The sequence below is a fragment of the [Clostridium] celerecrescens 18A genome, assembly GCF_002797975.1.
GTDB lineage: Bacteria > Bacillota > Clostridia > Lachnospirales > Lachnospiraceae > Lacrimispora > Lacrimispora celerecrescens.
Genome location: NZ_PGET01000001.1, coordinates 807,402 through 865,072 on the forward strand (window position 1 = coordinate 807,402; position 57,671 = coordinate 865,072).

The 57,671-nt window shown below is 44.3% G+C and carries 42 protein-coding genes (1 of these 42 only partly in view); 37 read left to right on the plus strand and 5 right to left on the minus strand.

Going from position 1 to position 57,671, the window contains the following annotated elements:
- The 15 genes from H171_RS03880 to H171_RS03950 form a co-directional block, all read left to right on the plus strand.
- Positions 1 to 223, plus strand: partial view of a ferritin family protein gene (locus H171_RS03880; RefSeq protein WP_157803112.1) — the 3' end only. It extends 338 nt beyond the left edge of the window; the window shows 223 of its 561 coding nt (coding positions 339-561); its start codon lies beyond the left edge, outside the window; its stop codon occupies positions 221 to 223.
- 485 nt (positions 224 to 708) lie between these two features.
- On the plus strand, positions 709 to 2,616 hold the full coding sequence (locus H171_RS03885; RefSeq protein ID WP_100303976.1) for an NADH-quinone oxidoreductase subunit 5 family protein: 1,908 nt from the start codon (positions 709 to 711) through the stop codon (positions 2,614 to 2,616).
- A gap of 1 nt (position 2,617) precedes the next feature.
- Positions 2,618 to 3,478, plus strand: a complete 861-nt coding sequence (locus H171_RS03890; protein ID WP_100303977.1) for a respiratory chain complex I subunit 1 family protein — start codon at positions 2,618 to 2,620, stop codon at positions 3,476 to 3,478.
- A 47-nt stretch (positions 3,479 to 3,525) separates the two neighbouring features.
- Complete coding sequence (locus tag H171_RS03895; protein ID WP_100303978.1) at positions 3,526 to 3,948, plus strand: NADH-quinone oxidoreductase subunit B family protein; 423 nt, start codon at positions 3,526 to 3,528, stop codon at positions 3,946 to 3,948.
- Positions 3,949 to 3,966: 18 nt separating this feature from the next.
- Complete coding sequence (locus H171_RS03900) at positions 3,967 to 4,308, plus strand: NADH-quinone oxidoreductase subunit C (protein WP_100303979.1); 342 nt, start codon at positions 3,967 to 3,969, stop codon at positions 4,306 to 4,308.
- A 36-nt stretch (positions 4,309 to 4,344) separates the two neighbouring features.
- The gene (locus tag H171_RS03905) at positions 4,345 to 5,424 is read left to right on the plus strand and encodes a hydrogenase large subunit (RefSeq protein ID WP_100303980.1); all 1,080 of its coding nucleotides are present in this window, start codon (positions 4,345 to 4,347) and stop codon (positions 5,422 to 5,424) included.
- A 54-nt stretch (positions 5,425 to 5,478) separates the two neighbouring features.
- Positions 5,479 to 5,844 (plus strand): 4Fe-4S dicluster domain-containing protein, encoded by a 366-nt coding sequence (locus H171_RS03910; protein ID WP_025233828.1) that lies wholly within the window; start codon positions 5,479 to 5,481, stop codon positions 5,842 to 5,844.
- Positions 5,811 to 6,149 (plus strand): hydrogenase maturation nickel metallochaperone HypA/HybF, encoded by a 339-nt coding sequence (locus tag H171_RS03915; protein WP_100303981.1) that lies wholly within the window; start codon positions 5,811 to 5,813, stop codon positions 6,147 to 6,149. Before H171_RS03910 ends, H171_RS03915 begins: the two co-directional genes overlap by 34 nt.
- Positions 6,150 to 6,163: 14 nt before the next feature.
- Positions 6,164 to 6,826, plus strand: a complete 663-nt coding sequence (hypB, locus tag H171_RS03920) for a hydrogenase nickel incorporation protein HypB (protein WP_100303982.1) — start codon at positions 6,164 to 6,166, stop codon at positions 6,824 to 6,826.
- Positions 6,790 to 9,150 (plus strand): carbamoyltransferase HypF, encoded by a 2,361-nt coding sequence (hypF, locus tag H171_RS03925; RefSeq protein WP_100303983.1) that lies wholly within the window; start codon positions 6,790 to 6,792, stop codon positions 9,148 to 9,150. The genes hypB and hypF overlap by 37 nt, the downstream gene beginning before the upstream one ends.
- Positions 9,107 to 9,322, plus strand: a complete 216-nt coding sequence (locus H171_RS03930; RefSeq protein WP_100303984.1) for a HypC/HybG/HupF family hydrogenase formation chaperone — start codon at positions 9,107 to 9,109, stop codon at positions 9,320 to 9,322. Before hypF ends, H171_RS03930 begins: the two co-directional genes overlap by 44 nt.
- 3 nt (positions 9,323 to 9,325) lie before the next feature.
- The gene (hypD, locus tag H171_RS03935; protein ID WP_100303985.1) at positions 9,326 to 10,363 is read left to right on the plus strand and encodes a hydrogenase formation protein HypD; all 1,038 of its coding nucleotides are present in this window, start codon (positions 9,326 to 9,328) and stop codon (positions 10,361 to 10,363) included.
- Positions 10,364 to 10,386: 23 nt separating this feature from the next.
- Positions 10,387 to 11,364 carry a hydrogenase expression/formation protein HypE gene (gene hypE / locus H171_RS03940; protein WP_100303986.1) on the plus strand — a complete coding sequence of 326 codons (978 nt, stop codon included), beginning with the start codon at positions 10,387 to 10,389 and terminating at the stop codon, positions 11,362 to 11,364.
- Positions 11,365 to 11,475: 111 nt separating this feature from the next.
- The gene (locus H171_RS03945) at positions 11,476 to 12,045 is read left to right on the plus strand and encodes an N-acetylmuramoyl-L-alanine amidase family protein (RefSeq protein WP_100303987.1); all 570 of its coding nucleotides are present in this window, start codon (positions 11,476 to 11,478) and stop codon (positions 12,043 to 12,045) included.
- A gap of 260 nt (positions 12,046 to 12,305) precedes the next feature.
- Entirely contained in the window at positions 12,306 to 20,843 is an 8,538-nt protein-coding gene (locus H171_RS03950) for a bacterial Ig-like domain-containing protein (RefSeq protein WP_100303988.1), read from the plus strand.
- 49 nt (positions 20,844 to 20,892) lie between these two features.
- Here H171_RS03950 and H171_RS03955 read toward each other — a convergent pair whose 3' ends face one another.
- The gene (locus H171_RS03955; protein WP_100303989.1) at positions 20,893 to 21,855 is read right to left on the minus strand and encodes an aromatic acid exporter family protein; all 963 of its coding nucleotides are present in this window, start codon (positions 21,853 to 21,855) and stop codon (positions 20,893 to 20,895) included.
- A gap of 150 nt (positions 21,856 to 22,005) precedes the next feature.
- On the opposite strand from H171_RS03955, the gene H171_RS03960 reads away from it, so the two are divergent.
- The 12 genes from H171_RS03960 (at position 22,006) to H171_RS04015 (ending at position 42,422) form a co-directional block, all read left to right on the plus strand.
- Positions 22,006 to 22,524, plus strand: coding sequence for a YehS family protein (locus tag H171_RS03960; protein ID WP_100303990.1), 519 nt, complete (start codon positions 22,006 to 22,008; stop codon positions 22,522 to 22,524).
- 213 nt (positions 22,525 to 22,737) lie between these two features.
- Complete coding sequence (locus H171_RS03965; protein WP_100303991.1) at positions 22,738 to 23,517, plus strand: hypothetical protein; 780 nt, start codon at positions 22,738 to 22,740, stop codon at positions 23,515 to 23,517.
- 155 nt (positions 23,518 to 23,672) lie between these two features.
- Complete coding sequence (locus H171_RS03970; protein WP_100303992.1) at positions 23,673 to 23,996, plus strand: RNHCP domain-containing protein; 324 nt, start codon at positions 23,673 to 23,675, stop codon at positions 23,994 to 23,996.
- 14 nt (positions 23,997 to 24,010) lie between these two features.
- Complete coding sequence (locus H171_RS03975; RefSeq protein WP_100303993.1) at positions 24,011 to 24,697, plus strand: MgtC/SapB family protein; 687 nt, start codon at positions 24,011 to 24,013, stop codon at positions 24,695 to 24,697.
- A 92-nt stretch (positions 24,698 to 24,789) separates the two neighbouring features.
- Positions 24,790 to 25,503 (plus strand): DUF554 domain-containing protein, encoded by a 714-nt coding sequence (locus tag H171_RS03980; protein WP_330387713.1) that lies wholly within the window; start codon positions 24,790 to 24,792, stop codon positions 25,501 to 25,503.
- 130 nt (positions 25,504 to 25,633) lie between these two features.
- Positions 25,634 to 26,503, plus strand: a complete 870-nt coding sequence (locus H171_RS03985) for a shikimate dehydrogenase (RefSeq protein ID WP_100303994.1) — start codon at positions 25,634 to 25,636, stop codon at positions 26,501 to 26,503.
- Positions 26,504 to 26,552: 49 nt separating this feature from the next.
- Entirely contained in the window at positions 26,553 to 27,542 is a 990-nt protein-coding gene (locus H171_RS03990) for a LacI family DNA-binding transcriptional regulator (RefSeq protein WP_100303995.1), read from the plus strand.
- A 363-nt stretch (positions 27,543 to 27,905) separates the two neighbouring features.
- Positions 27,906 to 28,913: a 3-dehydro-L-gulonate 2-dehydrogenase gene (yiaK, locus tag H171_RS03995; RefSeq protein ID WP_100303996.1), complete on the plus strand. Its 1,008-nt coding sequence runs from the start codon at positions 27,906 to 27,908 to the stop codon at positions 28,911 to 28,913.
- A gap of 344 nt (positions 28,914 to 29,257) precedes the next feature.
- Positions 29,258 to 33,973: an Ig-like domain-containing protein gene (locus H171_RS04000; RefSeq protein WP_100303997.1), complete on the plus strand. Its 4,716-nt coding sequence runs from the start codon at positions 29,258 to 29,260 to the stop codon at positions 33,971 to 33,973.
- Between the two features lie 59 nt (positions 33,974 to 34,032).
- Complete coding sequence (locus H171_RS04005) at positions 34,033 to 39,540, plus strand: polysaccharide lyase family 8 super-sandwich domain-containing protein (protein ID WP_100303998.1); 5,508 nt, start codon at positions 34,033 to 34,035, stop codon at positions 39,538 to 39,540.
- Positions 39,541 to 39,556: 16 nt separating this feature from the next.
- Positions 39,557 to 40,576 carry a hypothetical protein gene (locus tag H171_RS04010; protein WP_100303999.1) on the plus strand — a complete coding sequence of 340 codons (1,020 nt, stop codon included), beginning with the start codon at positions 39,557 to 39,559 and terminating at the stop codon, positions 40,574 to 40,576.
- Positions 40,577 to 40,811: 235 nt separating this feature from the next.
- On the plus strand, positions 40,812 to 42,422 hold the full coding sequence (locus H171_RS04015; RefSeq protein ID WP_100304000.1) for a response regulator transcription factor: 1,611 nt from the start codon (positions 40,812 to 40,814) through the stop codon (positions 42,420 to 42,422).
- 146 nt (positions 42,423 to 42,568) lie between these two features.
- On the opposite strand, the gene H171_RS04020 is transcribed toward H171_RS04015, so the two are convergent.
- Both H171_RS04020 and H171_RS04025 read right to left on the minus strand, forming a co-directional pair.
- Positions 42,569 to 43,153 (minus strand): class I SAM-dependent methyltransferase, encoded by a 585-nt coding sequence (locus tag H171_RS04020; protein ID WP_100304001.1) that lies wholly within the window; start codon positions 43,151 to 43,153, stop codon positions 42,569 to 42,571.
- Positions 43,154 to 43,171: 18 nt separating this feature from the next.
- On the minus strand, positions 43,172 to 44,980 hold the full coding sequence (locus H171_RS04025) for an aminotransferase class I/II-fold pyridoxal phosphate-dependent enzyme (RefSeq protein ID WP_100304002.1): 1,809 nt from the start codon (positions 44,978 to 44,980) through the stop codon (positions 43,172 to 43,174).
- Between the two features lie 205 nt (positions 44,981 to 45,185).
- Between H171_RS04025 and H171_RS04030 the strand changes: the two genes are divergently transcribed.
- The 3 genes from H171_RS04030 to hcp all read left to right on the plus strand — a co-directional run bounded on the left by H171_RS04030 (position 45,186) and on the right by hcp (position 48,042).
- Positions 45,186 to 45,797 carry a sugar O-acetyltransferase gene (locus tag H171_RS04030; RefSeq protein ID WP_100307411.1) on the plus strand — a complete coding sequence of 204 codons (612 nt, stop codon included), beginning with the start codon at positions 45,186 to 45,188 and terminating at the stop codon, positions 45,795 to 45,797.
- Positions 45,798 to 45,947: 150 nt separating this feature from the next.
- Complete coding sequence (locus H171_RS04035) at positions 45,948 to 46,169, plus strand: permease of phosphate ABC transporter (protein WP_100304003.1); 222 nt, start codon at positions 45,948 to 45,950, stop codon at positions 46,167 to 46,169.
- A gap of 241 nt (positions 46,170 to 46,410) precedes the next feature.
- Positions 46,411 to 48,042 (plus strand): hydroxylamine reductase, encoded by a 1,632-nt coding sequence (hcp, locus tag H171_RS04040; protein ID WP_100304004.1) that lies wholly within the window; start codon positions 46,411 to 46,413, stop codon positions 48,040 to 48,042.
- A gap of 81 nt (positions 48,043 to 48,123) precedes the next feature.
- On the opposite strand, the gene H171_RS04045 is transcribed toward hcp, so the two are convergent.
- A complete protein-coding gene (locus tag H171_RS04045; RefSeq protein ID WP_100304005.1) occupies positions 48,124 to 48,495 on the minus strand; it encodes a nuclear transport factor 2 family protein in 372 nt (123 codons plus the stop codon).
- 318 nt (positions 48,496 to 48,813) lie between these two features.
- On the opposite strand from H171_RS04045, the gene H171_RS04050 reads away from it, so the two are divergent.
- The 3 genes from H171_RS04050 (at position 48,814) to H171_RS04060 (ending at position 52,680) form a co-directional block, all read left to right on the plus strand.
- Positions 48,814 to 49,002 carry a ferredoxin gene (locus H171_RS04050; protein ID WP_024346194.1) on the plus strand — a complete coding sequence of 63 codons (189 nt, stop codon included), beginning with the start codon at positions 48,814 to 48,816 and terminating at the stop codon, positions 49,000 to 49,002.
- A 101-nt stretch (positions 49,003 to 49,103) separates the two neighbouring features.
- Positions 49,104 to 50,324, plus strand: a complete 1,221-nt coding sequence (locus tag H171_RS04055; protein WP_100304006.1) for a DUF438 domain-containing protein — start codon at positions 49,104 to 49,106, stop codon at positions 50,322 to 50,324.
- A gap of 679 nt (positions 50,325 to 51,003) precedes the next feature.
- Positions 51,004 to 52,680, plus strand: coding sequence for a methyl-accepting chemotaxis protein (locus tag H171_RS04060; RefSeq protein WP_100304007.1), 1,677 nt, complete (start codon positions 51,004 to 51,006; stop codon positions 52,678 to 52,680).
- 244 nt (positions 52,681 to 52,924) lie between these two features.
- On the opposite strand, the gene H171_RS04065 is transcribed toward H171_RS04060, so the two are convergent.
- Entirely contained in the window at positions 52,925 to 53,557 is a 633-nt protein-coding gene (locus H171_RS04065) for a GyrI-like domain-containing protein (RefSeq protein ID WP_100304008.1), read from the minus strand.
- Between the two features lie 223 nt (positions 53,558 to 53,780).
- Between H171_RS04065 and H171_RS04070 the strand changes: the two genes are divergently transcribed.
- The 4 genes from H171_RS04070 to H171_RS04085 all read left to right on the plus strand — a co-directional run bounded on the left by H171_RS04070 (position 53,781) and on the right by H171_RS04085 (position 57,557).
- Positions 53,781 to 54,563 carry a shikimate kinase gene (locus H171_RS04070; RefSeq protein WP_100304009.1) on the plus strand — a complete coding sequence of 261 codons (783 nt, stop codon included), beginning with the start codon at positions 53,781 to 53,783 and terminating at the stop codon, positions 54,561 to 54,563.
- A 111-nt stretch (positions 54,564 to 54,674) separates the two neighbouring features.
- Complete coding sequence (locus tag H171_RS04075; RefSeq protein ID WP_100304010.1) at positions 54,675 to 55,100, plus strand: bacteriohemerythrin; 426 nt, start codon at positions 54,675 to 54,677, stop codon at positions 55,098 to 55,100.
- Positions 55,093 to 55,539, plus strand: coding sequence for a chemotaxis protein CheX (locus tag H171_RS04080; protein WP_100304011.1), 447 nt, complete (start codon positions 55,093 to 55,095; stop codon positions 55,537 to 55,539). Before H171_RS04075 ends, H171_RS04080 begins: the two co-directional genes overlap by 8 nt.
- 140 nt (positions 55,540 to 55,679) lie before the next feature.
- A complete protein-coding gene (locus H171_RS04085) occupies positions 55,680 to 57,557 on the plus strand; it encodes an urease accessory protein UreH domain-containing protein (RefSeq protein WP_100304012.1) in 1,878 nt (625 codons plus the stop codon).
- Positions 57,558 to 57,671: the final 114 nt, after the last annotated feature.

The window sequence follows — 57,671 nt, forward strand, 5'->3', positions numbered from 1 at the left end:
AGAAGCTTTTGTAGAGCCGGAAAGCTATTGCGCTGGTTTGTCAAGAGCCTTGTTAGGTGAGCAGAATGCAGTACAAAAATACCGTAAGATTTTATATGCCATGCAATCTCGCCTCCATATAAATATGATGGTTGAAATTATCACAGACGAAATCAGGCACGGAATTTTATATAGCTATCTCTATTCTAAAAATGGCTGCGGAAGCCAAAATACCCTGGAATAAACCACTGGATCGGCAGGCATGGAGAGAAGTTTCTGATTAAGCATTGAGGACTGGAAAAGGCATCTGAAAGGCCATTCGGATGCCTTTTCTATTAATTTAACGATTTCTTCACACACCGGTTTCCTGCAGAAAAGTTAAAATTTCGTTAAAAAATTGAGCGTTATTTTTGGAAGTCTGTTAAGAAGTTGTATATATTTTTGCAAAAATATATGATTTTATCTTGTATTTCCCCCTTTTATTCTGATTTATGGAGTGCTCTCAAATTCTTTTGAATTGGTTTTTTGAACTGTGTTTTTTAGTGTAAAAATTGTGTAAATTGTACATAAAACAAAACATTGACAACCACTTTTAGTGTGATATAATGAGCACGAATTAATCGATGATGCGGCAGAGAGCATACAGCTGGAGAATTTTGACGGTATCGTTGATTTTTTTTATTCTCGATTGTGACAGATATAATAAAACAAAAGCAAGGTGATGAGTGTATGGGTGCGATTACGGTTTTGATTTTATTTCCATTGGCTGCAGCGTTAGGAATCTTACTGGTCAAAAACGATGAGGTAAGAGATATGATTGTCAGGGTAGGAGCCGCAGGTACGGCTGTTTTGACACTGACAGTTGTAGGGTTATATTTTAAGAGCGGAATTGCTTTGTCCTTCCGTTTGGAAAAAGCAATTGAGGTTATCATGGCAATTATAGAGACGGCAATTGCGGTGTATGTGATTTCCATCGGCATCAGGTATAAAAAGTATGTTATTTCGGTTTTGTCGTTTGTACAGGCGGCTGCAATGCTTTGTTTTGAATATAGGGTAAAACATAATATTGAAGTTAAGCATGCCATGATTTTCGATAAACTTACGGCAATTATGGTACTGGTTATTGGACTGGTAGGGAGCCTGATTTGTATTTATGCGGTGGGATATATGAAGACTTACCATATCCACCACAAAGAATATAAAGAAAGGAAAAGCTTCTTCTTCGCAGTTCTATTTTTATTTCTTTCCGCTATGTTTGGAATTGTATTGAGCAATGATCTTACATGGTTGTTTTTTTGCTGGGAGCTTACGACACTTTGCTCCTTCCTGCTGATTGGTTATACAAGGACAAAAGAAGCCAGAAACAATTCCTTCCGTGCTCTGGTGATTAATCTGGGCGGCGGAGTTGCTTTTGCAGCTGGAATCATTTTCATCGGCATTTATTATAAAACTCTGGAATTGTCAGTGGTTACCTCCATGAAGCCGGAAGCGGAGATGATGATACCTGTATTTTTCCTGTCTCTGGCTGCACTTACCAAATCAGCCCAGCTTCCATTTTCCTCCTGGCTTCTCGGAGCAATGGTTGCACCAACTCCTTCTTCCGCTTTGCTGCATTCCGCAACTATGGTAAAAGCTGGTGTGTACTTAATCATCCGTCTTGCGCCGCTGTTAGGATCGTCTGCTGTTGGAAGAACCGTAACCTTTGTGGGTGGAATCACGTTTCTTGCCTGTTCCCTGATGGCTATTTCCCAAAGTGATGCCAAGAAGATTTTAGCTTATTCCACTTTGGCAAACTTAGGGCTCATCGTAATATGTGCCAGCATCGGAACCCAGGAATCCTTATGGGCTGCCATCCTTTTGATCATATTCCATGCAGTATCCAAATCCCTGCTTTTCATATCCGTTGGTTCCATCGAGCATCAGATCGGAAACCGGGATGTGGAAAATATGGATGTTCTCCTTGGGATTTCAAAAAAGCTTGCGCTCTATATGATGATCGGCATCGCCGGAATGTTTCTGGCTCCTTTTGGAATGCTGATATCAAAATGGGTAGCCATGAAGGCGTTTATTGATTCCAATAATGTGATTACTGTTATTATTCTGGCCTATGGCAGCGCCGCCACATTGTTTTATTGGACAAAGTGGATGGGGAAACTGGTTTCAAGGGCCAATATGAACAAGCAGATTGAGAGCAAATTTCACATGGATGAGGAGATTCCCATTACAATCCTCGCGGGAATGGTAGTGGTATCCTGCTTTACCTTTCCGCTGGTATCAAAATACGCACTGATTCCTTATCTGACGGAAGTATTTGGAAGGACAGCTTTGATCCCTATCGGAACGAATGATATTAAGCTGATGCTGTGTATGCTGAGTATGCTCATCCTCTTGCCTATCAGTTTTATTCCGATGTATAAAAATGATAAAAGAAGAAAAGTTCCGGTTTATATGGCAGGAGAAAACACCGGGGATAACGAAACATTCTATGGAGCCATGAATGAAAAACGAAAGATGGAACTGAGCAACTGGTATATGGAAGATTATTTTGGCCCCAAGAGATTAACTCCGTGGAGTGATGTTATAGCTGCCGCAATTTTGGTTGGCGGAGTCATAATGATGATAGGAGGAATGGCGTAATATGAATATTTTAATCATGATAGGGATCGCCGTTCTTGCTCCTGTTGCCGGAGGGCTGCTGACAGGAATTGACCGTATGTTATCAGCAAGGCTTCAGGGAAGACAGGGACCGCCCTTACTTCAACCTTTTTATGATGTGCTGAAGCTGTGTCAGAAAGAATCCATAGAGGTTAATTCCATGCACCGTTTCTTCGTGTATATCTCCCTCGCATTTGTGGTATTCACCACGGTGATCCTTCTTTCAGGGGGAGATATCCTGTTAGCGATATTTGCCCTGACTCTTGGCTCCGTATTTTTCGTATTAGGCGGCTATGCATCCAATTCTCCTTATAACACCATTGGTTCGGAAAGGGAATTGCTTCAGATCATGGCTTATGAGCCAATGGTACTGCTTACCTGCGTTGGACTATATTATGCTGAGAACAGTTTTTTTGTAAAGGATATCGTGATGGCACAAACGCCCTCAATCGTCTATCTTCCGGGAGTGTTTGTTGGACTTTTATTTATCCTGACATTTAAGCTTAGAAAATCCCCCTTTGACTTAAGCATGTCCCATCATGGACATCAGGAAATCGTAAAGGGAATTACCACTGAGTATTCCGGTAAGGATCTGGCTGTGATTGAGGTAACACACTGGTACGAGGTGATTATTACTCTGGCTCTTGTGTATGTGTTTTTTGCAACTGCTGCACCGATGAGCCGTGTTTTTGCAGTCATCGTATGCCTGCTGGTTTATTTTCTCGAAATCATCATAGATAATGGAGCCGCCAGGGTAAAGTGGCAGCAGGCTCTTAAATCAGCGTGGATCGTAACCGGAATCATGGGTACGGTGAACTTAATCATCCTGTCATATTTCAGATAAATTCCTGGCAGGTCATGAAAGCTGCCAAGAGGCGGAATGGAGGATATATGAGTGTTGTAAAAAAATCGCCATGGATTCTGCATTATGACGGAACCAGCTGCAACGGCTGTGACATAGAGGTACTGGCATGCCTTACACCTCTTTACGATGTGGAACGATTTGGAATCATCAATACAGGCAATCCGAAGCATGCGGATATTTTACTTATTACCGGCAGCGTAAATGAGCAGAATATCCCAGTAGTAAAGCAGCTATATGAACAGATGCCTGATCCAAAGGCAGTGGTGGCTGTTGGAATCTGTGCCACTTCAGGAGGTATATTTGCTGAATGCTATAACGTGGTTGGCGGAGTAGGGAAGGTGATCCCGGTGGATGTTTACGTGCCGGGCTGTGCAGCTCGTCCGGAATCGATTATTGATGGCGTTGTGAAAGCGCTTGATATTCTGGAGGAAAAGAGAAAGAAACATTGATTCATTAGGAGGCTAATTATGGCTGAACAGATATTAAAAGAGATCTCCGCAAATGATCTGCTGGCGGAGACGCTGAAAATAAAAAATGACGGTTACCGGCTTGTTGCTGTTACCTGTACCAATAAAGACGGCATGGAATTGACCTATTCCTTTGATAAGGATCATGTGCTTTTGAACCTGCGGATTTTAACCGATACAGAGACGGAACTGCCTAGTATCAGTATTATTTTTCCGTATTCCTTTCTATATGAAAATGAGATAAAGGAACTGTTCGGAGTAAAGATCACGGGGATAACGCCGGACTTTAACGATACCTTATATAAGATTCCGGTCAAGACACCGTTTCATATGAATGATTAGGTATGATGCTGTTTGGCGTCAGAATGGAGGCTACTTATGGGAAACAGGACAATTGTTCCGTTTGGACCTCAGCATCCGGTGCTTCCGGAACCGATCCATCTGGATCTGGTTTTGGAGGATGAAAGGGTTATTGAGGCGATCCCAAGAATCGGATATATTCACAGAGGTCTGGAAAAACTGGTAGAAAAGAAGGATTATCAGCAGTATGTTTATGTTGCGGAGCGGATCTGCGGCATCTGTTCCTTTATGCACGGCATGGGATACTGTATGTCTATAGAAAGCATTATGGAGGTGGAAATCCCGGAACGGGCAAAATTCCTTCGGACCATATGGGCAGAGCTGTCCCGTCTCCACAGCCATCTTTTATGGCTGGGCCTATTGGCAGACGCCTTTGGATTTGAAAGCCTGTTTATGCAGTCCTGGAAGTTAAGAGAACAGGTTCTGGATATTTTTGAAGAAACTACCGGAGGCAGGGTCATATTTTCCGTATGCGATGTGGGTGGTGTGAAAAAGGATATCTCTTCTGAGACCTTAAACAGGATGAAAGAGGTCTTAACCGCCATGGAGAGGGAATTAAAGGAGGCTGCCGCCGTATTTTTAAACGATTCCACCGTAAAGCTCCGCACAAAAGGAATTGGCGTACTGTCTAAGGAGGCAGCGTTCGAACTGGGAGCGGTCGGTCCTATGGCAAGGGCCAGCGGGATTGAAATGGATATAAGGTCCCAGGGATATGCGGCCTATGATCAACTGGATTTTAAGCCGGTCACAGACCAGGGCGGGGACTGCTATGCAAGAACCAAAGTCCGGATCGGTGAACTGTACCAGTCCATTGATCTTATCAGGCAGTGCATTGCCATCATTCCCGATGGTGAGGTTAAAAGAAAAGTAACAGGAAATCCAAAGGGAGAGCATTTTACCCGTTTGGAACAGCCAAGAGGAGAAGTGCTTTATTATGCAAAGGCAAACGGAACAAAATTCTTAGACAGAGTCAGGGTCCGTACTCCCACCTTTGCCAATATCCCGGCCTTGCTGGAGACTTTAAAGAACTGTTCTCTTGCTGATGTACCGATTCTGATCCTTACCATTGATCCATGCATCAGCTGTACCGAGCGATGATAGGCCCGGTTCAAAGATATCATTGCTGGGAAGAACAGCGGAATTGAGGATAGTATGTCTATATTAAGGATGTCAAAGACGCTTTTAAAAAACCTGTTACATGGTCCCTATACGGTTCCATATCCGGTTAAGCGAAAGGAAACATATGAACGCACCAGAGGAAAGATCGAGATATCGGTGGATGATTGTATATTCTGCGGGATGTGTGAAAGAAAGTGTCCCACAGGAGCCATTCAGACAGATAAATCGAAAGCTCTCTGGAGCATTGAGAGGCTTCAGTGTATTCAATGCGGTTATTGCAGTGAGGTATGTCCGAAGAAATGTCTGAGGATGGAAAATCAATACACAGAGCCATCATACGGAAATGTAAGGGATGAATATGTGAAATGCATGAATACCCAATCACCCAGCGAATCATAGAGATTGCCGGAGAATATGCTGAAAAACACCACGCAGGGGAAATAAAGGTCATTAATCTGGTGGTGGGAGATACCTGCGGTTATGTGGCCAGTTCCATTGAACTTTATTTTGACATAATAGCAGAAGGAACTCCTTGTGAAAAAGCAAAGCTTCATATTAAAAGGGTAACACCTGAGCTTAAATGCAGCACCTGCGGAAAATTATTTGTCCGGAAACCCTACACCTTTGAATGTCCTTTTTGTAAAGGAGAAGGCCGTCCCACAGATATCGGACAGGAATTTTATATTAAGTCGATTGAAGTTTAGAGATGGAGGAAACGATGTCTGAGAATAAGGAAATAGAAATCATGCAGTCGGTCTATGACAAGAATGACCAGGTTGCATCACAGATCAATGCATCATTAACAAATAACGGCATTTATGCCATCAATGTAATGGGAGCACCGGGAGCAGGAAAAACCACTTCCCTGATACAGATTATCAAACGCCTTACGGATGTGGCCTCTTATGTTATCGAAGGAGATATTGAGGCGGACTTTGATACAAAAACCCTCCGGTCCCTTGGGGTAAAGGCCATTCAGATCAATACGGGCGGAGCCTGCCATCTGGATTCTCCCCTGATCGGAGCTGCAGTGGATGAACTGAAGATCAGCGATGGAATTCTGTTTATTGAGAATATCGGCAATTTGGTGTGCCCTGCCGAATTCATGATCGGGGAACATGCGAAGATGCTGATTTCAACCGTAACAGAGGGCAGTGACAAGCCATATAAATATCCCCTGGCATTTGAAAAGGCCGATTTGATTTTACTGAATAAATGTGATCTTCTGCCATATATTGATTTTGACGAGGACTTTTTTATGAAGGGAGTCCGGGCTCTGAATCAAACGGCTCCGGTGATCAAGGTATCTGGAAAGACAGAAGAAGGTTACGAAAAGGTAGTAGAATGGATTATGGAAAAAACAAGATCATTACAAAAATAATAAAGGTTTACGGCATTGTACAGGGGGTTGGATTCCGGCCCCTTGTTTATCGTGCAGCCAAACAATACGGGGTAAAGGGAACGGTCCGCAATGTGGGCGGCTATGTTGAGATCGTGGCACAGTCTGAGGAAGCAGTTCTTGGCCGGTTTTTATCAGACCTTAAGGAACATAAGAGGGGCTGCTATGAAATCATTAATATGGAAGCAGAGGAACTTCCTTTTGTGGAGTTTAAGGATTTTCTCATTATAAATAGTGAGTCCGGTGAGGAAATATTAGTGATCCCGCCGGATCTGCCGGTTTGCCCGGATTGCATGAGAGAGCTTTCCGATGCATCGGACAGAAGATATCAGAATCCCTTTACCAGCTGCATGTCCTGCGGCCCCAGATATACCATCATGGAAGCCCTTCCTTATGACAGAAACCGGACTTCCATGGAGGACTTTTTTATGTGTAATGCCTGCCGGGAAGAGTATACCTCTCCGGAAAGCAGGCGTTTTCACGCCCAGACCATTTCCTGCAATGACTGCGGCCCCTACTTAATCTATCAGGATAAGGAAAATGACTTACATGAACTTCTGGAAAGAGAAGCGTATGAAAAGACAGTAAAGGTTCTGTCACAAGGAGGAATTGTTGCGGTTAAGGGAATTGGAGGCTTTCATCTGGTTTGTTCTCCTTTTGTGGAAGAATCCGTAAAACGGCTTCGTAAATTAAAAGGAAGGGAGAAAAAGCCTTTTGCTGTCATGTTTCCAAAAATTTCGGAGATCAGAAAGTTCTGTCTGGTCTCTGAGGAAGAAAAGACATTGCTGGAATCTAAAGCAAGGCCAATCGTGCTGTTATCCATGAAACAGGATCTTATGGCACCTTCTGCAGCGAATGGAAGTCTTTATTGCGGTGCTTTTCTACCTTATACGCCCCTTCAGCATATACTGACTGCGGAACTTGGGCCTCTTATCATGACAAGCGCCAATTTTTCCGGACAGCCAGTGATTCGGGAGGATGGTCCCATGCTGGCTTTCTCCTCCCCTTATCTAAGCGGAGTATTATATAACAATAGAAGAATCGTCCGTTCCGTGGATGATTCTGTTGCAAAAATCATTGAGGGTAAGCCCCAGCTGATCCGAAGAAGCAGAGGCTATGTTCCTTATCCTGTTTTTCTTTCTAAGGAAGCGGGAGGGGCAAATGGGAGAAATACCGGAATTTTTGCGGCGGGAGGAGATTTAAAGGCCGCCTTCTGCCTCTGTCAAAAAGGAAATGCAGTGGTATCCCAGTATTTCGGAGATCTGGAAGAAGAAGCAGTGATGGAGGAATATCAAAGATCCTATGAAGATCTGATCAGGCTGTTACGAATGGCTCCAGGGTTAGCGGTATGTGATCTCCATCCAAACTACCACTCGGCACGTTTTGCAGAAGCCTTGGGACTCCCCATTCTTAAGGTGCAGCACCACCATGCTCATATTGCGTCGGTCATAGCGGAACACGATTTAAAGGGTCCTGTGATCGGAGTTGCTTTTGACGGGACAGGCTGCGGACCGGATGGGAATATATGGGGGGGAGAGTTTCTTGTCTGTGAAGGAAGTGGCTTCATACGGGCAGCCCATGTAAGCATGTTTCCCATTCTGGGAGGTGACGGGTCTATGAGGGATGCCAGGAAGACGGCATCCTGCTGCCTGCTTCATGCAGGCCTTGAATCTTACGTCCTGGATGAGAGAATCCGAGTGATAAAAGCTGCAATTGAACATAACGTCAACAAGGTCCTTACTTCCAGCATGGGGCGCCTGTTTGATGCAGCAGCGTCTGTTCTAAATATCGGACATGAGAACCGTTATGAGGGGGAATGCGCCATATTGTTTGAAAAAGAAGCAGTGCTTGCAGAAAGAAACAATAGTATACCGGCTGACTTATGTTTTGGCATAAAGGAAAGGGAGGGAACCCTGGAATTAGATCCCCGGCCGGTTTTTGAGGCCCTTTGCAGCATGAGAAATAAGATGGATACAGGTTCTCTGGCACTTGGTTTTCATCTTGCTCTGGCACAAGCCACAGTATCTGTGTGTGAAAGGCTGGAGAGAAAATACTTAAGCAATACCGTAGCCTTAAGCGGCGGCGTTTTTCAGAATTCCCTGCTGACAGGCCATACGGTCAGGCTTTTAAAGGAAAAGGGATTTAACGTCTATTTAAACAGGGCGGTTCCTCCAAATGACGGAGGAGTGAGTCTGGGTCAGGCTTATCTGGGAAATAACTATTTAAAATCCGATCATATGGATTTGGAAAGGACAGGATGCCATGTGTGTTGCAGTACCGGGAAAAATCATACAGATAAAAGGTGATTATGCAAAAGTCAATATTATGGACAATATCACCGATGCCAATATAAAGCTGGTGGATGCGAAAATAGGAGATTATGTTCTCATACATGCCGGCTGTGTAATTGATGTCTTAAAGGAAGACGTTGCTGAGGAAATTCTCACGATATTTTCCCAGCTTCAGGAGGAACTGTAGAATATGATTGACCAGGTGATAGATGAACTGAAAAATTATGACGGAAAACAGGTAAAGATCATGGAAGTATGCGGGACCCATACGTCCAGCATCTTTAAAAACGGCATCCGTTCCATGATCTCTCCTAAGATCCAGCTGATTTCAGGACCAGGCTGTCCGGTCTGTGTTACACCCTCCGCCTATATTGATAAACTGACGGAATATTCCCGAAAGGAGAACCATTGCGTGCTGACCTTTGGAGATATGATGAAAGTCAAAGGAAGCAAGATGACCCTGACAGAGGCGAAGGCGGCCGGAGGCAGGGTAAAGATCCTCTATTCTCCGCTTATGGCAATTGCGGAAGCGGAACAAAACAGAGAGATCCAATATATCTTTGCAGCTGTGGGGTTTGAAACCACGGTTCCTGTTTATGCCTTGCTTCTAGAGGAAATCCGGCAGAAGAAACTGAAAAATCTGAAACTAATGACCTCCTTAAAGACGATTGTACCGGCTCTTTCCTTTATCTGCGAAAATGAGAAAAACATTGACGGCTTTTTAAGCCCCGGACATGTCAGCGTAATCACCGGAAGTATCGCATACCGGGAGCTGGCAGCAAGATACAGGAAGCCTTTTGTTATAGCAGGCTTTGAAGGAGAGCATATTCTGGCCGCCATATATGAGATCATGACCCAGATAAAGAAGCAGCGCTTTGAGGTGAAAAATATGTATGCCAGCGCTGTGACAGAAAAGGGAAACCAGAAAGCGGCTGCTTTTATCAAGGAATATTTTGAAGCTGCAGATGGTTTTTGGCGGGGAATCGGGGTCATAGAAGGATCCGCTCTGAAACTTAAGGAAGAATACGGAGCTTTTGATGCAGGAAGCGCGGAAGAAGAGCTTTTAGAGGATATGCCAATCGGCTGCAAGTGTACGGAAGTGATACTTGGGCGGATCAATCCGTCGGATTGCCCCCTGTTTAAGACCGCCTGCAATCCGCTTCACGCGGTAGGCCCCTGTATGGTGTCTCCGGAAGGATCCTGCGGCATCTGGTATCAGAATTCATGATCATAGGAAGAGGAGGCAAAACCATGAAAATCGACATGTCCTACGGCAGCGGAGGAAAGCAGACCGGCAATCTCATCAATGAGGTATTCCTAAAACACTTTAATAATAAAACCTTAAACAAACTGGAAGATGCCGCAGTATTAAATATAAAGGGAAAAATCGCCTATACCACAGATTCCTTTGTGGTCACGCCCCTGTTTTTTAAAGGTGGAAATATCGGTAAGCTGGCAGTATGCGGGACAGTGAACGACCTTTCCATGATGGGAGCCGTTCCCAGATTTCTGACTGCAGGGTTTATAATAGAAGAAGGTGCGGAGCTTGATACCATCGGGCAGATTGCCGCTTCCATGGCACAGGCGGCAAAAGAGGCAGGAGTAAGGATTGTAGCCGGTGATACAAAAGTGGTGGAAGGAAACGGTGGAATTTATATCAATACCTCCGGAATAGGAGAGATCCAAAAGGGAGGGATCAGCATCTCAAACTGCACGCCTAAGGATGCCATTATTCTTTCCGGGAATCTGGGAGAGCATCACGCGGCTATTCTGTCTTACCGGATGGGAATTGAAAATCAGATCGCAAGTGATTGCGCTCCCCTCTGCTCCATCGTAAAAAATCTTCTTGACGAAAATATCCAGGTCCATTGTATGAGAGATGTTACCAGGGGAGGACTTGCTACGGTCCTTAATGAGGCAGCAGACCAATCTTCCTGCAAAGTGGAGATATGGGAGGAAGCTCTTCCGGTCAGCGCCCAGGTAAGAGGCTTCTGTGATATTCTTGGCCTGGACCCTCTCTACATGGCAAATGAGGGGAAAATGATAGCAGTTGTACCAGGAAGCCAGGCGCAAAAGGCGTTGCAGGCAGTTCAGAAAAGCAAATATGGAAAAAATGCAAGAATTATCGGAACTGTTATGGAAGGCAAGGGCGTAACGATGAAAACCAGGCTGCAGGGAAATAGAACCATTGATGTGCTATATGGAGAAGGCCTGCCCAGAATCTGCTAGGGAAAAATCGTATTTTTGTATGTAAAAATAGCCAAAAAACTGGATAAAATGTGGCATTTGCAGGATTATGTCATATATTTATTATAGTTAAGTATGAAAGGAAATACTAATATGGCTATTAAAATATTTATTGATCAAGGTCATAATCCCAGCGGATTTTTTAACAGTGGGGCGGAGGCCAATGGTGTAAGCGAGTCTGAAGTCAATTTTCAGGTTGGAATTTATCTGCAAAATTTGCTGAACAGTGACCCAAGGTTTGAAGCTCGTGTATCAAGGCCGGAACCCAATACCGTATTAGGAACCAATAATACTACCAGTTTGGCGGAACGAGTAGCCATGGCAAATAATTGGCCGGCCGACTATTTTATCAGCATACATTGTAATGTGAATCCGAATCCAGCAATTAATGGTACGGAAGTATATATTTATCAATTCTATACCCAGTCTCAGTGGCTGGCGGAACATGTTATGGAAGGTATAAACCAGGTAGCAGGAACGGCAAACAACGGAATCAGGGAAAATCCGGCTCTGTATGTATTAAGAAACACAAACATGCCGTCCAACCTTGTTGAACTGGGCTATTTAAGCAACTTGTCGGATGCCAATAAGCTTCGTGATGATCAATATGGATTTGCTTATGGCATTTTCTTAGGTCTTATGAGGTATTTTGGTTTTGCATAAAGTTTTCAAACCGGCAGCTGTGATATGCTCCCTTTGCGGTAATTGGATGAGGAATCCGTCTATTTGCTGCAAGGAGGGCATTTTTTTGTATATGGAAATATAGAAATAAGAGGATATTATAAAATTGTCTGAATTCATCAGATATCAATTCATTGTTTATCTAACCAAAGATCAAGTTATATAACTTTATGTCATATTTTTCCAACTCATCAACTGATATCCTTGTTAATATCTAATAATTTTTCAGGAGGAGGGAATTTATGAAACAATTAAGTCTGTTTCAACGTGGTGTGGCTGCTTTTTTAGCTATTCCTATGGCTTTGTCGGGGATACCGTTTCCGGCTGCCGCACGGACGGTACCTGTATCGTCATCCAGTTTTATAGGGGAAATAGCACTGGATCCGCAGGTCCATTACCAGACATTAGAGGGTTGGGGAACCTCTCTTTGCTGGTGGGGAAATATCATTGGTTCTGCCGGAGACCGAGATACCAACGGCAATGGCAGGCCCGACCGTGAAGAAATCGCGGAATTGGTGTTTTCTCCGGAATATTTAAACTTGAATATCGTCCGGTATAACGTGGGAGGGGGTGACAAGCCGGATACGAGCATTAAACGGGTAGAAGGACTTGTACCAGGCTGGAGCAGGGACATGTTCGGTACGGATGATGGAACGGGAACGTTTAAGGAAGAGGAATTCTACAGCAAGGAATCAGGACAAATGAAAGATGCCGGACAGATCTGGATGCTGGAGCAGGCCAACCAATGGCGGGTATCAAATGGTGACATCATCAATAAAGTGTTTTCCAATTCCCCGCCCTACTATATGACGAAATCAGGCAGCTCCACAGGTGGTTACGAATGGGACAAAGAAAATTTAAGAGATGACAGCTACGACGATTTTGCAACGTATCTGGTACGTGCAACAAAATGGCTGGATCAAGATTTAAAAAGCAAGTATGGCAAAGGTGTGGATTATGTGGAGCCTTTCAATGAGCCGGATACGAATTACTGGATCAACGGCAGTACCAAGCAGGAAGGCTGTATCTTCCGGCCGGGCACCAATCAGATTAAGGCATACCAGGAAGTGAAAAAGGCGCTGGAGCAGGAACATTTAAGTGATGTTAAGCTGACCGGTACAGACGAGACTGCCCTTTGGAATGCCATCAATTCCTTTGAAAAACTGGATGCACAGACCAGGAAGGATATGGCTGTCATAAGCGCTCATACTTATGGTGGCAGTGACAGTGAGCGGGAACAGCTTAGAAAGCTGGCAGCATCCTACGACAAAGGGCTTTGGATGTCCGAGGTCACAAAGGGCGGTGACACCCATGGCGAAGGTACCCACGATTCTATGTGGGCGGTCAACGCAAAGGACCAGAGTGAAGGAATCATGGCCGATATCAAGAAAATGAAAGTATCTGCCTGGATTATGTGGCTGGCGGCTGACAGTGAGTATGAATGTATCCAGACCAACAGCAGTTGGGGACCGATTCATTATGTATTCGAAGATCATGGGCCTGTTAAAGGATATCATTCCAATTTATTTGACAGCAATGGGAATGTGAAGGAAGATGTCCCGAAAGCAGGGTATTTCGCCTTGACAAAACAGTTTTACACCATGATGCAGTACAGCAAATTTTTAAAGTCTGGATATACCATGGTGGAAATTGGAGATGGCAATATGTGTGCGGCCATTTCACCGAATAAGCAGGTTCTGGTCATTGTTGCACAGAATTTTACTTCAGGAACACGGGACACCAGTGTGGATTTAAATATGCTTCCTAATGGTTCCGATGTGAAGCTTTACCGAACCAGCGACTCAGAAAACTGCCGGCTGATACAGGATGGGACACTGGAGAGAAGGGTTCTCCCCGTTTCATTACCGGGGAATTCCGTGTCCACCTATGTGATTACTTCAAAGGATGGCAAGGCGCTCCTGGACAGCAATGGTTATAAAAAAATCGTGGAATGCGATATACAGACCACTGATGATACGGCTTTATCAGGCGCCTCGGATCTTAACAAATTTTCATATTCCGGAGATTGGAAGGACGGCTGGAATATCCAGGAGAAATACACAACCCAAAAAGATTCCTCCGCCAGTTTCCGCTTTACAGGTACACAGGCGGCGATCTATGGAAAGAAGTCTCCCAATGGCGCGAACCTCATGGTCACCGTTGATGGTGGAGAACCCACAAATATTAATACCAATTCCCCATCAGTAATGAGGAGAAGCCTGCTCTATATGTCACCTGCCCTGGGCGAAGGAGATCATACGGTCTTCATAACCATGGCAGACAGCCAGACGGCGGCAACACCGGAAATTGTGCTGGAATATGCGGAAATCATAAACGGAGAATTAGCCATGAAGACCCCGCGGATTACGAATATTGCAGCTCACGATGGGAAATTGATAGTGGAATTTCAAGGCGTGGATGGAGTTGTGGATTATACCGTGGAATGCGGCACTTCTCTGGAGAATATGACGGTGAGCGGATCTGCACAGAATGGGGTAGCAGTTCTTAGCGGCCTTATAAATGGCACGGATTATCTGGTCCGGGTGAGAGGAAATGATGGATCTGGTTCCAACGTGGAAAGCGGACGTCCGTCTGCAGTGGAGGAAGGTCTGTGTTACTTTGTAAATGCCGGTACGGGACAGCCACGTGTACTTAAATCCGGGCAGTCTTTTGGGTGTGATAATGGCATTTTGGACCAGGCCTACGGCGCGGACATAGTAACCGGGAAGATCTGGGGATATACGAATGATATGGCATATGGCCATACCGGTGAGGATCGGTCAGAGTGGGACAGCTTACGGTATGACGGCAGAGATGCGGCAGAGAAAGGCTTGGAATACCGGTTCCAGTTAGAAAAGGGTGGCTATACCGTTGAAGTAGGGATGGATGATCCATGGAATAACAGCAAACGCAGTCAGGATCTTATTTTACAGGGTGAGAAGGTGGAAACGCTTGTGCCATACGACCAGACTGTGAAAATATATAATGCTGTGGTTAAGGAAGATGGGCTTCTTACCATTAAAGCAGTGCGTTCCAAAGGTAATACGGATCCTCAGTGCGATCCACTTATGAACTGGATCAAGATCAGGAAAATAACAAATGATAGTCTGGTGGACATAGAAAAACTTCAAGGATTTGTAACAGTCAGGGGAGTAGTCCCTGATCTGCCTCGTACGGTGACAGGAATCACGCCTGATGGAGATACTGTGGAGAGGGAGGTGGAATGGAAGGTATCCTCCGGCTCCTTTGATGCCAAAGAGTATACTGGGGTGACCATAAAGGGCAATGTGGATGGATATGCCTTGGGAGTCAGTGCAGATGTCCTGGTGGTGCCTCAGAATCTTCAGTATTTTATCGACTGCAACAATCAGGAGTCCGATACTTACATAAAACTGAAGAGCCATCTGGCACTCTTTAATGGCTCTGCGGATCAAAAATATTCGGACGGAAGCTGGGGGTATGCAGAAGATTACGGCTCTCATCCATCAGGCATAACGGATAAGTACGAGAATGGCTGGTATGCCTATAAGAATCAGGACATTGTTTATAAAATGCCACTGGAGGCAGGAAGTTATACGGTGGACTTCGGTTTTCAGGAATGGTGGGGACAGACACGTCCTATGAAGATCAGCGCCTCCTATATTACGGCAGATGGAAACACAGTTACAAAGGAACTGGGAACAGTAACTGTGGCAGAAGGGAATCCTGAGGCAGTGGTTTCTGCATCATTTGATCTGCCTGAGACGGGTGAGGTAGAATTTAAGGTATCGAAAAACGGTGGCATCGACCCGGTGCTGAGCTTTTTTGATGTCCATCAGAAGATAGACCATGCACCTCTGATTTCTGCACTTGGTCAGGCCCATACTTTAAACCGGACGGGGTGTGATGCCCGGCTGCTGGAAGCACTTGATACTGCTGTTTTAACAGGCTTTAAACAACTGACCGCCCCGGAAACTACAAAGGCCGGTTCCGACAGCGCTGCAAAGGCTGTTACCGACGCTTTGACTGCCTTGGTAAATGGAAAAGAATTTACAGAAGAAGAACTGGCTGCAAATGATTATATCCTCTATCTTGTTAACTGCGGAACCCCTGATCCGTCGGTTGTGCCGACAGAGTATAAGCTGGGACTTATGCAGTCTGTTGTGGATCAAATGTATGGGAAGGATCCGGTAAAAAAGAATCTATGGGGATATGCGGAAGGTGATGCATACAGCGCTATGGACAAAAACGGCTCCGATGCAGCCGACATCACCGGAACTTGCGTAAGCATGAGCCCTGATGTGATTTTTGACAGGGAAAAAAGCGGGCTGAAATATAGTTTTGCCCTTCCAGCCGGAGATTACCAGGTAACAGCGGGCTTTATGAACCCATGGAGTGACCGGGATGTTGATGTGAAACTGGAGGGAAGAACAGCAGGAGCATCTGCCAATCTGCAGCAGGAGACCCTGATTGAAAAACAATATACGGTGGAAGTAACGGATGGGGAACTGAATGTAATGGTGCACAGCCCCAAACGAACCAATCAGTATGGAGATCCGATCTTAAGTTACCTCATTGTTAAGGCTGTGCCGGAATACGGCATGAACATGCTTCGGAATACACTTGCGAAAATGGATGAAACGGCGGATCAGGCAGAAAAAGGCAGAAACTGGACAGATAAGAGCCTTGCCGCTTTCCGGATAGCCAGAGAGAAGGCGGAAATTCTGATAGAGGCCGGTACAGAGGATAGGGAAGAGATCCGGAACATGTATTTTTCATTGTATGAAGCGTTTGCCGGACTGGTCAGCCGCAGAGAGTATGATTCCATCACAGGAGCAGAGGGAGCGCCCTATTACGATACCAACGGAGTACAGATTCAGGCACATGGCGGACAGATTCAGCAGATTACTGTAGATGGAAAGACAAAATATTACTGGATCGGCGAAGATAAGACATATGATTACCGCCCGGTAGGGGGCATTCACCTTTATACCTCGGAAGATCTTTATAACTGGAAGGATGAGGGCGTGGTACTAAGGACAATGGAACGCATGGATGAGTTTGAAACAGACCCGTATTTTAATGAAGTGTATGGAGACTACAGCCAGGAAAAGAAGAAGGAAGTATTCATTGACCTGGATAAGAACAACTGTGTGATCGAGCGTCCGAAGATGATTTATAATGAGAAGACGGACAAATACGTAATATGGTTTCATGCGGATGGAAGGACACCATGGAATGATGCGGATTATGGAAAGGCAAAAGCAGGTGTGGCCATCGCTGACAGGCCCGAGGGACCATATAAGCTGTTAGGCTCCTATGACCTGAACTACGTAAGGAGCGATAACCAGGGATTTGATGGAAATCATTTAGGCGCCGTGCGTGACATGAACCTGTTTGTAGATGACGATAAAGATAAGACGGCATATGTGATCTACTCCTCCCAGGGAAACCAGACATTGTTTATTTCCAGGCTGAACGAGGAATATACAGGTCTGGTGGTTCCCAAAGACAATGGGGTGCAAGGGGAACATTTTACCACCAACTTTAAAGGCTGGTCGAGAGAAGCTCCGTCCATGTTCAAATACAACAAGAAATATTACATGATAAACTCCGGCTGCACCGGCTGGTCGCCGAATGAGGCAAAGTATGCGGTAGCTGATCATCCCCTGGGTCCGTGGATAGACATGGGCGATCCCTGCGAAGGAGCCAATTCCAATAAAACCTTTTACACCCAGAGTACCTGTGTATTTCCTGTGGATGCAGAGTCTGGAAAATATATCTATATGGGAGACCGTTGGAATGCCGATGACTTGAGTGAATCCCGCTACGTATGGCTGCCGGTGGAATTCCAGGATGGGAACCGCTTGGTATTACGGCCTTACAGCAACTGGACGCTGGAGGAACTGGACAATAAGGGACTTGCCTATATCACTACGGAGATTCCGGAGCAGTTCGCCTCACTGGCAGAACTGGAAGATGCTCTGCCAGGCATGGTTGACGTAAAATCCGGTAACGAAACATGGATTGACGCGCCGGTTAAATGGGATGATATTGATGAAAATCGTCCGTTCGTTGGAGATTATACTGTATACGGAACACTGGAAGAACAGGGAAGAAGGATAAGTCATACGGCAACAATCCTTAACCGGAATACCAGGTGGTTCTTTGACTGCGGTGCGGATTCTTCGGAATATTTTGATTTAATGAAGGATCAGGCCCCTGGACTGCTGAACATGGAACCGGATCAGGCATATACGGAAGAAAATCATGCCGGGTATATGGGGACGGAAGGCACTTCGTTTGGACGATACTCCGGCTATGATTTATATGGAAACGGCTGGTGGGCGGAAAAAGACCAATCCATTGAATATGCATTTGACTTATCACCGGGAGAGTATATCGTATATACCGGATATCAGGAGTGGTGGAATACAAAGCGGGGGATCAGGATTTCAGCAGGAAAGAAAAATGAGGCTGGAACGGAAGAAAAACTGGCTTCCAAAGATTTTACCCTGGAACAGTTTGACAGGAATCTGGTTCAGGAACTGAAATTCACGGTACCTGGAGGAGATGATACAAGTCTTGTGTTTGTCCGTGTGGAGAAAACAGGATCAGCCGATCCGGTACTAAGCTTTATCAGTCTGGTGCCGGAAAAGGCTGCTGAGACATACTATACAATTTCCGGTATTGTAACTGAGAAAAAAAACGGTGTGGCTGATTTGGATGTCAATCTCTATAAAGGCGGTGACATAACCATTGCAAGTCCTTCGGAGGCTGCGAAAACCGGAGAAGACGGGGCCTATGCATTTAAAAATCTAAAGGATGGGATCTACTGCATTGAGGTACCGGATCAGGTAGGCTATGAGCAGGCAGTAAAAGTAATCGAAGTTAATGGAAAAAATGTAACTGATGCTGATCTGGAGTTAACCAGAAAGGAAGAACCGGAAAGGGAGGAGGAAATCAGAATCAAAACCCTTCCTGTACGGAGAAATTACTTGATGGGAGATCAGCTTGACCCTGAGGGGCTTCAAGTGGCTTTGTATCGTGAAGGAGAGGAAGAACGTGTTCTGGAGAAAAAGGAGTATACCTTAAGCGAGTTGGATTCTTCTACTTCCGGTAAAAAGAAAATTACAGTTACATATGTGGAAGAGGAAGGAAACGAACAGAAGATATTAAAGGCATTCTTTGAAGTCATCGTCTATCAAGCCGATTCAGCTCCGGAAATCAAAGTAGTAAGGAAACCGGATAAGCTGTTTTATATCTCAGGAGAGGACCTGGATCTGTCTGGTATGGAAGTACGCGGACAGAACCTTCTGGAAGCAGGTGTGACCATACTGGAGGCTGGGGATTATGAGGCGGAATATGACTTCTCGGAGCCGGGAATTTCAACAGTCACTGTTACCTATACCCTTGAAAAAGATGGAGAACCGGCCACAGTTTTAAAAGATTCTTTTCAAGTTACGGTGTTTGAGGCTGAAGAATCGGAACGTTATGTAGAAGAGATTCACATCGTTCAAAAGCCTTACCGGATAATCTACCGTCCGGGTGATGATTTTGATGTAGAAGGAATGACTGTGGAGAAAACTGTAAAAATGGTAGCTTCCTCAAGCAATGCTACTTATAAAGAAGTGGTACCTTTGGAGGATTTGGAAGTGGAGCCGGATGATTATTCAAAGACCGGTAAGAAACGGGTTCGCATCTTTTATTACGCTGACGGAGAAAATGGGGAGGAAAAGGAATTCTCAGACACGCTGAACGTGACTATCACCAGAAATGAAACGGCGCTCACGGAGGGGGATTTAGAGGCGTTGAAGAGAAAGCTGGAGGATAGGCTCCTCTATGGAGAGTACTTAACAGAGGCTGAAAAAAGAATGGCATTTACCGAAGCATTAGACGAAGCAGCGGAAATAATGCAAAACGTGGAAGAAAGAGAAAAATTAAGTGATAAGACGTTAAAACTGCTGAAAGATCTGGAAGAAAAGCTGCTGAAACAATTTGATCACATTACAGTCTCCCTGCAGGCGGATAGCTTTTTTAAAAATGTCCGTGCCGAAGGTCTGGGGCTTAATGCCGGCTTAGAGCCGAAAGGAGCTCAGATGATTCGACTGCAGATTCGAAGGGCTGTGGAAGAAGTGCCTGATGAGATTGTGAATCTGGCAGAGAAATATGTAGCAATGGACATTGTCCTATCCGGTGCAGAGGATGAAATGCAGCCCAGGCTCCCAATCAGAATCACTATGGATATTCCGGAGGTTCTTGGAGGAGAAAAACTTGTTATTTACTATTACCATGACGGAGATATCCATGTGATCCACCCGATTGTAAGGGGAAACAAAATGAGCTTTGACGTATGGGAGCTTTCTATGTTTGTGGCGGTAAACACAAAGGATGATGTAAATCCGGCTGTCCCTGGCAAAAATGGCGTGGGGGATGGAGATGCGGACCATGGCCCGGGCTTTACTGTTCCAGGAGAATGGAAGAAATGTGATATCGGCTGGTGGTATGAGAAAAAATCCGGAGGATATATTTTCGGGGATTGGGCTAGAATTAACGGATTGTGGTATAATTTTGATGAACGGGGATATATGAGGACCGGCTGGATCTTTGATAAGGGAAACTGGTATTATTTAAACGAAGACGGAAGCATGGCGGCGGGGAAATGGATTCTCTGTAAGCAAAAGTGGTATTACCTGACATGGAAGGGCACCATGGCCGTGAACACGTTGACTCCTGATGGTTATACGGTTGGAAGTGACGGTGCATGGGAGGTTCCAGGTGTGATACAAAAAGCGAATTAAGATAATCTGAGGCTGTCGGGTAGGAAACGGTCCCGCCAGCCTCATGGTTTTATTTAGGATGAGCTAAAATGAATTCCCTCTTTATCATCAGCAGTTTTTTTGTCTGCTTTAAAAGATAGAACAGGATCGCCCTTGCCTCAAATTCCTCCCGGTTAGAAGGAAGCTCATGACTTTTTAAATCCTGAAACAAAAGGTCTAAATTATTTAAAAGACCTTCTGCCGTATTTTCTCTGTGATACCCCTGTTCAATTCCTTCAAAAAGAAGTGCCACCTGCTTTGCCTGTCTGGGCAGGCAGGTGATGCTCTTGATATTTTCATAGATTTCCTGAAGCACCATGCTTTGCTGCTGGCGCATCTGGATATAATCCACTTCATAAGAATCCTTTTTCCAAAGGGCATTATTGTAATTATTAAGCGCGCATGTTCTGGCCAGGTAAAGGCTTTCCTTTAGCTGTATCAGACAATCCGGGTTATATCCACTTTTATCTTCCTCCATCAGCCAGTGGGACATGCGGCTTAAGATCCCCTTTATCTGTGAATCCACATCGTCTGCCAGTTTCTGAAATACTTTTTCCTTTTTCCGAAGATGCATATTGACCAGAACCCCAACCGTAGTGCCGATCAGGAACAGGGCAATTTCATTTCCTATGAGAGGCGCAGACATGGACCGCTCGGACAGAAAATGAGTGATGAGGACAGAATCCATGGCAATTGCTTCCCCCCAGTCCGCATACAGGCAAAGCAGGGCGAATAATAAAAGGTACCAGGCAAATGCAAAAAGAGTAAAACCCAAAAGACGGAAGGAAGCGGCAGCAAGTATTAACGCGCACACAAAGGCCAGCGTCCGGTTTCTGGCGCTTTTAATGGTTTCTCTCTTGGTATTCTGGATGCTGAGCACCGTGATGATGCCCGCCGTAGCAGAATATTTTAAACCTAGCTCCGCTGCAATGGTAATTGCCAACACAGCGGCGGCGGCAATTTTAATGCTTTTAATGATCTTTTCTTTATCCATGTGTGTTACCTCTTAAAAAGCAGTTTGTATTACCAGTATACCATATTTTTAAAAACATCCCATCAGAAAGATTGCTATTTCCTTCACAAATTAGTATAATTCCTATATTGCAGTTTTCATGTAAAAATGTATTTCCTAAGGAGGAACCGTGTGGATAACAACGATATATTAATAAGATTGCGGTATGCGATGGATATTAAAGATACGGATATGATTGAAATATTCAAACTGGGTGGAATCACGATTACAAAGGAAGGGGTCCGAAGGCTTCTGGCAAAGCCCCAAGCCGATATAAGTGATTCCGGCGAGCAAAAGGCAATTGCTGATAAAAACAGGGACATCTGCAATGATTTTATGCTGGAATCCTTTTTAAACGGTTACATTATTTTTAAACGGGGAAAGCAGGAAACAAAGCCGGGAGAGCCGGAAAAGCAGGTGTTCATGGTGAAGGATCACCGATCCGTCAATAATGTCCTGCTTAAGAAAGTTAAAATTGCCCTGTCCCTCACCGGGGATGACATGCTTGATATTTTTAAGTCTGTTGGAATTAATCTGTCCAACGGTGAATTAAGTGCACTTTTGCGAAGGGAAGGGCAGCGCAATTATAAGGAATGCCAGGACCGGTATGTGAGAAATTTCTTAAAAGGCCTTGCAATCAGATACAGATAGCTGGCAGAAGTTACTGGAGAGGGGCCTTGCTTATTATTTTTTTTGTGTTATAATGTAATTAGACGTTAAATCCCAGCGTAGCAAAAGATTTGATGTTTCATGAACAATCTTATAATTGACATGTAAAGAACCGTCTTTTTAAGAAGGGCTTTTAGTATTGTGCCAATGGCATGGATATGAAAAGCCCTTCTTTTTTTTGAAAGGAGGAATATTATGCAATTGGAAGGAATGGAAGTCAGCCATATGAAGTTCGGCGAAGGGAAGGTCATGGAGCTTGAGGAGAAATACATCACCATACTGTTCCCTCAGGGTGAAAAAAAGTTTTTGTATCCCAATTCCTTTAACAAATTTCTGACACTCAAGGATAAGAAAGTGCAAACAGAAATGAACAATATGCTGAAGCATATCTTAGAGGAAGAAGAAAGCAGACGTGCGGAGGAGATCAGTGAGCAGGAACGTCTGGAGGAAATACAAAATTTAAAGATCCGTCCCGATTCCCAGGCGTCTTTCGGATTTGTGGAGAATAGCAAGGAACGTGTTTTTTCTACTTGGTCAGTCTATGCTGGTTCCTATCAGAGCGGAGCCTCCAAAGGAAAGCCCAAGCTTCCGGTAAGGCTTAAACTGAATTCAGCCTGTCTCCTTACGGAATGCCCCAAGGGGGTGGCAGAAAAGAGACGGCGCATCATAGGAGCCTTTATGCTGCAGGATAATTTTGAAAGCTCTGCTTGCAGAGATGGGATGATTCAAAGCCACGAAAAATACAGGATTCAGCTGAATGATAAAGAAACTCTGTTCTACTGGGATTATTTTTCCGATGGAGCGGAGATTTCAAAGTGGGGAAATGTGGAACTTAAATATTTTTCCAATATGATCATGCAAAAGATTCTTTTTGATATGCAAAATGGTCTGACTGATGCGGAGCGTCGGAAAGATGCAGAAGAATTCTACCAGTACTTCTGCCTGGTAAACAGGTTAAAGCCTTTGGACCAGTAGGGAGTTGGGGAAAGAAAAGGAGTGATGCGTATGGAATATGAGCGGGACAGAAGAAAAGAATATGAAAAACGGAGGCTGCATATGATTTAATATGCGGCTCATTGTCATAGGATCATGAGACACCGCCTCCGTTTTTTAAATGGAGGCGGTTTTTTATGAAAAAAAGAATATTGAATATAGCATTTGTCTGTCAAAATTGTAAAAGAGAGGTACTGCCAATACCAAACGGCAGTTATAGAAACCATTGCCCCTTTTGCCTGTTTTCTCTCCATGTAGATGGTGAAGTCCCTGGTGACAGAAAAAACAGCTGCAAGGGGCTTATGGAACCGACAGGGATCCGATATCATACGAAAAAAGGATTTCAACTGATCCACCGGTGTACCAGGTGCGGGACATACAGGCACAATGTCATTTGTGAAGGTAAATGCCAGCCAGATAATAGAGAATTAATTCAGGAACTTATGTATCTGATTACATAGAGCGGGAGAGGTGATTGATTCATTATATGTTATCACAGGTAAATATAGCCTCCATTGCATTCCGGCTTTTTCTGTCCATTATTTTATGCGGGGCAATCGGAATGGAAAGAGGTTTAAGAAACCGACCGGCAGGTTTTATGACTTACCTTCTGGTAGGGTGCGGCTCAGCCCTTATTATGATTACCAATCAATATATTGCAACAATCTATACCAATGTGGATCCTACCCGAATGGCATCCCAGGTGGTGAGCGGAATTGGTTTTTTAGGAGCCGGAACCATTATCACCACCTCTAAAAACGAGATCAGGGGCCTGACAACTGCGGCAGGCCTCTGGGCAGCCGCAGCGGTTGGGCTGGCGGTTGGAATCGGTTTTTACGGCGGAGCCATTATAGGGAGTATTTTTATTATTTTTTCCCTGATGTATTTAAAAAAGATTGACCTTTACATTAAAACACATGCAAAAACCATGGAAATATATCTGGAATACAACGAAGAATTTTCCATGCAGAATCTATCTCTGTATACAGAACAATCCCAGTACGAAATTTTTGATATGGAAGCAGGTAAAATAAAAACCTTAAACGGGGAATTTGGCACCCTGACCTTTGATGTCAATTTCCACCATAAGGTAAATCATATAAAGATTATAGAAGAAATCAGGCAATTGCCTGGTATTCTTTATGTGAGAGAGGTGGCATAAACGGCAAAGAATCGCGGGCCTGGACTGATACAATCTCTTGCAAAATGGAAGGAATCTGTTATACTGTTTTTCATAGGAAAAACATGAAACCTATGGAAGACTTGTTATTACAGAGAGGAAGAATGACCGTGATAGGGACTATTGTAAATACAGCTGCGATTCTGACCGGCAGTTTAATCGGTACTTGTGTGAAAAAGGGGATCGAAGAGAAATATCAGGATGCATTATATAATGCCATGGGACTTTCCGCCTGCGGACTGGGCATTCATGCAGTCGTGCAGAATATGCCAAAAAGCAGCTTTCCTGTGCTCTTTATCATCAGCCTTGCAGCAGGCAGCCTCTTTGGCGCAAGGTTAAATCTGGTGGAGAGGTTTGATCGGGTGGTAGCCCGCTTTTCAAAAGGAGATCTGGGCCAGGGGCTGTCTACGGCCATATTGCTGTTTTGCATCGGAACGCTTTCGATTTTAGGACCCATGGAGAGCGCGCTTCATGGAGACAATACTTATCTTTTTACAAATGCAACTTTGGATTTTGTTACCTCCATGGTTCTGGCATCCACCTATGGGATCGGGATTGCATTGTCAGCAGTGGTACTGTTTTTGTGGCAGGGAAGCATTTATCTTTTTTCCGGCTGCCTGTCTGTCTTTTTAACTCCCGAATTATTAACCGAGATTTCGCTTGTTGGCGGTTTTTTAATCTTTAGCTCCGGTCTTTCCATATTAAAAATCAAGGATTGTAAGGCGTTAAATATGCTTCCTTCTTTATTGGTGCCAGTCTTATGGTTTTTAATAAAAGCCATTCTCTAAAGGAAAAGGCTCTAAGTATGCCGAAAGGAAATTGTTGACAAGCCGGTAAAATGAGTGTATCTTATCGTTAATACAGACGTACCTTTACGCCCGGGAAAGATGGGCAATAGAGTGAGAAGGAGAAAAAACGATGGAAAAAAGAATTTCGGGAAAAACAGGTTTGCTAGGTTTGATTGGTTCGCCGGTAGGACATTCCGGATCACCGGCTATGTATAATTACTGTTTTGAGAAGCTTGGGCTGGATTACGCATATCTTGCCTTTGATATCAAGGTAGAAGAGGTTGAGAAAGCAATTGATGCCATAAAAACACTCCGCATGAGGGGCTGCAACGTGACTATGCCCTGTAAAAATGAAGCTGTGAAATACATGGATGAACTATCGCCCGCCGCCCGTATCATAGGCGCGGTCAATACCATAGTAAATGAAGAGGGAAGGCTGATCGGACATATTACAGATGGTCAGGGCTTTGTAGATAATCTCCGGGATCACGGAGTAGAAATCGCTGGCAGGAAGATCATTGTATGCGGCGGAGGCGGAGCGGCAGCCGCTATCCAGGTGCAGTGCGCCTTAGAGGGAGCCAGGGAAATTTCTGTTTTTAACATAAAGGATGCATTCTTTGAAAGAACCCTTCAAACCGCTGAAAAGATCAGGCAGGAAAAGCCGGAATGCGTTGTTAATGTATATGACATTGCGGATAATGAAACGATGAGAGAAGAGATCGCTTCCAGTGATATTTTGGCGAATGCCACCATTGTTGGAATGAAGCCAATGGATCAGGAGAGCGTTGTAAAGGATGTGACCATGTTCCACCCTGGCTTAGTCGTAGTTGATGCGGTGTATAATCCAAAGGAAACGAAGATGTTAAGAGAGGCAAAGGCTGCCGGCTGTACATGCATTGACGGACAGGGAATGCTTGTGTGGCAGGGGGCTGAGGCCTTTAAACTCTATACAGGACAGGAGATGCCTGTACAGGAAGTGAAAGATCTGTTTTTTAGTTAATGAGTTTCCTAAGATAAGCTTAGGAAAGGGCTTTCAAGGGTGATGACTGATGAATATTTATGATATTGCGGCAGAAGCAAAAACTTCCATATCTTCGGTTTCCCGTGTCTTAAACAATAAAGGAAATGTAAATCTGGAGATACGGAAGCGTGTGGAAGAGGTTCTGAAGAAATACGATTATAAGCCCAGCGCCATTGCAAGGGGTCTGGTCTCAAAGACCATGAAAAGCATAGCCATCCTGACAGTGGATGTAAGAGTGACTCATTATGCCCGGATGATTTATGTGATTGAGCAGGAGTTCAGCAACAGAGGTTATAACGTGACGGTGTGTAACACAGGAGTCTCCATAGAAAAATGTAAAAAATACATGGAGATCCTGTCAGAAAAGCAGGTTGACGGTATCGTGCTCATTGGATCTATTTTCAATGAGCTGATCAACTATCCTGACATCACCTCTAAAATAAAGAACATCCCGGTAATCGTGGCCAACGGTAAGGTGAACCTGCCTGATTTTTATTCTGTTCAGGTAGATGACGCAAAAGGGATCAGGGCCGCAGTGGACTATCTGTATGACAAGGGACACCGGGAGCTGGTTTATGTTTATGACCTGGAAACCGACAGCGGGCGGGCAAAACGGCAGGGATTTTTGGAAGCTATGAAGCTTCATGACATCCCTGAGGCGGAAAAACGAGTGATATCCAGCAAACATGGCCTGGAGGGCGGGCGAAAAGCTGCTGAGATTCTGTGTTCCTCTGGTATAAGTTTTACCGGTGTAGTGTGCGGAGAAGACATTACTGCCATTGGACTGATGAAGGGTTTAAAAAAACAAGGCTTTTCCATTCCAGATCAGGTGGTGATCACCGGATGCAACAATTCACCGGACTCTCTGATCTGTGAGCCGGAGCTTACGACTATCGATAATAAACCGGAATTACTGGGCGGACTATGTGCCCAGCTTTTACAGGAGGTTCTTGAAGGAAAGATGTCAGCTTCCAACCTGGCAATCCAGCCGGAACTGATTACGCGGGGAACCACATGACAGGGGGAAGTGTTATCTGGACAAGATATAAAAATGCTTTTTTATGCGGCAGCCTATTTTCTGAGAGTATTAGAAGATAAGCGCCGTTTTTTTTGATATGTTGAGAAAACGCTTTTAAGAGAATTAAATGCATTCAACCTTTTCATTATAAACAAGCCCCTGAAATGTATATAAAATACTAATAAAAGAAAGATAATCAGGTTTTTATTGACATATAGGTTAATGCTGTTATAATAACTACATGAAAGCGCTTTCTTGTATGCGCCTGCAGCTTGTACATCTTCGCATCTTACGGCATTATCATAAAGGAAGATGATAATGAGATACCCGGCGCAACGGAGCGAAAAAAGGAGAATAAAGAGCATGAGAGTACAGTATGAGGACTTATTAAAAAAATTTCAGAGGATTTTAGAGAGCAGAGGGTTTTCGGCAGAACATGCAGAAGGGGCAGCCGCCGTATTTGCCAAAAACAGCCTGGACGGTGTTTACTCCCATGGCATAAACCGTTTTCCAAGAGTGGTCAGCTACCTGGACAAGGGGGAAATCAATGCAGCAGCCATTGCCACCTGTGAATCATCTATGGGGACCATAGAACGCTGGAATGGTCATCGGGGATTTGGTCCTTTGAACGCAAAGCTTGCTATGGACCGGGCATGTGAACTTGCAAAAGAGCATGGCGCAGGCGTTGTTGCCCTTGGTAATAACAACCACTGGATGCGAGGCGGAAGCTATGGATGGCAGGCGGCTGATGCAGGCTGTATCGGAATCTGCTGGTCCAACACCATGCCCAACATGCCTGCATGGGGTGGCAAGGACAGAAGGATCGGAAATAACCCTATCATCATGGCAGTTCCCAGAAGCAATGGAAAGCATGCTGTCATTGACTGTGCAGTATCCCAGTTCTCCTATGGAAAGATTGAAGAGGCAAGGCTAAAGGGACAGAATCTTCCGGTTCCAGGCGGATATGATACAAGTGGAAATATCACCACAGATCCGGCAGAAATTGAAAAAACATGGAGAGTCCTTCCTATGGGCTACTGGAAGGGAAGCGGGATCTCCGTTGCTCTTGACTTAATTGCAACGGTACTCACCAATGGAAACTCCGTAAGAAAGATCGGCACCTTTGGAGATGAAGTAGGATTGTCCCAGGTGATGATCGCGATTGATCCGGGTAAATTTAATTCCGTGGAAGAGACAGATTCCATTGTGGATGAGATCTTAAAGGACATCAAGTCCTCTGTGCCGGCTGCAGAAGGCGGGGAAGTATTCTATCCGGGCGAGCTGGAATTAAAGACAAGAGAAGACAATTTAAAGAACGGCATCCCGGTGATAGAGGAGGTATGGGAAACCTTAAACTCCCTGGAGATATAAGGTATAAGAAAGGTTCAAAGGATCGGTTGCGGTTCTTTGGACCTTTTTTTGTGCTATAATAGAATCGGCCATTCAATTCAGGCATTAAATGATAAAACGATCCTAATAAATTTCAAATGAGAAAAGATGATGAAAATATAAAAATCGTAAAATTCTGTAATAAATAAAATCAGAAAAATGAAGATATTGCCAAAAACCTTAAGATGATTTATTTTTACGCCGGTCCATAAATGCTATACTTTTTATATAACGAAACGCCATAATTCCGCTGTTTTATCGTAAGTGCTAATGGGTTCAGAATGAACGGATATGGGCGTAAAAAAAAGTAAGGGGGATCTTTTCTTATGCTTAAAAGCAGCAGGCTTTTCAAAAGAAAAGCGGCTGGCATGATGGCAGCAGTGATGATGATCGGCATCTTGCCCGTGAATGTGATCGGATTTGCTGATGTCCTGGAAATGTCGCCGGACAGCTATGAAGACTTGGATGAACTCAAGGCGACAAGGTCCAATGCCAGCTATGCCACTGCATCCAATGCACAGAAAACACAGGAACTGCAGGAAGAGGGAACGGTGTATTATGTGGATGCCAAAAACGGCAATGACAGTGGAGACGGAAAAACAGAAGAGACTGCGTGGAAGACCTTTGACAGGGTCAATTCCAAAACCTTTCTACCAGGAGACAAGATACTGTTAAAAGCGGACTGCATCTGGAATCAGGCACTGAATCCCAAAGGAAGCGGCCGGGAGGGAGCGCCCATCATCATTGATACATACGGAGAAGGCAGCCGCCCTTTGATTAACGGCAATGGCACCTCCGGACCTTCTATTACCGGCGCAGTAACGATTTATAACGAAGAGTACTGGGAAATTTACAACCTGGAAGTGACGAATCTGGAAAATACGGATAAGATGGGAGAAGCCATGGACAGCGGCACCAGTGAACGTGCCGGGATCCTGATCTATTCTTCCAATCAGAAAAAGATATACAAACACATTACCGTGAAGAATTGTTACGTACACGATGTCAACTCCAACTTCAAAGGCGGAAAAACTTCCGGCGGCATTATCGTTATGGGCCATTACCTGGACAAGGACGGAAACAGGGTCACCATTGATGACAGCGGCAATCTGACCGCCAAAGCCATGGGACGGGCTGCTTTTGAGGAGGTGGTGATTGAGGGGAATTATGTAAAGAATGTGGCGATTGAGGGAATCCGGAATAAATGCAATACAGATATATCCGGTTCCGGCTGGGGGAAAAACGAATTCCTTAAAAACTATTCCAATGTAACCATTCGTAATAATTATCTGGAAAATGTCGTAGGTGACGGCATCGTTCTGACGGAAACCAAAGGCGGACTGATCGAGGGAAACATGGTGAATTCTTCCTGCGGCTTTGACCGGGGTGCAGTAAACTACGCCCAGTGCTGGACCATGTTTGCTGATGACGTCACCGTACAGTACAATGAAGTTTACGGCAACCGGTACGGGTACGATGACGGCGAGGCCTTTGATTCCGATATGATGAATGTGGACAATATTTTCCAATACAATTTAAGCCATGACTGCGGCGGCGGTGTCATGCTGTTTATGTCGAGCCAGAAAAATACCATATTCCGTTATAATATAAGCATTAATGACGGTACAGGCACTTATCCTGGGGAAAGCAGGATGCAGCAGCAGACCTTCCATTATGACAATACATCTTCTGCAGGACCCGGCGTAGGAAAAATTTATAACAATACCATCGTTGTCTTTGGAGAAGATAAAAAAACTTCACTGTTTGGCGGAATGAGCAAAAGAACTTGTTTTGTAGATTTCAAAAACAATATTGTTCTGGCCAAGGATGGAGCAACCATTGACTTTGCAGTTTTAGCCCAGGGATCCACCATCCATAATGACAGCGTGATAGAAAATAACTGTTTTTACCCGGATACCATTGCAAACACCAGTGCCGGACCTGTTTTGAATAAGGAGAGCCTGGAAGCCAAAGGAAATATATTTAAGGATCCCATGCTGATCGATTATAAGGCGGGAAAGGATTATTCCAAATTTAAGTATCCTCTGGAGGAACTGGAAGACCTTATGAATTCCGATTTTACCAAAGACAGGATCCAGATGCTGGCAGAGCCGTATCAGCTGACGGAGGGATCGCCCTGTATCCGCGCCGGTCAGAGGCTCGAAGGCATGCCTACGGAAGATATTATGGGCAATATCATTGCCGGACGTGTGGATATAGGCGCTCTGGAATATTCCAGTGAGGATGAGCTGGCAGAGGAAGTGGAGGAGGTTCATATTGTAACGACTCCCGGAGTTGTGCCGAAACTTCCGGCAACCTTAAAGATCATTCTGGACGGGGAATCCTATGATTATCCGGTTAAGTGGGATGAACTGACAAAGGAAGACTGCATGCAGGCGGGAGTAATTGAACTTGACGGAGTCCTTCCGGGTTTATCCAATCAGGTTGTGGCTTCTGTCATTGTGGCAGATGCACCGGAACGCTTTGAGCCGGTTGAAGTATGGACGTTTGCAGGAATCTACCCGGTACTCCCTGATAAGGTTACAGCTGAATTTACAGGCGGTTTGACCCTGGAGCTTGGGGTGACATGGGAAACGATTACCCTGGAACAGTATTCCCGTGAAGGTGAAATCACGGTAGAAGGGACTGTTTCTGGTCTGAAGGATAGATGCGCGGCAAAGGTAACGGTCATCGGTGAACTGGGAGATGGAACAAGCGTAAAGGAAAAGGTGGCTTCAAAGGATGCCTATACCCAGCAAAGCGACGGAAATAAGGCTTACGGAAGCTCCGACCCCAATGTTATTAAGATTAAAACAGCCAATAACTCACCTTCCTATACAAGAAATGGGCTGATCGGCTTTGATTTAAGTGATGAAGAGCAGATGCTAAGATCGGCCTCCAGCATTACCATAAAGCTGCAGATGACAAGACCTGTTTCGGAGGCGGATTATAAAACCATAAACAATCATTTTTATCTCAAGGTTTATGAGGTGGATGACGTTTGGAATGAAGGAACGGTTACGTGGAATTCCTCTCCCAATGTTTCTTCTGAAAACCTGGTAATCAAAAATAAAAAAATCGTGTATGCCAATATCCGGGATGTCCATGAGAATATGGTGGAACTGGATGTGACCGATTGGGTAAAGAATGCCTATGCAAAGAATGGACAGACAAAGTATTCCTTCCTTATGACAACCGATTATTTTGGTGAGTATGCAAACGGTGACAATGGCGGCATTGATTTCGCATCCAAAGAGGCAAGCGGAAAGATGGCTCCTACTATGGTTTTAAGCAATGTTTACGAAAGGTCGGTGGAAGCTGTTTCCGTATCAACACCGGCAGGGAAGACTCCTGTTCTGCCTGAGACGGTATCAGTCAGTTACTCAAGCGGAGAACAAAAGAATGTCATTGTGGAATGGAACAGCATAGATTCCGCAAATTACCAGAGCGAGGGGAACTTTGTGGTGTATGGAAAAGCGAATGGGGTGAGGCTTCCCATAAGGTGTACGGTTTATGTTATGGAGGCGATGCATAAAGTCGTCTCGGTCAGAGATATTGCACCGATTATCCAGCTGGTTGGAACGCCATGGGAGGAACTGGGACTTCCGGGGACCGCAGCAGCACTGTTAGATAATGGGCAGGAAGCGGAAGTACCCATTTCATACTGGTTCCCGGATCATGCTTATGACCCGGAAAAGGTATTCACCTATACCTGCATCGGTTATCTGGATCTTACCGGCCATGATACAATTGAAAATCCGAATCAGAAGTTTGCAGCGGTAACCGTGAACATCATTGAACCGGAAGACAAGAATGCACTCCTTGTTCTCTATACCGAAGCGGCGGATCTGGTCAATCAAGGCGCTTTGGATAAACTGACCGATGTGGCTAAAAACCGTTTTATAAAGGCATTCGACCAGGCCGCTTTCGTACTGATCAATACGAAGGCAACCGAATCAGAAGTACATAAGGCATATGTCAGTTTGATGGAGGCAATCTGGTATCTTGTTTCAGAAGAGAATTTAAAGCCCGATACTTCCGCCCTCCGGGATCTGGTGCTCATAGCGGAATCCAAGAACAAGAAGGATTACACCGAGGAGTCCTATGAGGAATTAAAGGATGCTCTTTCAGAAGCTAAGTCTGTTTTAAAGGATAAGACTCTTACAAAGGGCGAACAGGACCGGGTAGATCTGGCATATGACAATTTGAAAGAGGCTGTTGAAGGCCTGGAATTTAGCGGGAATTCGGGAACGGAAACCAGGATTGTCACAGGAATTGAAATTATCGCATTACCGAATCAAATAAAATACAAAACAGGAGAGCGAATCAGTCATTTCGGCCTAAAGGTGGCTGCCGTGTACAGTGATGGATCATTAAAAGTCATAAATGGCTATGAGATATCAGATGTAAGCACTTCGGTTCCGGGGGTAAAGGATGTGATCATCACTTATCGTACATCGGTCAATAATGCCATTAAAGTGTTCACAGACGTCTTCCAGATAACGGTGATAAAGGAGACTTCCCAGGGAAGCGGTTCCGGCAGCTCGGGAGGAGGCTCGTCTTCTAAAAGGACTGGGGCCAGTATCAGCGGACAATGGCAGAAGGTCAATGAAACGGCATGGAGATTTTTAAAGGCTGACAAGACCTATGCTTCCGACGAATGGGCAAAAATCAATGGGAAATGGTACTGGTTCGATAAAGACGGCATGATGCAGACCGGATGGATCGTGGATCAGGGCATCTGGTATAGGCTAAGCCAGGAGGGTTCCATGGAGTCGGGCTGGGTAAAGGAAGAAACTGACGGGTACTGGTATTACCTTGATGAGTCCGGCGCCATGAGAACCGGCTGGGTTCTTATCAATGGAATCTGGTATTACTTTAACTCTGTCACACAGGGGGAAACCGGCTGGCATAAAACAGAAGACGGCAAATGGGGACATCAGACTGGAGAAAGCGGAAGCAGACCAATAGGAGCCCTTAGTACCAATACCACAACGGCTGACGGATATCGGGTGGATAATAACGGAGCCTGGGTCCAGTGATAATTTAACCTGAAAGAGGGATTCTCCTCTTTCAGGGACCATTTGGGGGAAGCGGTCTTATGAAGGTAATATGGAAAAAAATATGCGGGGCGGCGTTGATTTGTTCTATACTTATGGAGACTCTTATATATGCAGCTCCTTTACCCGGGAGTCCTGCGGCTGATACGGATCAAAGCGCTCTGGAAACGGTTTTAAATGACGGGCTGGTCATGCATTCTTCCTTTGACGAAAGCAGTTTATCCGGGAGCAGGGTAAAAGACCAGACCGGAAGAGGAAATGATGGAATCATTTACGGTCAGCCGGCCTTTGTAAAGGGGATTCGGGGAAACGGCGTTTCCGTGGATAACGCAAGCAAAGCCGGACAGCCAAATACCAAAGCCGACCATTATATTTCCTATGGTCAGACTGGGGATTTGAAATTTGGAACGGAAGATTTTTCCCTGTCCTTCTGGATGAAGACGGAAAATCACGGACAGAATAACGGTACCATCCTTTCCAATAAAAACTATATAAGCGGCAGCAATACGGGTTGGGCATTTGGTAATTTTAATAATGTCAGTAATGTGGATATAAGAATGAACTTTTCAGGAACAGGAAACAGCCGGGTGGAATTAAAAGGAATCCCTGCCAACGATGACAAATGGCATCATGTAGCCGGCAGCTTTGACAGGGATGGCGATATGACGGTTTATCTGGATGGAGAGAAGTATTCGTCCGCTTCTATGACAGGACACAAAGGAAAATCTGTTGATACGGGACTGGACTTCATCTTAGGCGGCGATGGCAGAGGGTGCTATGGCATGAGTGGCTGTACCGTTGATGAGCTTAGGGTGTATAAGAAGGCGATCAGTGCCTCTACCGTAAAAACAATTTATGAAGCAGAAGGAGTGATTACAGCAATGGAACTAATGAAAAAACAGCTGGCATCCATCAAGCCGGGTTCCCAGTATTCTCTGGAGGGGATCCGTGCTATGGAGCAGGAAATTGAGAATGTTGAAAAAGAACTGGAGGGTATGACAGCCGCCGCAGCCATGGCAGCCGTTGGCAGTCTGAAAGAAAAATACAAAGAATTTTTAGAAGGCAGCGAGCCGCTTTGCAGTTTCCAGGTGGTAGCCGATGTCCATATAAAGTCTGATGATCTGTCGGAAACCAATGCAGTGAATTTTATAGCTGGGTTAAAGGATATGAAAACCCTTGCCCCTGACTCTCTGGGGGTATTAAATCTGGGTGATTTTACGCAGAACGGCACAGAGGCCCAGTATCGTGGGATTTATAATATCATGGATCAGTATTCGCCGGTTTCTGACGATAAGGTTATCATGGCCCTTGGAAATCACGATGTCAGGGGATTCAATTCAGCTGAATGGAACAAGGATGAAACTGTTATCAGCGCCTATTGGCCTACTGCAAAAGCTCTTTATCTGAAACATAATAAAAGATATATGCCAGGAAACGGTGAAACCCTCTATTTTGACCGGTGGTTGGGGGGGTATCATTTTATCGTACTCAATACGGAAAACGGCTTAAAGGATACCATGTTCCTTTCCGGAGAACAGTTAAGCTGGCTGGAAGAGACTCTGGCTGAAAACGCCAGCCCGGATAAGCCGATTTTTGTCATGGGACACAATGCATTAAAGGATAGCCACTGGAGAAGCAATATCCTGCTGGATTTCGGTAACCAGGATTCCAAAGTAAAGGAGATATTTGCCAAATATCCCCAGGTGATTTACATGTCCGGTCATATTCACAACGGTTTCGGCGTGGTGGAAGCCATTGACAGGGAATACGGCACCTTAATTGATTTACCCTCGTATAATGAGTCGGAAAACGGAGTAAAAGAAGCCGGAATCGGCTACCATGTAAAGATTTATAAAGACAGTGTGGTATTGAAAGCGAGAAACTTTAAGACCTCTTCCTGGCTGCCGGAGTACGATATAACCGTGGCTCTTCCCGGTCTTCCTTCCGTGTACAAAATGGCTAAAAGCTTAAATCCCGGTGCTTATACGCCCGAGACTTATGGGAAAATATTAAAGCTTATGGAAGAGGGGAAATCGGTTTTCCAGAAGGAATACGATCAGAGTAAGCTGACCTATGAAAATGTGGCTCCTCCTGGGGTCAGCCTGTTTACCAGGGGGATGAGGGGTAGGATCAATGAACTTGCGTCAGAACTTTCCGTGGCAATGAATGCACAACCAGTTGATCCCCAGTTTCAGGAACTAAGGGAAAAGTGGCTGGTTACTTTGCTGGGCGGAGAGCTGGATACCGGTAATGAGGCAGTCCGCACATATATCCGAGGGCTTGATGAAAAAGCCGGAGAATACTGGAATGCCATGATAAAGGGAAGCGATGAGTCCAGGACAAATCTCTGGAGCGATCTGGATATGAGCTACATCAAAGGAACCGGCGCAGAAGCCAAGGTCCACTCCGGCAATGTAGCTGTGACCTTCTACCGGTTAAAAGATGTGGCGATCGCATGGGCAACAAAGGGATGCCAGCTGTACCAGAATGAGGAAGTAAAAAAAGAGCTGATCCTGGCCCTGGATTTTATGAATGAACATCATTATAACAGCAGTGACGAAAAGAACCCGGTGTTCGGAAACTGGTGGCACTGGGAAATCGGAGGCCCAATTGCATTTCTGGATACGGCTCTGATTCTATATGAGGATCTGACACCGGATCAAATGGATCGCTATGCAGCTGCAGTCAACCGGTTTACGAACGTATGCGACCGTCCCTCCGGCTATCCTGGTTCACCGGCCATGACAGGGGCCAATCTAATCGACAAAGGCATGGTAGTGGTCCAAACCGGTCTTTTGACCGGCAACAGGAGTAAGCTGGATCATGTAAAAAAGGCATATAAGACCGTATTTGAATATGTGACCACAGGAGATGGATTCTATGAGGACGGATCCTTTATCCAGCACCAGGCCCTTTCCTATATGGGCGGATACGGTTCCCAGCTGTATGAGAAGCTGAGCATTCTGTTTTCCGTATTTTCCGGTACTGATTTTGAACTTACCTACGAGGATCACGCAGAACAGCTGATCTTTGATATGGTATTTGAAGGGATCGAGCCATTTATCTATCATGGTCTGTGCATGGATATGGTATCGGGAAGAGATATTACCAGAAAGACCTCAAATGACAAAACAAGAGGCGCGGGAATCATGGATGCCATGATGCTGATGGGGGATGCCATGCCTGCAGAACAGCAGGACCGCTTTAACCGCATGATGAAATATTTCATTGGGCTGGATGAGGATTATTATTACAGCCACAGTACCCATATTGCTTCTTTAATGAAGGCAAATCAGATCATGAGAGATGCTTCCATTGAACCGAGGAGTGAGTATGTGCTTCACAAGCTGTTTGCAGGTATGGATAAGCTTGTACATATTATGCCGGAATTCGGATTCGCTTTATCCATGCATTCCAGCCGTACATACGGGCATGAGCTGATCAACGATGAAGGCAAGCGCACCTGGAATGTTTCCGATGGTATGACATACCTCTACAACTATGACAGAGACCAGTACGGGGAAGGCTACTGGGCTACCGTAGATCCTAAACGTCTGGCAGGGACGACCACCGAATATGTCACCCGGCCCAACGGCGCCGGCGACCGGACAAAGAATATTTACAGCTGGGTGGGCGGTTCCAGCCTTGGCAGTTACGGTGCAGCAGGAATGCATTATAAGACCCTGGGCAATAGCGGCAGTACCAGATCAGGCACGGACGCTAAAAAGTCCTGGTTCATGTTTGACGACGAAATCGCAGCAGTGGGAAGCGGGATCACTTCCTCCACTGGCAATTACGTGGAGACCATTATTGACAACCGAAGGCTTAATAAGGCCGGAAGCAACGAGGTGCTGTTCGATGGGGAAGCAAAGGATATCAGGGACGATGGTGCGGAACTTGTATCAAAAGGAGCTAAAATAGACGGTGTCTCCTGGATCCATCTGGAGGGAAATGCGGAAGGCTCCGATATAGGCTACTATTTCCCTGAGAAAACCGATGTCATGGCATTGAAAGAAAAGAGGACCGGTAACTGGAATGCCCAGGGAACCAGTGAAGGGGAGGAGACAAACCAGTTTGCCACATTCTGGTTCGAGCACGGGAAAAAGCCATCGAACGCGGATTATTGTTATGTGATTCTCCCTGGTAAGACTGCAAAAGAAACGGCGCAATACTGCGAAACTCCGGGGATTGAAGTCATGGAGTGCAGCGAAAACGCCCATGCAGTCAGAGAAAGGGCTCTGGGAATCACGGCAGTGAACTTCTGGAATAACAAGGCAGCGACTGCGGCAGGGATCACATCCAATAAAGCCGCTTCTGTAACAATGCAGATCAATGGAGATGAGGCAACCGTAGGGGTGTCGGATCCCACTAAGGAGAACAATGGTACCATTGAGATTTCACTCCCTTATATAGGCGGAGATATTAAAGAATCCGATGCCAATGTAGAGGTGCTTCAGAAAACTCCGTTTATCAAACTGGCTGTGAGAACAGCAGGAATGGCAGGCCGTACCAGCAAGATCACATTAAAGGTTCAGGAACCCAAGACATGTGAAATTATCGGTCTTTCCGGAGAGTTTGACCGGATCAAGGCAGATCCCGGGACAAAGTTCACGGATCTGCAGCTTCCAAAGACAGTGGAAGCCTATGACAACGCCGGAGGCACCTACACACTGGATATCTTATGGGAGAGAGGGGATTATCAGAAAGACGTATTAGGGATCTATGATTTAACCGGGCAGCTGATATTGCCTGAGGGGCTCAGCAACACGGCAGGGTTTACCCCACGGGTCCAGGTCCAGGTCGGCGACGAAACCACATCGGTCATGGACAATGTTTACGTACAGGGCGGATCAGACAGCAATAAAAATTACAGCGGTTCTTCCTACCTGATTGTAAAAAATGATGTGGGAGCACAGAATTATACCAGAAAATCCCTTATGAAGTTCAGCCTGGAACAGGTGCCGGAATCCGCTCAGGCAGTTTATCTGACCTTTGAGCTGTCCGGTACGCCAAATGCGGATTTTACCAGCGCGGATATTTATCAGGTGGAGAGCGATTGGGAAGAGGCAACGGTAACCTTCAACAGTTTCCCCACCCGTATTGGTACAAATCCGGCGGCTTTCTTTACAAAAGCAATGGCATCCGAAAGCCTGATCCAGAAGCTTGATGTAACGGAAGCTGTTAGCAGTGCTAAAAAGAACGGAGACACTGAAATTTCGTTTGAGATCAGCATACCAACGGCAGCAAAAAATAATTATCTGGATATTCACTCCTCCAGAACTGCCAAAGAAGGATCCATTAAGCCGTCACTGGTGTGGAAATCCGATTATGTACCGGAAAAGGTAATAAAAAAGAATTTAAGCTTTATTATCGATATGGCTTCCAATATCAAAGCAGAAGATTACAGCAATGTGGATGAGGAAGATCTGACACAGCTGCTTGAAGATGCGAAACGTATTATCCAGGATCCGGATGCAGAAATGGAAGAAATTCATGAAATGGAGAGACGTTTGACTCAGGAACTGGTAAAATATAGAAGAAAGCTGTAAGGAGCAGGGGGAAACAATGAAACAGAAAGCGCGCAGATGGAATTTGATAATGGGACCGGTTGTATTCTTAACTTTATTCATGGCAGGGATCTGGTGGCTGAAAGGCCCTTCCCATGAAGTGATAAAAATTGGAAGTTACACCATTACTCAGGACCATCTGGCGCTTTATGAAAATGACTGCCGGGCTGAAGTTACGTCCTATTTTTACAATAAGTATCAGCTAGACCCAAATGAAGACGGCTTCTGGGAGACGAATATCCAGGGCGAGGTCCCCAGGGAGGTATTAAAACAAAAGGCAATGGACCGTCTTTACCGGGATGCGGTGGAACGGTTAAAGGCTTCCCAATATGGCATCCCTGCGGATATCACTCTGAAAGACATTAAAAGATCCTTGGAGAAAGAGAACAAAAAACGGCAGTCATCCCAAAGCGTTTCTTACGGTCCCGGTCAATATGGACTGATGGAATATATCTCCAGAACACAGATGGAAGTAAGAGATGAACTGAAGGGAAAACTCATAGAGGATAAACTAAAGCCTTCTGAGGATCAGCTTAAGGAAATTTACGCCAGTTCAGATCCAGCCCTGTTTGATAAGGGGTGCAGAGCCAGGATCGGTATTTATATGTATTACGGCATGAAGGCAGGAGAGTATCCGGAGGAACTGAAAAAGGCCTGGAGCTTTGTGGAGAAAGGATTTGCCGAAGGAAAAGAGCCTGCGGATATCGTCAATGAGATCAATGAAGTATCAGAAGTTAAAATTGAATACGAGGAAGTGGAATATGATACGGCTGATTTTCCAAGAGATAATCAGGAAATGACATGGCTTGCAGAACAGACCCGGTCTATGGAACCGGGGCAGAGCAGCGGCGTATTGGACTATGGAACCTCCCAGGGAATCTTAAAGGTACTGGATAAGCATGACTACGGAAGGGCGGGGTATGAGGAATCTGTGACGCTTCTAAGAAATCTGTGGCTGGAAAGAGCCTATGAGAAATACATAAAACAGTGTATGGAAGAGTATGGGTATTCCTATTAAAAATCCAGTTTTATGCAGCAATGAACCTGGTGAAAAAGCGGAGTAAAAAAACGGAGTAAAAAAGCGGGACAAAAGAGCAGACGATTAAGAGATACGAATTACGATACGGGTTAATGGAACCGGAATACCAGAAGAGAAGATACCTTAGTCCATAAATCAATGGGATAAGCGCAAGGGGAACCGAGGCGGAGGTATAAATGCAGGTAACCGTAAAAATTCCTTAGGAGTAATAAATATGTATCGGATTATGATCGTAGACGACGAACCGCTGATTCTGGCAGGGGTATCTTCTCTTTTAAACTGGGAAGAGCATCAGTGTAAAATAGTCAGAAAGGTCACCAATGGCCGCCAGGCTCTTGCACAAATGGAAGCTCTTCGGCCGGATATTGTGATAACGGATATTGGAATGCCTGTCATGGATGGGATCAGTTTTATGAAGGCATCTGTTGAACGAGGATATGCGGCATCTTTTATTCTCTTGTCAAACCTGGAAGAATTCACACTGGTGAAAGAAGCGCTGCGTCTGGGCGCCGTTGATTATCTCGTAAAGCTGGAGCTTGATGAGAAGGCATTGCTCGCAGCTCTGGAACGAGCCAAAGACAGATGCAACCTAACCCATCGGAGGATAGGGCTGATGGAAGGCGGAGAGGTAACCGCGGACGAGCGCATTCAAAATTATTTCAGGCATATTTTGGTTTGCGAGACGGACGCGCATCCGGATGAAAGGCTGTCTTTAATGATCCGGGAACGTTATCCTGTGCTGCTTTTGATGGTAATTCAATTTAATTACAAGCATGAGGGCTTTTCCGAGATGTTTACCATGGCTGATCAGAAAAGAATTATAACTTTTGCGGAAAATATCATTCATGAAATGGTAAAAGGTTTTTTTGACAGATGCTGTCTTCTGAAAAAGGAGCAAAAGGGTTTTATCCTTGTTCTTTCCCTGGAGGAAATGAATGATTATAAAGAGTCTGTGGAAGCAATGAGTATCAAGTTTTGCAAGGTGATCAGGGATTATTTTGACATTCCTGTGTCCATTACGGTCAGCCGGCCGGTGAGAGAGGCAGAAGGAGTTCAGGATCTTCTTTACCAGGCTATGAGCACTATGAATGAAACGTATGACAACGGTTCCAGTACAGTTGTATGTTATTTAGAAAACTGTAAAGAAAATTTCTTTCACAGCAGCAGCTTTAATGTTAATTTTTTAAAGAAGGAATTAACAGGCATCATCCGTCAAAATGACCGGGACAGCTTTTCCAATATCATGAACCAGATCATTCAGCTGTTTGCACAGTGTAAGCCATCCCGTTCCCAGGCGGTTAATGCATGCAGTAAACTTTATTACTATATTACATTCCTTTTGGAAGAGAGAGAGGACCAGCGCTTTCCCTATATTTTAGATGTGGCAGGGCAGTTAAGCAGGTTGTCTGACTTAAGTGCCGTGATCGCCTGGCTGGAGCGGTTCCGGGACCAGGTGGCAGTAGCTTTGGAGACCTATAAGGAAAGCAGGAAGGACAAGTATATTGAGCTGGTTCAGGAATATATCCGGGAGCATTACCGGGAAAAGATAACCTTAAATCAGATGTCCGCCCTGTTAAATATCAGTCAGGGACATTTAAGCAGTGTTTTTAAAAAACAGACTGGAAAAAATTTTTCGGATTATGTCTCAGAGGTCAAAATTGAAAAGGCAAAGGAGCTGATAGGAACGTATCAATATATGATGTATGAAATATCGGATATGCTTGGTTTTGATACGCAATACTACTTCAGTACTGTATTTAAAAAGATCACGGGCCATACTCCAAAGGAATATGAGAGTATAACAATCAAAAAGAACAGCTCTTGAATGATAATGCAACGGGCTGTATCCAAAAGGGCATGATACGGCGTAAAAAGAAGTAAAGAAAGGGAAAGGCGGCAGCCTTTCCCTTAATCTGATTTTTAACTTGTCTTAATTCATGACGACTGCACGAAACAGCAATAACACATTTGTTAGGAGAAGATATAAACTGCATTAAACCTGTCTTTTCTGTAAGGATCATAAAAACCGTCGCTGATATCCCAGCCGCGAAATTCTTCCTTGGAAAACAACAGGTGTTCCTCCCGGTGAGAACGCATGGGGATCTCTCCGATCAGCACTCCCTTTTTGGCAACACGCAGCAGCTCTTTCGTTGCCTTTTCTGCATATTCCTTATTATCAAAATATAGGTAAACGCCGTAGCAGATAACCTTATCAAAGGATTTATCCTTAAACGGTAAGTCTGCGGCTTCGCCGGTCAGGACCGAATTCTGCAAAAACTCGATGTGCTTTTGTACCAGGGTAGGAGAATAGTCAATGCCTACGTAATCACAGTCCAGATACTGAGCCAGGGCACCTGCACCGCATCCCACTTCAAGAACTCTGTCATGTTTATGTATATCCAGCTGCTTGATGATCTGGCTTGCTACTTCTTCCATATCTACTTTGGTGGCTTCATATCCATCGTATGCCAGAAGGTCTGTAACGGAGCTATCTGCCCGGCCTTTCCGGGTCCAGATCTGTTTCCAGGTTTCCTTTGATTCATTTTGCGTATTCATATTGATTGCCTCCTTTAATTAGCGTAATATGTGTTTCAGCGCATCCGCCAGACGTTCGTTGTCTGCCTCTGTTCTGACTGCAATGCGGATAATCTCTCTGCCTTCCATTCCTGGTTTGTGGGACAGATCCTTTACCAGAATGTTATAGCGGTTTAACAACAACTCCGCAATCTGTGTTGCCAAACAGCCATCGGTGATTTCGCACATGATGAAGTTGGCCTGTGAGGGGTAAAGCTTCAACTGTCTGATGGAATGAAGGGACTGGTATAATTTTTCTCTGGTCCTTTTAAAATGGTCCAGGGCCTCCTGATAGTCTGATTGATACTTTTCAAAAATCTGAAGAAAATACTCTGCCAGAGAGTTGATGTTCCAAATGGGCAGCTCTTTCCGGACAAGGCTGATAATTTCCGGATCGCTGCAGGTGAGGAGCCCCAGCCGCAGCCCTGGAACCCCATAGGACTTAGAAATACTTTTAATAAGAACCAGGTTCGTATACTCATCCAATATTTCCTGACACATGAGCGACGGTGATTCCTCCGCAGAGGAGAAGTCAATAAAGGATTCATCCAGAATGAGTGTGATGCTCCTTGCCTTGCAGTACCTGGCAAGAGAAAGGACATCTTTCTTTGGAATGTAATTTCCCGTGGGATTATCCGGGTTGACTAAAACCAGAGCATCCAGTTCCATATCGTTGTAAAAGTCCATAATATCCTGGGCGGTATATGTATAATCCGGAGTCGCAACCGAAAAATAAACGGGATTTTGGGAACAGGCCCCATACTCTTCAAAGGAAGGGCGCAGGACTCCGACGGCATTTTTAAAGCTATGGAGCAACGGTTTTATTAATTCTGCCGCCCCGTTTCCGGTGAGAACATGGTTTCTGTCCAGGCCCAGGGATTTCGCAGCCAGCAGGTTATTGACTTCTAGGCCGGAAGGATAGCTGGTGGTAAGGGCTTCAAAGCTGGCCTTGATCTCTCCCATAAAACGGCTGTTAGGAAAATAGGGATTGACCAGGTAACAGAAGTCCAGAAGGCCGGGGTACCGCCAGTAGCCGCCAAAGCGCTTTGATAACCGGGACAGTCTGCTTTGGGAATCTGTAAAAATGGATTCCGCAATATCTAAATCCTGTTCATCGTCGATTTCATACCAGAAACCGTTTTCCAGTCTGGTGGCTTTTAAATCGTGGTCATCCAATAGTGATATGACCTTTAATACCTGTTCATAATACTCATTGTTTCCCAAGGCTTTGCTGTACGCTTCCAGGAATGGAACGTAGTGGGTAGTAGAAAAATTGCGGCTGAACTTATAGATGTTGACAGTCTTATAGTAGGAATGAATATCCTCGAAACGGAAATCCTTCCGTGTGAGGAACTTCATAATATTGTCCTGTTCATCAAGCAGGACTACCGTCCCATCCATCCAGCTTTCAAAATGGGCTACAAGTGCCAGATTGGGATAGGGATTGTTTATGATCTGGGTCAACACTTCCTGCTCGAAAATCAGGTCAGATTCCAGCAAGATGGTATCATCTTTGAGAAGCTGGTCCTTAGCAAGGTAAAGGGAGTAGATATTGTTTGTTGTTTTGTAAACCGGATTGTCTATGTAGGTGACCGGAGTGGAGAGGGGGAGAGAGGATATAAAGGATTGCAGCTCTTCGCCCTTATGACCGGTTACAATGATGATTCGGTCCAAATGGAAATGATCCAACTGTTTCATCATGCGTTCGATCATCGGAATGCCATTTACGGTGACCATGCATTTGGGCTGGTTTTCTGTTAGCTTTTTTAAACGCCGTCCCATTCCGGCGGCCAAGATAATTGCCTGCATCGCATACTCCTTTGTTCAAAAATGTAATAATTTATAAATTATTGAACATAATACCAGATTTTTTATAGTCTGTCAATAGATGTGAAATAAAAATATATTCCCAACAAATATTATGGTGGGCCTAATGGTTGATATCCGGCGTTACATGATTTATCATTGTAGTATCCGTTTCAATTAAGATGAAAGAAGAAAGGGTGGAATGACCATGAACCAAAAAGAAAGAATGCTGGCTGGCCTGCCTTACAAGGCCTGGCTGGATGGGCTCAGTGAGGAGCGAATGGAGAACAAGCTTAAGATATACCAGTATAATCAGCTGTGCCCGAATGAAGAAGAAAAAATGGAAGAGCTGATCCGGAGTATTCTTGGAAAGGCAGGAAAGGATGTTCATATTGAGGCGCCGTTTCACTGTGATTACGGGGCCAATATTGAAGTCGGGGATTATTTCTATGCAAATTATAACTGTACGATTCTTGATGTAGGAAAGGTGATAATCGGGGACAATGTAATGTTTGCGCCCAATGTTTCTATCTATACTGCCGGTCATCCCATACATCCGGATTCCAGAAATTCAGGATATGAGTACGGAATTTCTGTCACCATAGGGAACAATGTGTGGATTGGAGGCAACGTTATCATTAATCCAGGAGTTACCATAGGAAACGATGTGGTGATCGGAGCCGGAAGCGTTGTGACAAAAGATATCCCGGATCGTGTGGTGGCTCTGGGAAATCCCTGCCGAGTAGTCCGGCAGATTGTAGAGGATGACAGAAAATACTATTATAAAAATAAAGAATTTGATGTGCAGGATTATGATTAATTCCGGTTATAACCATGACGTTAAAATTTGGACAGGATTTTCACTAAGAGTTTAATAAAATTTTTCCAAAAGCGTATACTAACTATGAATCAAGCAATCAGGACGTGACTAAGAGAACCAGAAAAAAATTCATGAAAGGAGACGGTGCGGATGAAAGAGATTTGTAAGTGCGCCGATGCATTTGTACAAAAGTGCAGCATAAAAGATTTTGCACTATTAAAGATATGCCTGTGTGCAGTAGGGATCATGGTTGGATTATCGATCCCGGAAAAAAAGAGAAAATGGCCTCTTATGGCCGCAGGTTTTGTTTTCATTTTCAGTTATATTTTGATTATGGCGAAATTTGTAAAGATTTGCATGGATGAACGTTAAAACGTTCCGGATGATTAATGTCAATTGTGGCACTGTTCCTTGGTATGACCGGCTGTATCAGCATTTTGGATGAGACAAATTGCTGATATGGCCGTTTTTATTATAGGAAAAAAATAAAAATCCAAGTATGTTGTAATAACAACGGACATAACTTTATTCCAATGGTATCCTTTAAAAAGAAAGCAGGAGCACTGTAAAAAGGTGCTGTGCATAGAAAATTTACATTAGGAGGTAATGGAATATGAGCATGTTTTGCTATCAGTGTCAGGAGACAGCAAAGAACACAGGCTGTACCATCAAAGGTGTCTGTGGCAAGAATGAGGAGGTTGCAAAGCTTCAGGACCTGCTTGTTTATGCGGTAAAAGGAATTTCTGAAATTGTTGTAAAGACAAAAACCAATGCTGCAGAGCTACATACCATCAACCACGAGGTGCTTACGAGCCTCTTTATTACGATCACAAACGCAAACTTTGATGCGGAGGCAATTGAAAAGCAGATCGTAAAGGTTCTCGGATTAAGAGACCAGCTTGCAAAGGATACAGGATACAATGGAAACCAGGATGCTGCAGTATTTACTGTGGACTCCAGAGAATCCATGCTTTCCAAGGCTTCTTTCGTAGGAGTTCTTGCAACGGAAAATGAAGATATCCGTTCCTTAAGAGAGCTGATCATCTACGGAATCAAGGGTCTGGCTGCTTACACAGAGCATGCATTCAACATTGGAAAAGAAGATGTGTCCATTTATTCCTTCATATACGAAGGAATGGCCGCAACTCTTGACGACAGCCTGACTGCCGATGATCTGGTTGCCCTGACCTTAAAGACCGGCGAATACGGAGTAAAGGGAATGGCTCTTCTTGATGAGGCCAATACATCACGTTATGGAAATCCGGAAATCACATCCGTTAATATCGGTGTCAGAAAGAATCCGGCCATTCTTATCTCCGGTCATGACCTGACAGATATGGAACAGCTTTTAGAGCAGACGAAGGGAACAGGAGTGGATGTTTACACCCATGGTGAAATGCTTCCTGCCCACTATTATCCGGCATTTAAGAAATATGACAACTTTGTAGGCAACTACGGTAACTCCTGGTGGATGCAGGTTGGCGAGTTTGAGTCCTTCCACGGACCGATTCTCTTTACCACAAACTGTATTGTTCCTCCAAAAACTCCTGAAGTTGCAGACAGAATCTTTACAACAGGTGCTGCAGGCTTCCCCGGATGTCCAAACATTTCAGCTGATGAAAACGGAAAAAAAGATTTTTCAGCTATCATAGAGATGGCAAAGAAGCTTCCTTCTCCTGATGAGATCGAAACAGGCAGTATTGTAGGCGGTTTTGCTCATAACCAGGTACTGGCACTTGCAGATAAGGTGGTTGATGCGGTGAAGTCCGGAGCCATTAAAAAGTTCTTTGTTATGGCTGGCTGCGACGGCAGAATGAAATCCAGAGAGTACTACACAGAATTTGCAAAGCAGCTTCCAGGCGATACCATCATTCTTACGGCTGGCTGTGCAAAATACAGATACAATAAGTTAGAACTGGGCGACATCGGCGGAATTCCAAGAGTTCTGGATGCGGGGCAGTGTAATGACTCCTATTCCCTGGCAGTAATTGCGCTGAAATTAAAGGAAGTTTTTGGTCTTGATGATGTCAATGAACTTCCAATCGCTTATAACATCGCATGGTATGAGCAAAAGGCCGTTATCGTACTTCTTGCACTGCTTTACTTAGGAGTGAAGAATATTCACTTAGGGCCGACATTACCTGGTTTCTTATCTCCAAACGTTGCCAAGGTTCTTGTTGATACTTTTGGAATTGCAGGAATTGGTACTGTAGAAGATGACATCGAATTCTTCATGAACGCATAATAACTGGAACCAGTCACAATAAACAGAGAGGCTGCATAACGAACGGGAGTCGGTTATGCAGCCTCTCTGTTTTGCCTTGTTTTATTTCTCGTAAGGAAAATAATGGTCTGCTTTCGATTGAAATTCTTTCAATCCTTTGATTTTCCTGTTAACATCAAAGTCAATCATTGAAACTCCGTCAAATCCATCGATTAAATTGTTATAATCGCATTTAAAATACCATTCCACAACAATTGTATTACCTTCCGAAACAAACCGCTTAATCGACCACTCTAAAACGGTTCCCGCCTTATTCCAATCAGCAAACCATTTTAAAACCTGTTCAATTCCATGATATTCCGGTCCATAACATTCGCTGTATATAATGTCATCTGAAAAGACCGTCTTTAGTACGTCTGCATCTTTTTCGATCCATGCCTGAAAATAACGTTCAACCAATTTTTTATTCCACATTTTTTACTCCTGTAAATGTAAGTCATAGCCACATTTATCTGATGCTTTATGTTTGAATATGTTCATCAATTCTTCTCCTTCATCAAATATATTCGCGGCCTGTCAACGTTTCCTGTTACAAAAAAATGTATCATATTTCTTCCCATACTTCCATACATTTATAAATGTTTATTGAAAAAATGGAAAATGTTGTAATTACAACATACAGGAAACCTTGGAAGTGGTATTCTTTAAAAAATAAAACATATCTTTGGAAAATGGATAATTTGTAAAGAAATTACCAACAATAAAGATATCTTTGGGAAAGGAGTTGTTGATATGAAAGCAACAGTAGATAGAGAGGGTTGTATAGAATGCGGACTGTGTGCATCGATCTGTCCAGAGGTGTTCCGAATGGGGGATGACGGACCTGCAGAAGCATATGTGGATGAGGTGCCGGAGTCTGCGGAGCAAACGGCAGTTGAAGCGCAGGAGGGCTGTCCTGTTTCGGTAATAACAGTAGAATAATCGGGAAGAGCGCCTCCTTCTGAGGGAAATGATCCAATCAGACGGGGGCGTTTTTTATACAATGGGAAGTAGATTCAGGCCGTGGAAGAAGGAGGAATACTATGAGTGAATATATTAACAATCGCGAAATGAGGCAAAATGCGATTAAAGAGATCATTAAAAAGCTACATGAAGGAAAATCAGTGGAAGAGGTAAAGCAGCTGTTTGAAGAGGCTTTTCAAGGTGTGTCTGCCTCTGAAATTTCTGCGGCTGAGGCTGCTCTGATCGCAGATGGTCTGCCGGTGGAGGAGGTACAGAAGCTATGTGATGTCCACGCCTCAGTTTTTAAAGGTTCCATTGAAGAAATCCATCAGCCGGATGATCCGGCCTTAATTCCTGGACATCCGTTAAATGTGTTGGTCAAAGAGAATAAAAAAATTGCTCATATTATTGAAAACGGAATCCGCCCGTATCTGGTACTGACAAAAGAAAATGTTAAGGAAGAATTTTCAAAGCTTAAGGAAGGCGTAAATCAATTAAAAGACTTATCCGTTCATTATAGGAAGAAGGAAAATCTGCTGTTTCCATACATGGAGAAATACGGAATTACGGCACCTCCAAAAGTTATGTGGGGAGTGGATGATGAGATCAGGAATCAAGTAAAAGAAACAGTGGATGTGCTTGATCAGAACGTAAAAATCAATGAATCCCTGGTACAGAAGATTGAAAATTTACTGGATAAGATCACGGAAATGATATTTAAAGAAGAAAATATCATGGTCCCCATGCTTTTAGAACAGCTGACCCAGGAAGAGTGGAAAACAATTGCAGATGAAAGCGGAGAAATAGGTTTTATGATCGACCATGTACCGCAATGGAATCCTGCCGCAGCCGACAAGGGAAAGGACAAGACGGAGATAAAGGAAGCAGGAGAAGCAGGTCTTATAAAACTTCCTTCCGGAGAATTTAAATTGGAAGAGCTGACCTCCATGTTAAATACACTCCCCTTTGACATTACCTTTGTAAATAAGGATGATGAGGTAAAGTATTTTTCAGAAGGAAAGGAACGGGCTTTTCCGAGAACAAAAGCAATTATCGGCAGAAATGTTTCCAATTGCCACCCGCCGGCCAGTGTCCATATTGTTGAAACGATTGTTGAGGATTTCAAAACCGGAAGGAAAGATCAGGAAGACTTCTGGATCAAAATGGCTGGAAAATATATTTTGATCCGTTATTATGCGGTGAGAAGTCGTGAAGGAGAGTATCTTGGCGTTCTGGAAGTAACCCAGGACACAAAACCCATACAAGAGATTACCGGGGAAAAGAGGCTGATTTCTGAATAGAAGTTCCATATGTATAGCCGTCCGGCCAGAGCTTTTTTGTGCTCTGGCTGGTTTTTTGAGTCGAGAATTTGGCTGGATTTTGGAAAACTTTATTATGATATATCAGAATATTAATGAAAAATCCATATATTTTACACAAAAAATATTTAATTAGCATAATAAATAAAATAAAAAGACGCAGTATATTTGGTACTGCGGTTACAAAATTATGTATATTTCGACAATATTCATTATACAACAGAAAAATATTATTTGTCAATTATCAAATAAATTTATAATTGAGGCAATAAAAAAGAATTTTCATTTGAATTATTGTAGCGGATTGAGAATATTTTTTAGAAAAATTGCATATAAGCCGTCAATAACATCGTCATATCGCGGGTCAATATATTTTTTGTTTTCCATGCATTGATAACAAAATTCACCCGCGCTTTAATAAGTAAAAAATGTAACTCCATTGCAGAGGACTTTATTACAATAAATTCTGTGGGAAGTAATTAAAAGCCGTCATATTCTCCGTCATGGCCTTCTGTAGCCCTTTAAATATCATATAATTCCTCATAAACCGCAGTACCAAATATACTGCGAATACTTCTGTCAGGACAGCGTAGCGCTCCCGGATAGGGAAGCCAGATTGTCCTATTTTTAATCATACCTAAGAGAACAGGGAGGAAATAAAATGAAAAGCTTTAAGGATTTCAGTATTTCGCGAAAACTGCTGACGGGTTTTTTAAGCCTGACGCTTATTATGTTGCTGGTCGGGGGTGCAGGAATTGCCGGACTTGCCAGGATCAGTCAAATGGATACATACATGTATAAAGGGCAGACGGCTCCAATGAAAGATTTATTTGAGGCACTTGAATGTCTTTATCAGTTCCGGGTGGACTCCAGAGCCATGGTAATCTATGCGGGAGATGCCCAGAAGCTTGATGAACTGAAGCAGAGCTTTGACAGTGGATCGGAGAAATTTTTATCCAGCATAGAGGCTTACCGCAAGACCATATCCATTCCGGAATCTTTTACCCTTTTGGATGAGTCTGTTTCGCTATTTAATGAATCCTTTAAGCCAGCCGTAGAGAAGTGTATGGATGAGGCAAAGGCAGGTAATGAGACTGCCGCATGGGAGGCACTTCTTCAGGAAACGAATAATATTCAAAAAATGTTCGATAATTTTAATAAGTTAATTGACAACCGGATGGATGAAGCCGGAAAGACCAATGACTCCAATCATGATACTGCATTGTGGCTGACCGTTATTCTGGTTCTTTTTGTTGCATTAGGAGCCGGTATAGCAGTATTTTTAGGGGCAAGAATCTCGAAAATGATCAGTCAGCCAATTGAGCAGGTTGTGGATGCCGCCAACCGGATCGCATTAGGGCATGTGGATGTGGAGCTTGGCAATATTGATTCAAAGGATGAAACCGGCCAGCTTGCCAAAGCTTTTACTAAGATGATCGACAGCATTGGAAAACAGGTGGATGCTGCCGACAGGATCAGCAACGGAGATTTTACCAATGAGGTACCCCTTCGTTCTAACCAGGACATCCTTGGACTTGCGCTGCAGAAAATCAGAAAAGATTTAAATCACACACTGTTATTAATAAGCACTGCATCCGACCAGGTCAATGCAGGGGCTGAACAGGTTTCCTCTGCGGCGCAGGCTCTGGCTTCCGGAACTGCAGAGCAGGCAGCTACAGTTGAGGAACTGAATGCTTCCGTCAGCAGAGTGGCGGAGCAGGCAGAAGAAAATGATAAAAATGTTCAAAGGGCTGCTGACTATGTCGGGCAGGCCGGTAATGGGATTAGTGAGAGCAACGAATACATGCGAAAGCTGAATGGGGCCATGAAGGAAATCGGATCGGCTTCTGATAAAATATCAAACATCACGAAAGTGATTGAAGATATAGCATTCCAGACGAACATACTTGCACTCAATGCAGCCGTGGAATCTGCCCGTGCAGGAGAGGCTGGCAAAGGATTTGCAGTGGTTGCTGATGAAGTCAGGAGCCTTGCCGGAAAATCTGCGGAAGCAGCCAAGCAGACGGCTGATTTGATCAGACATTCGGTGACCAGTGTTGCAGAGGGTGAGAAATTAGCCGATGAGACGGCAAAGGTTCTTCAGGGAGTTGCGAAGCAGGCGGAGTTTGTGGAACAAGCGATTAAAGGAATCGAAGAATCCTCATCCCAGCAGGTACAGGTGATTGAACAGATCAATCAGGGGTTATACCAGGTATCTGCAGTTGTTCAGACAAACGCTGCGACCGCAGAAGAGAGTTCTTCTTCCAGTGAAGAGCTGGCTGCCCAGGCGCAGATGCTCCAGCAGGAAGTAGGAAGATTCAGACTTTTTAAAGAATAGGTACACATACTCGCTAAAGCGGAGCAGACTTTACCTCAAGGGCATTTCTGTGGAGAACTCATCCATCATGGGCGAAGGATATGGAACTAAAAGAAAATTTCATAATTCAGAAAACGGATGAAGCAATAAAACTTATTCGCATCATCCGTTATTTGTATCTTTATCTGTATCTTTAATTGCAACTTATTATACAAATTCTTGCAATTACCGTAAAGTTCTCTGGTCTAATAATGCATCTCTCTCATTACTTGATAATAGGATAGCGAATTATTGTTTTCAATTTTTCGGGAGATGTTTTACGCGGATCGTTTAGATACAATTCATGATGTTTGCGCTTGCCCGAAAGATCAATCCTATAACCCGATTCTGCAACGAATGTTTTTAGGGCGTGAATTGTTGCCGGTTCGCTATCATAGGAGCCTGTGTGCATAACCTGAGCGCAAAGCCCCTCAGTGAAAACTTCAAGCCGCGCAATCGATGAATCAAGGCTGGGCTTCTTTTTTGAAAGGTGGATTTTCACCTCTTCAAAGACTTCTGGCGTGACGAACTCCGGCATTCGCATCATGGATGTCCAACAAAACGCGTTCTTATCTGTTATACCTGTTTCAACGACGCCTGTATCCGTTGACCACAAACCTTCCAAGGGGGGAACAACAAAATCATAATACCCTTTGAGCTGCCTGCCGCTCGTTTTGCTCATTTTTACAGTATAGGCCAAACCATAGAGGACTTCTATTGCCGTCTGATATGCCTCACTGGTATTTGGATCACCGTGCCCATCAATCATAATGAAAGTCATTTCCGGCACTTCGATGATGGCTGGTTTCGCGCCCGGCTGGTATAAATCCTTTTCTATCTTTTTGAAATCAATCGCCATAAGACATACCACCTTTCGTTCATATGATATACTTTTATAATAAATTATATCATGTTTGCCTGCCTTAAAACAACGAATTTATATGATTAATGAGTAAATTTGTCCCATTGAACGTAAAAAGTCCCTGATAAAACAATCCGAAAGAATTGCTTTACAGCTTGCCTCCATATTATGTATAATGTAAAAACATAAAGGAACGACAAGATAATTATGGAGAGACGGTATGAGAGAGCTGAATGAAATAAGAAAAGATCTAAATCGCTGTGACATGGAAATTTTAGACCTTCTGAGGCGTCGACTTAGTTACGCAGCAGAGATCATGGAATACAAGAAGGAGCAAGGACTTCCTATATTTCAGATGGAAGAGGAGAAACTCCGCCACGAAACGTTACAAGCTGCATTAGGAGATCATGATTATTGCGACGAATTGTTAAGAATTTTCAAACAAATTGATGAGGAAATCAAATGTGTACAGAGCAAAAGACTGTTTGACCATAACATTGCTTTGATTGGGTTTATGGGAACAGGAAAGAGTACGGTTTCCGAATACTTAAGGGATATGCTGGCCATGAAGGAAGTGGATGTTGATGCCATGATCGTGGAGGACCAGAAGATGCCCATCCGGGATATATTTGAAAAATACGGAGAAGAGTATTTCAGGGACTGTGAAAGCAATGCGATCCTTAACTTACAAAACTGTAGCCAGACTATTATTTCCTGTGGCGGCGGCGCGGTAATACGTGAGGAAAATGTTAAAAATCTTAAAAAGGGCAGTTGTATCGTACTTCTAACTGCCAGCCCTGAAACCATTTTGGAGAGAGTAAAGGATGATGGCGGGCGTCCAATTTTAAACGGAAATATGAACGTTGAATTCATAAAAGAGCTTATGGCAAAACGTAAGGATTTTTATGAAAAAGCAGCGGATATAATCGTAGAAACAGATCATAAAAGTGTACAGCAGATATGTGAAGAATTGATTATTTCCCTGATTCAATTTGAACATTGACTTGTATCCGAATCGTGCTATAATACTGGCATGAGCAAAGATTTCAAACGAATGATAAAGGATATACCGGCTTGATGAGCCGGTATATTTTAAAGAAAGGACAGGATAACGATGCTTTGGAAGGATAAGTATGAGCTGGGTGTACCGTTGATTGATGTACAGCATATGGAACTGTTTCAGCGGGTAGAAATTTTTATGAAAGTATTACGTTCATCCGCTTCCTGGGATGAAAAAGTAGAAAAGGTTAATGAAACATTAGATTTTATGAATGCGTATGTGGTAGAGCATTTCCGTGACGAGGAGGCTTACCAGGAGAAAATCGGTTATCCGGGCAGGGAGGAGCATAAAAAGATCCATACCGATATGGTAAATTATGTCCTTGCAGTTACGGAAGAATATAAGCGCAGCGGTTATGACGAGCAGCTGATGCAGAAGTTCGCTGGAAAGCTTATGACATGGCTTATCAATCATGTTGCTGCAGAAGACCAGCGCATTGCTGCTTATGCGATTTCAAAGGGGGTAGCGAAGAATGACTGATCTTTATGGCCCTTTTTTAGAAGCAACCCGGAATGTATTTAAGCTGATGCTTGAACTTACTGATGTTTCCGATCACCCGGCAGATTCCTTTGCATGTGAGGAGGAACTAGATGTTTCCATCGGCTTTATTGGAGATCTTAAGGGCGAAGTGATTTACCGTCTTCCTCATGAGACGTCTCTCGGCATCGTAAATATCATGAGCGGCATGGAATTTGATGCGGTAGATGAGTTTGTAACTTCTGCCGTATCTGAAGTTGCCAATATTATCAGCGGAAATGTTCTTACCATGCTTGCAGGGGAAGATCTGACCTGTGATATCCTTCCACCGGTTTTACGTAAGCTGGATGAGAGCGGAGAATATACATTCCATACAGCCTGCTGCGTGACCACATCCATCGGTGATGTTTGTCTGGATATAAGGCTTAATCAGGCAGAGTAATTATAAATACATAATGAACACGTGTATATCATTTGTACGAATGATATACACGTTTTTTTATAAAAAAATCTCATCTACACAATTTCTACAAATCGACCTGCTATTCTTTGTTTCAGAAATTGAAAAAAGGAGGACAGACGATGGGATCTGCTGTTAGAACTAAAAAATTACGGATCGGCGGGATGACCTGTATCAGCTGTCAAAATAAAATTGAAAAAAAATTGCGCAACACGGCTGGAATCGAAAAAGCAGAAGTAAGTTACAGCGCCGGAACTGCTGTCATCACCTTTGATACGGATATTATTTCGTATAAAAGCATTGTAGGAATTATTGAAGGTCTGGATTACAAGGTATTAACAGATCATGTAAAGGAGGGACCGGATAGCAGCCGGGTCATAGGAATCCTGCTCATCATTGTTTCCTTATATATGCTGATCCAGCAATTTGGTCTTTTAAACCTGCTTGCGCCCAGCCAGCTGGCAGATGAAAAGATGAGCTATGGAATGCTGTTTGTCATCGGCCTGGTTACATCCGTTCATTGTGTGGCAATGTGCGGCGGAATCAATCTGTCCCAGTGTATTCCAAAAAGCGGAGATGCTGTCTCAGAAAAGAGCCGTTTTTCTACATTCCGGCCAACATTTCTTTATAACCTGGGACGGGTGATCTCTTACACTGCAGTAGGCTTCCTGGTGGGAGCGCTGGGATCAGTGGTAACGTTTTCTAATACTCTTCAGGGAGTATTAAAGCTGGCTGCCGGAGTGTTTATGGTCATTATGGGCATAAACATGCTGGGGATTTTCCCGTGGCTGCGCAGGCTGAATCCGAGAATGCCTCAAATTTTTGCAAAAAAAATTGACAAAGAAAAATCAAAAAGCAGCAGTCCTCTGATTGTGGGTCTGCTAAACGGCCTTATGCCATGCGGCCCCTTACAGGCGATGCAGATCTATGCATTGTCTACGGGAAGTCCCTTTTCCGGTGCGCTGTCCATGTTCCTGTTCAGCCTCGGTACCGTACCTCTGATGTTCGGGCTTGGAGCACTTTCCTCAGCACTGGGAAAAAAGTTTACAAGCAAGGTCATGACAATGGGAGCGGTGCTGGTTGTGGTACTGGGGATGTCCATGTTTTCCCAGGGGGTAAGCCTGTCAGGATTCCAGGCACCGGAATTATTCTCAAGTGGCGGAAACAACGCTTATGCAGCCGGAGGGCAGGTGAAAAAGGAAGATATAAAAATAGAAGACGGAGTTCAGATCATAAACAGTACACTTTCTCCAGGTAAATATCCCAACATCAATGTTCAGAAAGGGATTCCGGTAAAATGGATCATTGATGCGCCCCAGGGAAGCATAAACGGCTGTAACAACCGGATGATTATCCGGGATCTTGGCATTGAATATTCCTTTAAGACCGGAGAAAATGTCATTGAATTTACTCCTGAAAAAACAGGGAAGATCTCTTACAGCTGTTGGATGGGGATGATCCGCGGGTCCATCTACGTGACGGAAGAGGGAGATACGAATAACAGCACAGGCTCTGATGGAGAGGGTGTATTAAAAGAATATGCGCCGGAAGAACCAGTAGCAGCCGGTTATACAATTCCAACGGATGAGATTGCTGTTGCGGAAGACGCAACGGATGAATACGGAAACAGCATTCAGAGAATTACGATGGAACTTACGGATGAAGGCTTTAAGCCGGCAGCGGCAGTGGTGAAATCCGGTGTGGATGTGGAATGGAATATTATTGACAATACGTCTGGTGACACCTATGGAACCCTGCTTCTTGTTCCTGATTTTGCTACCCAGCTTCCTCTTGAAAAGGGAGAAAACAGCCTATATTTTACACCCGCAGGAAATTTTGACTTTTCCACCGGAGATAATGCTTTTTATGGGTATATCAAGGTTGTGGATGATTTAGATAACTTAGATACGGACGCTATTAAGAAAGAAATAAGCAGTTTTAAGACTCTTATCTGGCCCGAAGATACCTTCCAGGGAGCAGGCGGTTCCTGCTGCGGATAAACAGGGAATCGATCTGTTTCGATTGAGGAAAACCCTTCCAGGGATACCATAATGCCCTGGAAAGATGGGAAGGAAAGAGGAAAGGAGAACGGATTGATGAGCTTTTTATTAAGT

Coding starts and splice junctions, on each gene's coding strand:
- H171_RS04010 (WP_100303999.1), top strand. CDS start 39,557: ATGAAACAGAAAGCGCGCAGATGGAATTTGATAATGGGACCGGTTGTA.
- H171_RS04075 (WP_100304010.1), top strand. CDS start 54,675: ATGCTTTGGAAGGATAAGTATGAGCTGGGTGTACCGTTGATTGATGTA.
- H171_RS04085 (WP_100304012.1), top strand. CDS start 55,680: ATGGGATCTGCTGTTAGAACTAAAAAATTACGGATCGGCGGGATGACC.
- hypE (WP_100303986.1), top strand. CDS start 10,387: ATGAAAATCGACATGTCCTACGGCAGCGGAGGAAAGCAGACCGGCAAT.
- H171_RS04050 (WP_024346194.1), top strand. CDS start 48,814: ATGAAAGCAACAGTAGATAGAGAGGGTTGTATAGAATGCGGACTGTGT.
- hypB (WP_100303982.1), top strand. CDS start 6,164: ATGTCTGAGAATAAGGAAATAGAAATCATGCAGTCGGTCTATGACAAG.
- H171_RS03915 (WP_100303981.1), top strand. CDS start 5,811: ATGCATGAATACCCAATCACCCAGCGAATCATAGAGATTGCCGGAGAA.
- H171_RS04025 (WP_100304002.1), bottom strand. CDS start 44,980: ATGCAGGCAATTATCTTGGCCGCCGGAATGGGACGGCGTTTAAAAAAG.
- H171_RS04045 (WP_100304005.1), bottom strand. CDS start 48,495: ATGTGGAATAAAAAATTGGTTGAACGTTATTTTCAGGCATGGATCGAA.
- hcp (WP_100304004.1), top strand. CDS start 46,411: ATGAGCATGTTTTGCTATCAGTGTCAGGAGACAGCAAAGAACACAGGC.
- yiaK (WP_100303996.1), top strand. CDS start 27,906: ATGAGAGTACAGTATGAGGACTTATTAAAAAAATTTCAGAGGATTTTA.
- H171_RS03910 (WP_025233828.1), top strand. CDS start 5,479: ATGTCTATATTAAGGATGTCAAAGACGCTTTTAAAAAACCTGTTACAT.
- H171_RS03955 (WP_100303989.1), bottom strand. CDS start 21,855: ATGGATAAAGAAAAGATCATTAAAAGCATTAAAATTGCCGCCGCCGCT.
- H171_RS04065 (WP_100304008.1), bottom strand. CDS start 53,557: ATGGCGATTGATTTCAAAAAGATAGAAAAGGATTTATACCAGCCGGGC.
- H171_RS04060 (WP_100304007.1), top strand. CDS start 51,004: ATGAAAAGCTTTAAGGATTTCAGTATTTCGCGAAAACTGCTGACGGGT.
- H171_RS03990 (WP_100303995.1), top strand. CDS start 26,553: ATGAATATTTATGATATTGCGGCAGAAGCAAAAACTTCCATATCTTCG.
- H171_RS03905 (WP_100303980.1), top strand. CDS start 4,345: ATGGGAAACAGGACAATTGTTCCGTTTGGACCTCAGCATCCGGTGCTT.
- H171_RS03900 (WP_100303979.1), top strand. CDS start 3,967: ATGGCTGAACAGATATTAAAAGAGATCTCCGCAAATGATCTGCTGGCG.
- H171_RS04035 (WP_100304003.1), top strand. CDS start 45,948: ATGAAAGAGATTTGTAAGTGCGCCGATGCATTTGTACAAAAGTGCAGC.
- hypF (WP_100303983.1), top strand. CDS start 6,790: ATGGATTATGGAAAAAACAAGATCATTACAAAAATAATAAAGGTTTAC.
- H171_RS04005 (WP_100303998.1), top strand. CDS start 34,033: ATGAAGGTAATATGGAAAAAAATATGCGGGGCGGCGTTGATTTGTTCT.
- H171_RS04020 (WP_100304001.1), bottom strand. CDS start 43,153: ATGAATACGCAAAATGAATCAAAGGAAACCTGGAAACAGATCTGGACC.
- H171_RS04070 (WP_100304009.1), top strand. CDS start 53,781: ATGAGAGAGCTGAATGAAATAAGAAAAGATCTAAATCGCTGTGACATG.
- H171_RS03985 (WP_100303994.1), top strand. CDS start 25,634: ATGGAAAAAAGAATTTCGGGAAAAACAGGTTTGCTAGGTTTGATTGGT.
- H171_RS03970 (WP_100303992.1), top strand. CDS start 23,673: ATGAAAAAAAGAATATTGAATATAGCATTTGTCTGTCAAAATTGTAAA.
- H171_RS03980 (WP_330387713.1), top strand. CDS start 24,790: ATGGAAGACTTGTTATTACAGAGAGGAAGAATGACCGTGATAGGGACT.
- H171_RS04055 (WP_100304006.1), top strand. CDS start 49,104: ATGAGTGAATATATTAACAATCGCGAAATGAGGCAAAATGCGATTAAA.
- H171_RS03930 (WP_100303984.1), top strand. CDS start 9,107: ATGTGTGTTGCAGTACCGGGAAAAATCATACAGATAAAAGGTGATTAT.
- hypD (WP_100303985.1), top strand. CDS start 9,326: ATGATTGACCAGGTGATAGATGAACTGAAAAATTATGACGGAAAACAG.
- H171_RS04015 (WP_100304000.1), top strand. CDS start 40,812: ATGTATCGGATTATGATCGTAGACGACGAACCGCTGATTCTGGCAGGG.
- H171_RS04030 (WP_100307411.1), top strand. CDS start 45,186: ATGAACCAAAAAGAAAGAATGCTGGCTGGCCTGCCTTACAAGGCCTGG.
- H171_RS03890 (WP_100303977.1), top strand. CDS start 2,618: ATGAATATTTTAATCATGATAGGGATCGCCGTTCTTGCTCCTGTTGCC.
- H171_RS03885 (WP_100303976.1), top strand. CDS start 709: ATGGGTGCGATTACGGTTTTGATTTTATTTCCATTGGCTGCAGCGTTA.
- H171_RS04080 (WP_100304011.1), top strand. CDS start 55,093: ATGACTGATCTTTATGGCCCTTTTTTAGAAGCAACCCGGAATGTATTT.
- H171_RS03895 (WP_100303978.1), top strand. CDS start 3,526: ATGAGTGTTGTAAAAAAATCGCCATGGATTCTGCATTATGACGGAACC.
- H171_RS03945 (WP_100303987.1), top strand. CDS start 11,476: ATGGCTATTAAAATATTTATTGATCAAGGTCATAATCCCAGCGGATTT.
- H171_RS03950 (WP_100303988.1), top strand. CDS start 12,306: ATGAAACAATTAAGTCTGTTTCAACGTGGTGTGGCTGCTTTTTTAGCT.
- H171_RS04000 (WP_100303997.1), top strand. CDS start 29,258: ATGCTTAAAAGCAGCAGGCTTTTCAAAAGAAAAGCGGCTGGCATGATG.
- H171_RS03965 (WP_100303991.1), top strand. CDS start 22,738: ATGCAATTGGAAGGAATGGAAGTCAGCCATATGAAGTTCGGCGAAGGG.